Below are 57,118 nucleotides of genomic sequence, written 5' to 3' on the forward strand. Positions count from 1 at the left end.
TCTCGAACTCGGCGGCGACGCGCTCACCGTTCGCGCGCACCTCGGCGACCAGCGCCTCGTGGTCGGCGGCGAGCTTCGCCTGCAACGACGAGTGCTCGGCCTCCAGCTCGGACCTGCGGCCGGCGGTCTGCTGGTCCAGCTCGGCGTGGCGCTGCTGGTAGTTCATCTCGAGCTGCTTGCGGCGCGCCTCGGTCTCGGCGAGCAGGCGCTGGTGGGCCTCGCGCTGCTCCGCCGCCCACCTCTCGGCCTCGCCGCGCGTCGCGGCGGCCTTGTCGAGGGCGTCCTTGCGGATGTCGGCGATCTCTTCCTCGGCCAGGCTCATCATCACGCGCACACGCTCGGTGACGTTCGACGCGCTCACGGGACTGCTGGCGAGGTTCTGGAGCTGGATCTTGGTCTTGTCGAGATCGGCGCGCATCGAGTTGAGGAGCTTGGTGAGCTCCCCCACCTGCGCGGCGGCCGCGTCACGGGAGCGGTTCGAGTTCTTGAGGTCGAACTCCAAGCGGGTGACTCGTTCGTTCACCTGTCGCTGGTTGTAACCACGAAGGACAACGTCGAAATGCGGTGTGCGGGCAGTAGGCTGCCCGGCTCCATCAGCCCCGGCCATATGGCTCACCCTACCGAGATAGTCGCGAAGATCGTCACTCGATCTGGTTAAACCCACTACCGGCCGCAGTCTGACCGGGTGGTGGGTATCCACTTTGCTCTCACCAAGCGAGAATTGGTGTGAGCAAGACCGATCAGGATGACACCCATCACGTGGGACAGTCCTCCCAACAGGCAAGAGTCGCACGGTAACGTGCCACGACTGATGACTGCCGAGTAACACCGGGAGGGCACGGATGTTCCGCAAGGTTCTTGTCGCCAACCGCGGCGAGATCGCGATTCGCGCGTTCCGAGCCGCCTACGAACTGGGCGCGGGAACGGTCGCCGTCTTCCCTCATGAGGACCGGAACTCGCTCCACCGGCTGAAGGCGGACGAGTCCTACGAGATCGGCGAGCCCGGACATCCCGTCCGCGCCTACCTTTCCGTCGAGGAGATCATCAAGGCCGCCCGCAAGGCCGGTGCCGACGCGATCTACCCGGGTTACGGCTTCCTGTCGGAGAACCCGGAGCTCGCGATGGCGTGCCGTGAGGCAGGTCTCACCTTCATCGGCCCCGTGGCCGAGGTTCTGGAGCTGACTGGCAACAAGGCGCGCGCCATCGCGGCCGCCCGCGAGGCCGGGCTGCCGGTGCTGGAGTCGAGCCCGCCGTCGTCCGACATCGACGAGCTGCTCGAAGCGTCGAAGACGATGCGCTTCCCGGTCTTCGTGAAGGCCGTCGCCGGTGGTGGTGGCCGCGGCATGCGCAAGGTCGACGACCCCTCCGCGCTGCGCGAGTCCCTCGAAGCGGCGTCGCGCGAGGCGGAGTCCGCGTTCGGCGACCCGACCGTGTTCCTCGAACAGGCCGTGGTCGAACCGCGCCACATCGAGGTGCAGATCCTCGCCGACGGCCAGGGCAACGTGATCCACCTGTTCGAGCGCGACTGCTCAGTGCAGCGGCGCCACCAGAAGGTCATCGAGATCGCGCCCGCGCCGAACCTCGCGCCCGAACTGCGTGACCGCATCTGCGCCGACGCGGTGAAGTTCGCGAGGCACATCGGCTACCGCAACGCCGGCACCGTGGAGTTCCTGCTCGACCCGCAGGGCCACTACGTCTTCATCGAGATGAACCCGCGCATCCAGGTCGAGCACACGGTCACGGAAGAGGTGACCGACGTCGACCTGGTGCAGTCGCAGATGCGCATCGCGTCGGGCGAGACGCTGGACGACCTGGGCCTGTCCCAGGAGACCGTCCAGCTGCGCGGCGCGGCGCTCCAGTGCCGCATCACGACCGAGGACCCCGCCAACGGGTTCCGCCCGGACACCGGCACGATCAGCGCCTACCGCTCGCCCGGTGGTTCCGGCATCCGCCTCGACGGCGGCACGGCGGGCGCCGGCATGGCCATCAGCCCGCACTTCGACTCGATGCTCGTGAAGCTCACGTGCCGCGGCCGCACCTTCTCCCTCGCCGTCGCCCGTGCGCGCCGTGCGATCGCGGAGTTCCGCATCCGCGGTGTGTCGACGAACATCCCGTTCATCCAGGCCGTGCTGGACGACCCGGACTTCTACGAGGGCCGCGTCACCACGTCGTTCATCGAGAAGCGCCCGCACCTGCTGACCGCGCGCCACTCGGCCGACCGCGGCACGCGCCTGCTGACCTACCTCGCGGACGTCACGGTCAACCACCCGAACGGCACCCGCCCGACCGCCGTCGACCCGCGCGAGAAGCTGCCGGTCGTCGACCTGAACGCCGAGCCGGCCCCCGGCTCCAAGCAGAAGCTGGTCGAGCTCGGCCCCGAGGGCTTCGCGCGGTGGCTGCGGGAGAGCAAGGCCGTCGGCGTCACGGACACGACGTTCCGCGACGCCCACCAGTCGCTGCTCGCCACCCGAGTACGCACCAAGGACCTGCTCTCCGTCGCACCGCACGTGGCGCGCATGACGCCGGAGCTGCTGTCCCTGGAGTGCTGGGGCGGCGCGACCTACGACGTGGCGCTGCGGTTCCTCGCGGAGGACCCGTGGGAGCGCCTCGCGTCGTTGCGCGAAGCGGTGCCGAACATCAACCTGCAGATGCTGCTGCGCGGCCGCAACACGGTCGGCTACACGCCGTACCCCGAGGCGGTCACCAAGGCGTTCGTGCAGGAGGCGACGAACACCGGCATCGACATCTTCCGGATCTTCGACGCGCTGAACGACGTCGAGCAGATGCGCCCGGCGATCGAGGCCGTGCGCGAGACCGGGACGGCGGTCGCCGAGGTCGCGCTCTGCTACACGAGCGATCTGTCCAATCCGGACGAACGTCTGTACACACTGGACTACTACCTCAAGCTCGCCGAGCAGATCGTCGGCGCCGGCGCTCACGTGCTGTGCGTCAAGGACATGGCCGGCCTGCTGCGGGCACCCGCCGCGTCGCGCCTGATCACCGCGCTGCGCAAGGAGTTCGACCTCCCGGTCCACCTCCACACGCACGACACGGCGGGCGGCCAGCTCGCGACCTACCTGGCCGCGATCCAGGCGGGCGTGGACGCGATCGACGGCGCGACCGCGTCGATGGCGGGCACGACCTCGCAGCCGCCGCTGTCGTCGATCGTGGCGCTGACCGACCACACCGAGCGCTCCACCGGTCTCAACCTGCAGAACGTCTGCGACCTGGAGCCGTACTGGGAGTCCGTGCGCAAGATCTACGCGCCGTTCGAGTCCGGCATCCCCGGCCCGACCGGCCGCGTCTACCACCACGAGATCCCCGGTGGTCAGCTCTCGAACCTGCGCACGCAGGCCGTCGCTCTCGGTCTCGGCGAGAAGTTCGAGGAGATCGAGTCGATGTACGCGGCCGCCGACCGCATGCTCGGCCACCTGGTGAAGGTGACGCCGTCGTCCAAGGTCGTCGGTGACCTCGCGCTGCACCTCGTGGGCGCGGGCGTCGCACCGAAGGACTTCGAGGCGGACCCCGGCAAGTTCGACATCCCGGCGTCGGTGATCGGCTTCCTGCACGGCGAGCTGGGCGACCCGCCCGGCGGCTGGCCGGAGCCGTTCCGCAGCAAGGCCCTCGAAGGCCGCCCCGCCCCGAAGCCGGTCGAGGAGCTGTCCGCCGAGGACCAGGCGGGTCTCGCCGACGACCGGCGGGCGACGCTGAACAGGCTGCTGTTCCCGGCGCCCACCAAGGAGTTCCGCACGCACCGCGACGCCTACGGTGACACGTCGGTGTTGCGCTCCAAGGACTTCTTCTACGGCCTGCGTCCCGGCGAGGAGTACTCCGTCGACCTGGAGCCGGGCGTCCGGCTGCTGATCGGCCTGGAGGCGATCTCCGAGGCCGACGCGCGGGGCATCCGCACGGTCATGGCGACCATGAACGGCCAGCTGCGCCCGATCCAGGTCCGCGACCGTTCGGTGGCCGCCGACATCCCGGCCGCCGAGAAGGCCGACCGCACGAACCCGAACCACGTGGCGGCCCCGTTCGCCGGCGTGGTGACGGCGGCGGTGGCCGAGGGCGACCGGGTCGACGCCGGTCAGACCGTCGCGACCATCGAGGCCATGAAGATGGAGGCCGCGATCACCGCCCCGAAGGCGGGTGTCGTGCAGCGCCTGGCGTTGCGCGGTGCCCAGCAGGTCGAGGGCGGCGACCTCCTGATCGTCCTGGAGTAACTCGTCTGGTGAGGGGCCCGGTCTCGTCGAGGCCGGGCCCTTTCGCTGTGCGGGGCGCGCGGAACTCCACGACGATTCCCTGCGTTGCACCGGGCACGGGAGTCAGGGGAAGAGGGTTTCGCACATGAAGAAGGCTTTGGCAGGACTGCTCGGCCTGGCGGGCGTGGCGTGGGCGTTGAAGGACGTGCCCCGGCAGCTGGGCGGGAAGCCGGATCCGGTCCACATGTCGCGCTCGCCGCGCTACCGCGACGGGAAGTTCCACAACGACAAGGAAGTCCGCACGGTCCCGGACCGCGAGTCCTTCTCGATCCGCGACTTCGTATTCGGCGGCGAGGACCGCAAGCCGTCCGTCGAGGTGCCGCTGGTGAGACCTGCCGCGCCGGTGTCCGACGGCCTGCACATCACCTGGTACGGCCACGCGTCCGCGCTGATCGAGATCGACGGCGCCGCCGTGCTCATCGATCCTGTGTGGAGCGACCGCGTCTCGCCGTCCGCGCACGTCGGCCCCAAGCGACTGCACCCGGTTCCGCACGAGTTGTCGGATCTGCCTGACATCAGCGCCGTCGTGATCTCGCACGACCACTACGACCACCTCGACATGGAGACCGTGCAGGCGCTGACCGCGGGAACGTCCGCGGTGTTCGTGGTGCCGCTCGGGCTCGGCGCGCACCTCGCGCGGTGGGACGTGCCCGCCGACCGCGTGGTGGAGCTGGACTGGGACGAGTCGCACTCGGTGGACGGGTTCACGCTCACCTGCACCGCGGCCCAGCACTTCTCCGGACGTTCGGTGCAGCGCAACGTCACGCTGTGGGCGTCGTGGGTCATCAAGCGCGGTGAGCGTTCGGTGTTCTACAGCGGCGACACCGGCTACTTCCCCGGCTACAAGACGATCGGCGCGGCACACGGTCCGTTCGACGCAGTGCTGATGCAGGTCGGTGCGTACGGGGACGCGTGGCCGGACATCCACATGACGCCGGAGGAGGGCGTCCAGGCGTTCGACGACCTCGGCGGCGGCCTGCTGATCCCGGTGCACTGGGCGACGTTCAACCTCGCGCTGCACCCGTGGGGCGAGCCGATCGACCGCGTGTGGCGGGAGGTCAAGGCGAGCGGGCTGAAGCTCGCGGTGCCGAGGCCCGGTGAACGGGTTGACGTCGACAATCCGGCCGAGGTCGACGGCTGGTGGCAGGCGCTCGCCTAGATCGTCGAGCGCAGGCGGCGGACGGCACGCAGGACCTCGTCGCGGTGCTTCGCCGACTTCAGCCACGCGGGCAGCTTCGCGAGGATCGTCATCCGCCGTACCGACGACGGATGCGGGTCCTCTCGGAGCGTCGCGCCGACATAGGACTCCAGCAGGTCCAGGTGTGGAGCGTTCAGCGCCCACAGCATGTGTCCGGCGCACGGTGTTGTCAGCCAGAGGTCCGGCACGACGCGTGAGGTCTCCCAACACCACACACGCTTGTACGGTCGGGCGTGCGCGCACCTGGGGCACACGAGACGGTCGGACGTTACGACGGCTTGGGCCGAGCACGACGGGCACGCCACCAGGACCGGAGTGGCGGCCAACTCGCACAGGCAGGCGCCCGAGTCGCGGTGGCGGGTCATGCGGACAGGATGCACCTGGGACGATGGACCGGTGACACGAATCGTTGCCGGGACCGCGGGAGGCCGCAGGCTCAAGGTTCCGCCCAAGGGCACGCGGCCCACCTCCGAGCGGGTGCGGGAGGCGTTGTTCAGCTCGCTCGAGGCGCTGGTCGACCTCGACGGCGCGAAGGTGCTGGACCTGTACGCCGGGTCGGGAGCACTCGGGTTCGAGGCGCTGAGCCGGGGAGCGGAGCACGCGACGTTCGTGGAGTCGGACAAGCGGGCCGCTGACGTGCTCAAGGGCAACGCCAGGGAGCTCGGGTTCGCGAACACCGTCGTCGTGAATCGCACGGCCGAGGCGTACGTCACGGCCGAGGGGGAGAAGTTCGACGTCGTGTTCGCCGACCCGCCGTACGCCGTGGGCGACGACGAGCTCGCCAAAGTGCTGCGCGGGATCGTGCCCAGGCTCGCAGGGGACGCCATCTTGATCGTGGAACGTGCTTCGCGAAGCGGCGAACCAGCCTGGCCGGAAGAAGTGGAATCCTTGCGTGCCAAGCGTTACGGGGACACAGCCGTGTACTGGGCACAGGTGCGTGCTGATGGGTGACGAGAACCACGGACACGCCTGGAGGCGTCCGATCGGGTGCTAACGTCCGGCACATGACGCGCGCCGTGTACCCCGGCTCCTACGACCCGGTGACCAACGGTCACCTGGACATCATCGGGAGAGCCGCGCACCTCTTCGAAGAGGTCGTCGTCGCTGTGCTCATCAACAAGAACAAGCGCACCTTGTTCGACGTCGAGGAGCGGCAGGAGATGCTGCGCGAGGTCACGGCGCAGTGGGACAACGTGCGCGTGGACTCCTGGCACGGCCTGTTGGTCGACTACTGCCGCGAGAACAACATCAAGGCCATCGTGAAGGGCCTGCGCGCGGTCAGCGACTACGACTACGAGCTGCAGATGGCGCAGATGAACCACCAGCTCACCGGCGTCGACACGCTGTTCATGCAGGCCAGCCCGCAGTACTCCTACCTGGCGTCCTCGCTGGTCAAGGAGGTCGCGACGTACGGTGGCGACGTCTCGACGCTGCTGCCGGCGACCATCGAGCAGCGGCTGCAGCAGCGCCTCGCCGAGACTCGTTAGAGCGCGAGCTTCATCCCCACGTGCGACGCGGTGAACCCGAGCCGCTCGTAGAACCGGTGCGCGTCCACGCGTGACGCGTCCGTCGTCAACTGCACCAGGCCGCAACCGCGTGCCCGCGCCTCGTCGATCGCCCACCTCATCAGGCGCTCGCCGAGGCCGCCGCCGCGCTGGTCGGAACGCACCCGCACGGCCTCGACGGTCGCGCGGGTCATGCCCAGGCGCGACAGGCCGGACGTGAACGTCAGCTGAAGCGTGCCCACGACCTCGTCGCCGGCGACCGCCACGGCCAGGAGCTGGTGCGGGTCGGCGTCGATCACCTCGAACGCCTTCAGGTAGGCGGGATCGCCCGGCCTCTCCCGCTGCGCGCCGAGCGGGTCGTCCGCCAGCATCGCCACGATCGGGTGGACATCGGCGGCCACGGCCCGCCTGATTGTGATCTTCACGTTTCTCCCGGCTCGATGTGGGCAAATCCTGACACGCCCTGCCGATCTCCCTCTCCCGGAGAGATCGGCAGGGCACACTTGTGGGTGGGAGTCACAGGGGTTAGGGGAGTGAGACGTGTACCGGGTGTTCGAGGCACTCGACGAGCTCGTCACGATCGTCGAGGAAGCGCGCGGAGTACCGATGACCTCGGGCTGCGTGGTGCCGCGCGGCGACGTGCTCGAACTGCTCGACGACGTGCGTGACGCGATCCCCACCGAGCTCGACGACGCGCAGGACGTGCTGGACCACCGCGACGAGGTCGTCGGCAAGGCCAAGCACGAGGCGGAGTCGGGCGTGTCCAAGGCACGCGCGGACGCGGATCGCATGCTCGCCGAGGCACAGGCCGAGGCGGAGGCGATGCTGTCCGACGCGCGCGCCCGCGCCGAGCGGATGATCGCCGAGGCGGAGGATCAGGCCGAACGGACCGTGTCCGCCGGCCGCCAGGAGTACGACGACCTGGTGGGGCGTTCGCACTCCGAGGCCGAGCGCATGATCCAGGCGGGTCGCGCGAACTACGAGCGCGCCACCGAGGACGGCCGCGCCGAGCAGGCGAGGCTCGTCAACGAGCAGGAGGTCGTCCGGGCGGCGCACGCCGAGTCGGCGCGACTGCTCGACGCCGCCCAGAGCGAGTCGATCCGGCTGCGGTCGGAGTGCGACGCGTACGTCGACGGCAAGCTCGCGGACTTCGAGGACCTCCTCGCGCACACGCTCAGGTCGGTCGGCAAGGGCCGTTCGCACCTGCGCGGACCGGCCGTGGCGGGTGCCGCGGCGCCTTTCGACTACGGTTCCTGACGAACCAGCCGGCTCGGACACGCCTGAACGTGTGATTCGTGCTACGTCGGACAGGTGCGATCACCTGCCGATTTCACGCACGGGGGCGTCGTCCCGTACCCTGGACCGGCTGGACGTGGTAGGTCCCCGCCGGCAAAACCCGAAATCATGACTGAGCATCGTCACGCGTCCACGCGTCCCACAGCATCCGGTCCCTGGGTCATCGACACCAGGGACATCGGCCGTCGCGCCGGTCTGAGCCGACCCTTCGTTCGGTCAGTTCCTGGCGCAGGTGTGGGGCTGCTCGGGGTGATCGCGGTGCCCGAGGACGGGGAAGTGGAGCTCGACCTCCTGATCGAATCGGTCGTGGAGGGCCTGCTCGTGTCGGGGACAGCGTTCGCGAAGGTCGAAGGGGAGTGCTCGAGGTGTCTCGAGCCGCTCACCGACGAGGTCGAGGTCCGGATCACGGAGCTCTACGCCTGGCCGGACAGCACCACCGACGCGACCACTGATGAAGACGAGGTCAGCCGGATCGTCAACGATCTGATCGACCTCGAGCCTGTGGTGCGGGACGCCATCGTTCTCGCGCTGCCGCAGGCACCGCTCTGCGAGCCGGACTGCAAGGGGCTTTGCTCCGAGTGTGGTGGCAGGTGGGCGGAGCTCGGGCCCGACCACGGGCATGAGACGATTGACCCTCGTTGGGCCGCGTTGCAAGAGCGGTTCAGCGATGACAACTCGGAGGAGAAGTAGTCGTGGCCGTCCCGAAGCGGAAAATGTCGCGTTCGAACACCCGTGCGCGCCGTTCCCAGTGGAAGACGTCTGCCGTGCACCTGGTGGCGTGCTCCAACAAGGCTTGCCGCCAGCCGAAGCCGCAGCACGTCGCCTGCCCGGCCTGTGGTCAGTACGCTGGCCGCCAGGTCGCTCAGCCGGCCTGATCTCCTCGGCGACGTAGTGGGGGGAAAGCCGCCGCGCGCACCGCAAGCGGACCGCGCGGACCTGCTCGAAGCGCTCGGCGTCCACCTGGACGCCGAGCTGCTCGTGCTGTCGCTCACCCACAGGTCTTACGCGTACGAGAACGGCGGCTTGCCGCCGAACGAGCGTCTCGAGTTCCTGGGAGACGTGGTACTGGGGCTGGTCGTCACCGACCACCTCTACCGCACTCATCCCGACCTTCCCGAAGGTCAGCTCGCGAAGCTCCGTGCCAGCGTCGTGAACATGCACGCACTGGCCGGCGTCGCGCGTGACCTGGGTGAAGGCGGGCTCGGTGCACACCTGTTGCTCGGTCGTGGCGAAGAACTGACCGGCGGCAGGGACAAGGCGAGCATTCTCGCTGACGGTCTCGAGGCCGTCATCGGTGCGGTGTACCTGCAGTTCGGTATCGATACCGCACGAACGTTCGTTCACCGGCTGTTCGATCCGCTCTTGGCCAAAGCTCCGCTTTTGGGTGCTGGACTGGACTGGAAGACAAGCCTGCAGGAGCTCACCGCTCAAGCCAGTCTCGGCGTCCCGGAGTACCGCGTGGACGACCAGGGGCCGGACCACCGCAAGGAGTTCACCGCCACGGTGCTCGTCGGTGGCCAGCCCTACGGCAAGGGTGATGGGCGCACCAAGAAGGAAGCCGAGCAGAAAGCCGCCGAAGCGGCTTATCATGTTCTGTCGGAACGGGTCAAGGCCGAGCAGGAGTCGGCCGTGGCCAAGAACGGGCAGAATGGCGCCTCGGTGACGCCAGGGATCTCCCCAACCGAGGAAGACTGAGACCGCAAATGTATGCGACCAGGAACCGCACGAACCGCCGCACGCGCACCAATCGCGGCCCGGTGAACACCTCCCGCAGCGGAGGAATCCAGGGACTTGTGCTGGTCAGGGACACGAGCCGCGCGGGTGTGTGGGTGCTCAAGCCCACCAAGCCGCAGGCCGCCGTGATCGAGGCGCAGCCCGTCGACGAGGGCAAGTCCGAAGCCTGACGTGCCCGAACTCCCAGAGGTCGAGGTAGTACGCCTCGGCCTCGAAGCCCACGTCGCCGGCCGGGTCATCTCCTCGGTAGAGGTGTTGCACCCACGCGCCATCCGCCGGCACGACCTGGGTTCCTTGGACTTCTGCGCGCGCTTGGCCTCGCAACCGATGGTGGCAGCCAAGCGCCGCGGCAAGTACCTCTGGGTTGAACTGGCCGACAAAGCCGCCATGCTCGCGCACCTGGGCATGAGTGGCCAAATGCTCGTCCAACCCTCGTCGGCCCCCGACGAGAAGCATCTGCGCGTCCGTTTCACGTTCGACGACGGCGGACCCGAGCTCCGTTTCGTTGACCAACGCACCTTCGGCGGCCTCGCTCTGGCCGAGTTGGTCGAGGTCGACGGCACCCTGGTCCCTGACACCGTCGCGCACATCGCTCGCGACCCCATGGACCCCTTGTTCTCCCGTGATGCTGCCGTGCGCGCGTTGCGCCTGCGTCACACCGAGGTCAAGCGCGCTTTGCTGGACCAGACCCTCGTGTCCGGTATCGGCAACATCTACGCCGACGAGGCCCTGTGGCGCGCGAAGCTGCACGGCACCCGGATGACGGACAAGCTCGCGAAACCCAAGGCCGCCGAGTTGCTGGACCACGCCACCGACGTGATGCGTGAGGCGCTCGGCCAGGGCGGGACCTCGTTCGACGCGCTGTACGTCAACATCAACGGGCAGTCCGGGTACTTCGACCGCTCCCTGAACGCCTATGGGCAGGAGAACCGGCCCTGCAAGCGGTGCGGTGCGGCGATGATCCGAGAGCCGTTCATGAACCGCTCCTCGTACTCGTGCCCGCGGTGCCAGCCTCGCCCCAGGGCTTGAGGCTTTCTTTCCCCTGCTCCGCGACGTGCTGACAACCCGCGCGCGCCTGAGCGTCCTGTAGTCAAACCCTTGTCCAGCGTCTCAAATCTCGAAGCCGTAACGCGCGTTGGACAGTACTGCGCAGTGCGTAGTACCGTCCAACGCGCAACAGTGCGGACGCTCCGGAAAGACGGGGTTCGTTTGGCGGCCGGAATGGGCTTCGCCGATTTCGACCACCAAGCCGAGGGCGGAGGGGCGATGGACACCAGTCAACTGCTCAAAGGGGTGCTGGACCTGGCCGTGCTTGCGGTTCTGCGCAAGGACGACGGGTACGGGTACGACGTGGTGCGCAGACTGCGCGCCGGGGGACTGAACGAAGTGGGTGACGCGTCGGTGTACGGCACGCTGCGGCGGCTCTACAACGCGGGGATGCTGACCTCGTACGTGGTGCCGAGTGAAGAAGGCCCGCACCGCAAGTACTACAGCATCAACGAGACCGGGCGGGCGCGCCTGGCTGAGTCGAGGGAGACGTGGAGGTCGTTCGCCAGCACGCTGGACGGCCTGCTCGAGGAGGTCGCGGCATGAACACCCAAGCGCTCGGTGTCGAGTACTACCTGGCCGGGATGCGTGCGGCCCTCGACGACCTGCCGCCCAACGAGGTCGCCGAGATCATGGAGGACGTCGAGGCGCACGTCGCCGAACTGTCCACGGAGCTCGGTGACGACGAGACGCTGGAGCAGCGGCTCGGGTCGCCTGAGCTGTACGCGCAGGAACTGCGGCAGGCGGCCGGGTATCCGCCCAAGACCGAGCGGTTGCCGGTCACCACGAAGGGCGGCTGGCTGACCAGGCCCCGGGCCGCCGCGTGGGGGCTCGTGGCGGCCACCGGTGTCACGCTGCTCGCGGGGGTGGCGGCGTTGCGGGAGCCGGCGATCCTGCTGCTGCCCGCGGTGATCCTGGTGCTCAGCCTCGCGCTGGTGCACGACCGCGGGCCGCTCCAGCAGGAGATCATGAACCTGCCGGAGACTCACCGGCTGAAGAAGTGGCTGGCCGTGGAGCCGGGCACGCCGGCGGAACGGGCGTTGACCTACCTGACGTCGCTGCAGCCCGCGTGGTGGCTGATCCGGGCCGGTCTGCTCGGGCTCGGGGCGGTGCTGCTCGCCGGTCGCGACATCCTCGGGTTCCTGGCGCTCGCCGCGATCGCGGTGGTGTCGGTGTTCGCCGGGCCGCGCGCCAAGGTCGACCGGCGGTGGCTGTGGTTCAGCCTGCCCGCGTCGGCGCTGGCGGTGGGGCTGCTCTTCCAGGTGATCGACGTGACGGCGAACCAGCTGGCGTACGGCTCGTCGTCGCGCTCGTCCTACCCGCAGCCGATCGTCGAGCCGTACCAGAACATCTACGTGTACGACGAGAACGGCAAGTTGCTCACGAACGTGTTGTTGTACGACCAGGACGGCCAGCCCATCAACGCGCCGCGAGGCTACAACAGCTGCAATGACCCGGGTAACGGTCCTGAACCGGTGATTCCGGCTAACCGCTATCCGCGGCCGAAGATCGACTACGAAAACGGTGTTTGTTACACGGTGGCACCGAGCGTGTCCGCTCCGTCATCAACGGCCAGTACAGCGCCGTCGAGTTCTGGAAGCGCACCTTCGAGCTCGGTGCCACCTACTTCCGTGTCACCCAGCAAGTAAAACGCAGGAGCGGGGCCCGTCGGGGGTCCCGCTCCTACTTGTTCTGCTGTGGTTCGGCCAGGTGCCGCAAAATCGGCATCGCCGAGCGCAGGTGTTCTCTGTCTTCCGGCGAAAGTTCGGACATTCTTTCACTCAATAGTTCGGCTTCGCCGTGAGCGAGCGACAGGATCGTCTCGCGGCCGACTTCGGTGAGCACGACTATCGTTGCTCTGCCGTCGGCCGCGTCGGGCTCGCGACGGACCAGGCCGGTGGACTCCAGGCTGGTCACGACGGTTGTGGCGGTCGGCTGCGAACACAGGGCGCGCACCGCGATCTCGCCGATCCGCATCGGGCCGTGGGCGCTCAGTTCTGACAGCACCAATAACTGGGTGGGTTGCAAACGGCGGGCCGGAGCGGCCTGCCGAAGACTTCGCACCAGCCGGTGCACGGCCACCACGAGTTGAAGTGCCTCGTGGTTGGTGACGGTGGTGGGCATCGTTTCTCCGCGCGCATGTGATTGTCCGAATTCGGACACGAACCCTGGCACTTTCCCTCATTCACGCTCCGCGCGCTATCCGCCAACTGCCGATAACCCATTCGGCCGTTGTGGTGACGCGGGGTGTCACGGCGCGCGTCCGGCACACTTAAATGTGCTGGTAAACGGCGTAAAAAGCGCAGCGAAGCTCACTCGAACGGGCGCCGTGCTGAAGCATGATTCAACGAGACAGATCTCCTGTCAGAACTGTGGGAAGGCGCACGTGTTTAGCCGTGTGGCGCAGCGCGTACCACCGAACGGTCCACGTCCGGACAGGAGCAGACTGGGCCGGTGAGTCCGAAACCCCGACGTGGCGAGCTTCGCATCCATCTCGGCGCCGCTCCCGGTGTCGGCAAGACGTTCGCCATGCTCGGTGAGGCGCACCGCAGGCGGGAACGCGGCACAGATGTGGTCATCGGATTTGTGGAGACCCACGGCCGTGCGAAGACCGCCGAACTGGTCGAAGGCCTGGAAATCGTCGCGCGCAGGCACTCCGCGCACCGCGGCGTCGAACTCACCGAGATGGACGTCGACGCCGTGCTGGCACGTGCGCCGCAGCTTGCCGTCGTCGACGAACTGGCCCACACGAACGCGCCGGGATCTCGTAATGCAAAGAGGTGGCAAGACGTCGAGGAACTCCTCGAAGCCGGGATCGACGTGCTGTCGACAGTCAACATTCAGCACCTGGAATCTCTCAACGACGTCGTTCAGCGCATAACCGGCGTGCCGCAGCAGGAAACGGTGCCGGACGAGGTCGTCCGCAAAGCCGACCAGATGCAGCTCGTCGACCTCACGCCGGAAGCGCTGCGCCGCCGGCTCGCGCACGGCGACGTCTACGCGGCGAACAAGATCGACGCCGCGCTCGGCAACTACTTCCGCGTCGGCAACCTCACGGCGTTGCGCGAACTGGCGTTGCTGTGGGTCGCCGACCAGGTCGACGTCGCGTTGATGCGCTACCGGACCGAGCGGCAGATCACCGACACGTGGGAGACGCGCGAACGCGTCGTCGTCGCGATCACCGGTGGCGGGGAAAGCGAGACGCTCATCCGTCGCGCGCGTCGCATCGCCACGCGCGCGGGTGGCGACCTTCTCGTCGTGCACGTGCTTCGCGGCGACGGCCTCGCAGGCGCCGATCCGCACTCGCTGCAGAAGTACCGCAAGCTCGCCGAGGACGTCGGTGCCACGTTCCACACCGTGGTCGGCGATGACGTGCCCACGGCGCTGCTGGAGTTCTCACGGGGCGTCAACGCCACTCAGCTCGTGGTCGGCACCTCGCGCCGTTCGCGGTTCGCGCGCATGTTCTCGGCGGGTATCGGCTCCACGGTCGTGCAGGAGTCCGGCGCGATCGACGTCCACATGGTCACGCACCCGGCGACGACCAACGGCTGGAGAGCCAGGTTCGCGGGCAGTCCGTTGAAGCCGAGCCGCCTCGCGTGGGGCTGGTTCCTCGCGGTGGCCGGTCCCGCGCTGGTCACGGCGGCCGGCACATCGCTGCGCAGCGGCCTGAACTTCTCCACCAACGTCATCGGCTACCTGCTGGTCACGCTGGTCGTGGCGATCGTCGGCGGGCTCGGCCCCGCGATCGCCGCCGCGCTGACCAACGCGTTGCTGCTGAACTTCTTCTTCACCGAGCCCTTCTACACGTTCACCATCGACGCCCAGCAGAACGTGCTCACCTTCTTCGCGATGATCATCGTGGGCGTCTCCACGGCGTTGGTGGTGGACCACGCCGCTCGCCGTGCGACGCAGGCAGCGCGCGCTCGCACCGAGGCCACGCTCCTCGCGTCGTACGCGCGCACCGTGCTGACGAACCCGTATCCGCTCGCACGGCTGCTGGAGAAGGTGAAGGAGAACTTCGGACTGACGTCCGTCGCGCTGTTGGAACAAGTCGACGGCTCCTGGGACCGCGTCGCGTGCGTCGGCGTCGGTCCGTGTGACGAGCCCGACGACGCGGACGTCGACATCGCCGTGACCCCGGAAGTGCACCTGGCGCTGCGCGGCCGTTCGCTGCCGGCGTCCGACCGCCGAGTCCTCGAAGCGGCCGCGGGCCAGGCGTTGCTCGCGCTGAGGCAGCAACGCATGGCCGAGCAGACCCTCGAAGCCCAGCGCCAGGCCTCCCGCACCGAGCTGCGCACCGCGTTGCTCTCGGCCGTCGGCCACGACCTCCGCACGCCACTGACGTCGATCAAGGCCTCCGTGGGCTCGTTGCGCGACCCGGAGCTGCGGCTCTCGGACTCCGACACGGCCGAGCTGCTGGAGGCCGTCGAGGAGTCGGCGGACCGGCTCACCGGCCTCGTCGACAACCTCCTCGATTCCTCCCGTCTGGCCACGGGCGCCGTGGAACCGCAGTTCCGCGCCGTCGACTACTACGAGGCCGTCGCGCGAGCCCTGGTCGGCCAGCCCGGGGACGTCGAGGTCGACGTCCCGGAGTCGCTACCGCCCGTCCGCGCCGACGTCGGCCTGCTCGAACGAGTGATCGCGAACGTCGTGGGCAACGCCGTGCGTTACGCCGGCGCGGTGGCGTTGCGCGCGTCCGCACACGGCTCCGAGGTGGAGCTACGCGTCGTGGACCACGGCCGCGGCCTGCCCAGGGGCACAGCGGACCAGGTCTTCGCCCCTTTCCAGCGCTTGGGCGACCGCACGCCGGGTGGCGTTGGTCTCGGTCTGAGCGTGGCGAAGGGCTTCACGGAGGCGATGGGAGGCACGATCACCATGGAGGACACACCCGGTGGCGGACTCACCGTGGTGATCTCACTCCCCGCAGATGAGAGGGTCGCGTGACAAAAGTACTGGTGGTCGACGACGAGCCGCAGATCGTGCGCGCCCTGCGGATCAACCTCTCGGCCCGCGGCTACGAGGTGCTCACGGCACCCGACGGCGCCACGGCCCTCCGCCTGGCGGCGGACGGCAAACCAGACGTGGTGGTCCTCGACCTCGGCCTGCCCGACATGGACGGCACCGACGTCATCGCGGGCCTGCGCGGCTGGACCAGCCTGCCGATCATCGTGCTGTCCGCCCGCACCGACTCGACCGACAAGGTCGACGCCCTGGACGCCGGCGCCGACGACTACGTGACAAAACCATTCGGCATGGATGAACTCCTCGCTCGCCTGCGTGCCGCCGTCCGCCGCTCGGCCGCACCCGGACCCGAGGACGAGCCGATCGTGAAGACGGCCTCGTTCACCGTCGACCTGGCGGCGAAGCGCGTGCTCAAGGACGGGACCGAGGTCCACCTCACGCCCACCGAGTGGGGCCTGCTGGAGGTGCTCGCACGCAACGCGGGAAAGCTCGTCGCGCAGAAACAGCTGCTGCGGGACGTGTGGGGGCCCGCGTACGAGAAGGAGACGCACTACCTGCGGGTGTACCTGGCCCAGTTGCGGCGCAAGCTGGAGCCGGAGCCCGCGCGGCCGCGGCACCTGCTGACCGAGCCCGGCATGGGGTACCGGTTCGAGCCCTAGGGGGAGCTTTGTTCGAGCACGGACTGGTCGAGGTGCCGCCCGGACAACTCGGCAGGGTGGAAGCGGACGCGGCCGCCGCCGGGATGCACGTGATCGACCTGTCCGCGGAGATCGGCGCGCACCCGAGCTGGGAAGCGCTCGCCGATGATCTGTGGGACCAGGCGCACGCCTCCGGGACGGTCGTCGTCTGGCCGGGCTCGCGCGCGTTCCGGCTGGCCGCGCCGCAGGACTACCGGCACGCCCTCGCCGTCCTCGACGGGATTGCGGCGGCGGTGTTCATCGAGCGCAACGATCTCGAGCCGTACGAGATCGTTGCGCTCGACACCTATGCCACCGGGGTTGTGCTGACGGCCACGAGCTCCATGTGCTCGGTGGTCGTGGACGGCGTCGTGCACGACCTTCGGCGTGACCAGGTCGACCCGACCAGCGCCTCGCGGATGGCCTCCGCCTGGTTCGGTGAGGTCGTCTGCGACGTGCTGGTCTCCGCGCGCGACCGGCCGATCGATCTCTCCCACCTCGAACCGGCCGCCGCCGTCGAGGTCAGGACCTGGCTGCGGATCGCGGGGCTGGCCGACGCGCGGCCGACCCCGTTCGGCCTGGCGCTCGCCGAGTTGGTGCTGGCCACCGGCCGCGTCGCCGATCTGGCGTCCGAGCACGGCAGGTGGGAGCTCTACGAGACGTCCTTCGGCCGGCTGGACCTGCTGCGCGCGGCGGTGCGGCACGAACCGGACGGCGTGCTGGCGAAGTCGGTCGTGCTGGCGGTGCTTCCGCTGACCGACGACCACTCGGCGTGGTTCGAGGTGGCCGACGACGAGCACGTGCGAAGCAGGAGCCGTGAGATCGGAGTGCTGCGCCGGGCTGTGGACCTCACCCGCGAAGAGATCGACGTGTGGGCGTGGTCCGACTGGTTGCAGCTGCGACTCGCCGAACTGCCCGCTCCGGCGGTGCTGCGAGCGCTGGTGGACGAGGGCCGCACCAAGCGCGTCCGCCGGCTGGCGTTCGCCACGCTCAGGACCGTGCCGGACTAGGGCTTCGGGTCCGGCGGGGGCGTGCTCGACGACGAGGACGACGGCGGCGCGGTGGTCGGCGACGCCGAGGACGAGGAGGTCGACGACGGCGGCTCGGTCTGAGACGGCGGCGGCGTGCTCTGCGTCGGCTGTGTCGGCTTCGCCGGGTCGGTCGTCAGCTGCGGCTGGTCCGGCGTGCCCGGCTTCGGCTGGTCCTGCGGGCGGGCGGCCTGCTTGCGGTCCGGTGCGGACGCCGGCTTCGGGGCGCCGGAGGACACCGTGACCACGACGGTGCTGGTGCTGCCGTCCGGCGCGACGCTCGTGATGGTCTGCACGACGTCTGCCGCCGTGCGTTCCGGGGTCGCTTCACGGCCGGATGCGGCCAGCATGGAGGCCACGGTGGCGAACAGGGTCGCCACGACCACTCCGCCCGCAGCCAGCATCACTGCCGTGCCCATGCGCTTCTTGGGCTGGGCAGGCTCGGTCGGTGACTGCGGATGATCTTCCTCGAACACCACTCGCTCCTCGGGGGAAACCCGGTCGGATGGACTTGCGTTCGAGTTATCGGCGGAAACGAACCAACGCCTCAGCAGAGCCACACCTTCGTGTAGCTCTGCGTCACGTGGCGGTGACGGGCGTAACCCTAGGCCGGTGGCGTCGTTGTCGTCGTGCTCGTCGTAGTGGTGGTGGTCGACGAGGAAGTCGTGGTCGTCGTGTTGTTGTTCGTGGTCGTCGTGGACGACGAGGTGATCACCGGCGGCGGGTCGTCGGTCGTGACCGTCGTGGTGGTGCCGTCGGGGCGCGTGATGGTCGTGACGCGCGTCTGCTTCTTCGTCGTCGTGGTCGCCGAGGTGGCGGTGGTGGTCTCCGCGGCCGACGACGTCTGCGTGACGCTCGAGGTCGGTGCGGAGGTCGGCACGATGCTCAGGGCGTCGCGCACGGCCTCCTTGCGCGGCGGCTGGGTCGCCGGTGACTCGGATGCGGAGTCCGAGCCGGCGGCGAAGGAGGCGACGGCGGCGAAGACGGTCGCCAGCACGACGCCTGAGGCGGCTAGGACGACCTGCGGCGCTCCTCGGAAGAAGCGCGAGCGCGAGTCCGGTTCCGGGCTCTCGTACACGAAGTTTCCCCTGCTCGAACGGTCAGCGGCCGAAGTTCTGGGTCCAGTAGTTGCCGCGGGTGTCAAGCCCCACGCCCATCGTGGTGAAGCTGCAGTTCTCGATGTTCTCGCGGTGGCCGGTGGACTTCATCCAGCCGTCCACGACCGCCGCGGCGGTCGGGTAGCCCATCGCGATGTTCTCGCCGCCCGGCTTCGGGTAGCCGGCCTCGCGCATGCGGACGTCGAACGTCCTGCCGTCCTGCGACGTGTGCGAGAAGTACTTCTTGGTCGCCATGTCCGTGCTGTGGGCCTGCGCGGCGGTCGTGATGCGGTCGTCGATCACGAGGGCCTTGCAACCCGCTGCGGCACGGGCGTCGTTCGTGAGCGCGAGCACCGCCTGCTCCGGCGTCTGGCCGGTGGGGGGCTGCGTCTGGGCGGGCGGCTTCGGCGCCTCGGGGGGTGGCGTCGTGGTGGACGGGGACGCCGGCGTCGAAGGTGTGGAGGAAGGCGTCTCGGCCGTCGTCGAGGTGGCGGGCACCGACGAGGACGACTGGGCCGTGGGGTCGCCGGTCTCGGCGTTGCCGCCGTCGGACGGCGGTCTGTTGCCGTTGGGTGCGGCGGCGTTGCCCGTTCCGAACTGGTTCGCTGCGTCGGTGGTCTCCTGCTGTGCGGCATTGGTGAAACCGATGCCGAGAGGGGAGGTACCGGAGAGGGCGAGGCCGCCGATTCCGGTTGCACCGATCAGCAGGCCGAGTAAGAGGCTGCGGGCACTCACGAGCCGGGACCGTACCACTAATGGGTGACAACCCCAGAGTGCGTCTTCGGTCACCTGGCGTGACTACGCCACCATTCGGAGGTGGACGTGCGACTAAACGCGTGGGTACGAGGACGGGTTCAGGGTGTTGGTTTCCGCTGGTGGACGCGAGCCAGGGCGCTAGAACTCGGCCTGGTCGGGAGTGCTTCGAACAGGCCGGACGGCCGGGTCGAGGTCGTTGCCGAGGGTTCGCGGGAGAACTGTGAACAACTGCTGAATGCTCTCCGTTCGGGTGAAACCCCCGGACACGTCGAATCTGTCGGTGAGCAGTGGTCGGACGCCAGAGGTGACCTGACCGGGTTCATCGAGCGCTGAACCTTTCCGAACGAGATGGCGTAGTAGGGGATCGTGGACTCCTCAGAAGACGTCCTCATCCAGCTGTACGACCGCTGGAGAGGCCCGCTGCTGCACTACGTGCTGCGGCTGGTCGACGGCGACTATCAGCAGGCAGAGGACGTCGTGCAGGAGACCCTGCTCCGCGCGTGGCGGCACCACGAGGAGTTGAAGCCGGACGACGCGGCGCCGTGGCTCTACACGGTCGCGAAGAACCTGGTGATCTCCGGCTACCGCCGCCGCAACGCACGCGCGACCGAGGTGCCGCTCGAACCGGTGGACCTGCCACCGGTCAGCGACCAGGTCGAACACGTGCTCCAGACGTGGCAGATCGCGTCGGCGCTGCGGGCGCTCACGCCTGAGCACCGGACGGTCGTCATCGAGCTCTACTACCGCCGCCGCACCGTCGCGGAGGCCGCCAAGACGCTCGGCATCCCGCCGGGCACCGTCAAGTCGCGCTGCTTCTACGCACTGCGGGCGCTGCGCGACGCGCTGGAGGAAAGAGGGGTGACCGAGGCGTGAGCTGCCAGCACACCGTCGACGTCGGCGCCTACCTCTTCGGCTCGCTCGATCTGAAGGAACGAGCCGTGTTCGAACGTCATCTCGGCACCTGCGACTGCTGCCAGGCCGAGATGCTGCGGCTGGCCCCGTTGCCGGGCCTGCTCGGCCGCCTGACCCTGGAGGACGTCGAGAACCTCGACGAGATCCCCGCCTGCCCGCCCGGGCCGAAGCACGACCAGCGACGCGTGCTGATCGCGTGCGCGGCCGTCCTGGTGCTGCTGGCGCTGGCCGGAGGCAGTTTCTTCCTGTGGCCGACGCAGTCGCAGCCCTCGTCGGCGCCGCCCTCGTCGAGCCAGCCGCCCACGCCGACCTGGGCCGCCAAGGACGCGGCCAGCGGGGTGGACGGCGAGGTGTCGATGGTCTCGAAGACCTGGGGCACCGAGATGTGGTTCAAGCTCGGCGAGGTCAAGCCGGGTGCGCGCTGCAAGGTCATCGTGTTCGACCGGCGGGGTCAGCGGGAGGTCGGCGGCTGGTGGGGCTCCGATCACGGGGCTGACGAGCGGATTCCCGGTTCGACGTCGTTCAGGGTCGACCAGATCGAACGTTTGGAGGTGTCCGACGAAAGCGGGCTGTTGGTTACTCTCCGTCCATAGACGCGCAGGTCAAGGCCCGCGTCCCGCATCATCCGCAAGCGTTTGGGTACTCTGCCCGGCGTGCATCTCAAGAGCCTGACGCTGAAGGGCTTCAAGTCCTTCGCCTCGGCTACCACGCTGCGCTTCGAGCCCGGCATCACCTGTGTGGTCGGCCCCAACGGGTCCGGCAAGTCCAACGTGCTCGACGCGCTGCGCTGGGTGATGGGCACGCAGGGCGCCAAGGACCTGCGCGGCGGCAAGATGGAGGACGTCATCTTCGCCGGCACGTCCGGCCGCGCGCCGCTCGGTCGCGCCGAGGTGACGCTGACGATCGACAACGCCGACGGCATGCTGCCGATCGAGTACACCGAGGTGTCGATCACCCGCCGCATGTTCCGCGAGGGCGCCACCGAGTACGAGATCAACGGCAACTCGTGCCGCCTGATGGACATCCAGGAACTGCTGTCGGACTCCGGCATCGGCCGCGAGATGCACGTGATCGTCGGTCAGGGCCAGCTCGCCGCGATCCTCGAGTCCAAACCGGAGGAACGGCGCGCGTTCATCGAAGAGGCCGCCGGCGTCCTCAAGCACCGCAAGCGCAAGGAAAAGGCGCTGCGCAAGCTGGAGGCGATGCAGGCGAACCTGACGCGCCTCACCGACCTCACCGCGGAACTGCGCCGCCAGCTCAAGCCTCTCGGCAAGCAGGCCGAGATCGCCCGGCGCGCGCAGGTCGTCCAGTCCGAGCTGCGGGACAGCAAACTCCGCCTGCTCGCCGACGACCTGGTGACGCAGCGCGAGACCATCGCGCAGGAGGAGCACGACGAGGCGAAGGCCCGCGTGCGCCGCGCCGAGGTCGAGAAGTCGTTGCAGGCCGCGCAGTACCAGCAGAACGAGCTGGAGGAGCGGGTCGCCGCCGACTCGCCGAAGCTGCAGGCCGCGCAGGACACCTGGTACCGGCTGTCCGCTTTGGAGGAACGCCTCCGCGGCACCGTGCGCCTCGCCGCCGAACGAGCCCGTCACCTGTCCGACGTCGTGGACGCGCCCAGCAGGGGCCGCGATCCCGACGACCTCGACCGCGAGGCCGAGGAGACCGCCGAGATGGAGCTGGAGCTCCAGGAAGGCGTGACGGAGGCCCGCATCGCGCTGGCGGAGGCCGTGGAGACGCGCGCCGAACTGGAGCGCATGGTCTCGCAGGCGGAGAAGGCGCACATCGCCGCCGTCCGCGCGATCGCCGACCGCCGCGAGGGCCTCGCCCGCCTGTCCGGTCAGGTGGAGGCGTTGCGCAGCAAGACGAGCGCGACCGCCGAGGAGATCGAACGACTGTCCGTCACGCTGTCCGAGGCCTCCGAACGCGTCGAGTTCGCGTCGATGGAACTGGCCGAGGCACGCGAGATCACCGGCACCGAGGACGAGGACGACCACGGCCTCGACGAACGCCACCACCAGGCCGTGCAGTCCAACGACGCGGCCAGGCAGCGCGTCGAGGAACTGGTCAAGGCCGAACGCACGGCGGAACGCGACATCGCGTCGTGGCGAGCCCGCGTCGACGCACTCTCGCTGGGCCTGACGCGCAAGGACGGCGCGGGCGCGCTGCTCGCGTCGGACGTGCCGGGCCTGCTGGGTTCCGTCGCCGCGCTGCTGACCGTCGAGCCCGGTTTCGAGGTGGCGCTGGCCGCCGCGCTCGGCCCGATCGCCGACGCCGTCGCGGTGTCGTCGGGCGACGGCGCGTTGCAGGCGCTGAAGCTGTTGAAGGAGAAGGACGCCGGCCGCGCGGGCGTGCTGATCGGCTCGTACGGGTCCACTGTGGACACGTCGCAGTGGGGCTACCTGCCGCACGGCGCGAGGTGGGCGATCGACGTCGTGCACGCGCCCGAGGCGCTGCGCCCGGCGTTGGCCCGTGCGCTCGATCGCCTTGCCGTGGTGGGAGATCTGGACACCGCGGCCGGGTTCCACGGCCGAGCGGTGACCCGGGAGGGCGACCTCTTCGGCACGGACTGGGCCGTCGGCGGCTCGGGTGCCCAGGGCCAGAGCGTCATCGAGGTGCAGGCCGCCGTCGACGAGGCGCAGGAGCAGCTCGCGACCGCCGAACGGGCGCTGGAGCACGCTTCGGCCGCGCTCGAAGGTGCCCGCGCCGAACAGCAGGCCCGCCGCAAGGTGCTCGACGCGGTCAAGGAGGCCATGCAGGAGGCCAAGGTCCGCCAGGCCCGCTCCGGCGAGCGGCTGAACCGGATGGCCACGGCCGTGCGGTCGGCGGAGGCCGAGGTCAGCCGCATCTCCGAGCAGCGCGCCAAGGTCGAGCGGTCGCGCGAGGAAGCCCTGATGAAGCTGGGCGAGCTCGAAGAGCGGCTGCTGATGGCCGAGGAGGAGCAGACCCTCGACGACGAGCCGGACACCGAGCAGCGCGACGAACTGGCCGCGGAGCTCGCTCAGGCCCGCCAGGGCGAGATGGACGCACGTCTGGTGCAGCGCACCGCGGAAGAGCGCGCACGGGCGTTGCAGGGCAAAGCAGAGGGCCTGCGTCGTGCCGCGCGCGCCGAGCGTGAGGCACGCGAACGCCATGCGCGCGCGACCCAGCACCGCGCCCGTGGTGCCGTGGTGGCGAAGGCCGTCGCTCGCGGCGGTGAGCAGGCGCTGGAACGCATCGAGATCTCGCTGTCCCGTGCGGCCCGTGAGCGCGACCAGGCCCAGGAACGCCGTTCGCAGCACGAACTCCTGCTGACCCAGGTGCGCAACGTGGCACGGGAGATGTCCGGTGAGCTGGAGAAGCTCGTCGACGCCGTGCACCGCGACGAGGTCCTGCGCGCCGAGCAGCGCATGCGCATCGAACAGCTGGAAACCAAGATCGCCGAGGACTTCGGCATCGGCCTGGACGACCTGATCAACGAGTACGGCCCCGAGGTCATGGTGCCCGCGTCGGCCGCCGAGATGGCCGAGTACCAGGCCGCCAAGGAACGCGGCGAGCAGGTCTCCGAGCCGCAGCCGATGCCGTTCGACCGCGACACCCAGACCCGCCGAGCCAAGCGCGCCGAACGCGACATGTCGTTGCTGGGCAAGGTGAACCCGCTGGCGCTGGAGGAGTTCGCGGCGCTGGAGGAGCGCTACAAGTTCCTCTCCACGCAGCTGGAGGACATCAAGGACACCCGCCGCGACCTGCTCACCGTTGTGAAGGAGGTCGACGACAAGATCCTCGAGGTCTTCACGCTGGCCTACGAGGACGTGGCGCGCGAGTTCGAGATCGTCTTCAAGGTCCTGTTCCCGGGCGGCGACGGGCGGCTGGTGCTGACCGAGCCCGACGACATGCTGACCACCGGCATCGAGCTGGAGGCCCGCCCGCCCGGCAAGAAGGTCAAGCGCCTGTCGCTGCTCTCCGGTGGCGAGAAGTCGCTGGCCGCGGTCGCGATGCTGGTCGCGATCTTCCGCGCCCGCCCCTCACCGTTCTACGTGATGGACGAGGTCGAGGCCGCGCTGGACGACACGAACCTGCACCGGCTGATCGGCCTGTTCGAGCAGCTGCGGGAACGGTCGCAGCTGCTGATCATCACGCACCAGAAGCCGACCATGGAGATCGCGGACGCCCTGTACGGCGTCTCGATGCGTGGTGACGGCATCTCGCAGGTGATCTCGCAGCGGCTGCGCAACTCCAGCGACGAGCCCGCGCGTGCGGCGACGAAACCCGCTGCCGCGCCCGTGGAGACCGCTGAGACCGCTGAGACCGCGGAACCTTCGCCTGAACCGGCGGAAGCAGAGGCCTGAGGGCGGTCGGGGCTGGTGCCTGGGGGGCTTGAACCGGCCCCGACCGCGGCCTGGCACCCGAAGGGGTGAGATCCCCCAGATCGACCTCATCGCTTCAGGTGCGCACGGGCCACTCTGCCGGACGGTGCTTGTGGAAACCTTGTATCGCCAGGTCAGGCGCCGCGCGCGTCCAATGCGGCTGCCTCTTCCGGCGTGGGTGCGGTGCCGCCGAGGTGCGCCGGCGCCCACCAGGCACCCGGCTCGGTCGGGTAGGAGGCCTGCGCGGTGTCCAGCAGGTCCTGCATCCGCTTGCGCAGCACGTCGTCGCCGGAGTCACCGGGGGAGGGCTCGAACGGCTCGCCGATGAGGATGGTGACCGGCACGTGCCGCTGGGTCAGGTCCTTGGGACGGCCCTTGGTCCACAGTCGCTGGGTGCCCCACAGCGCGACGGGGACGATCGGCACGCCGGCCTCGTGGGCCAGGCGGTTCGCGCCGGACTTGATGTCCTTGACCGTGAACGAACGGCTGATCGTGGCCTCGGGGAAGATCCCGACGACCTCGCCGGTGCGGAGCGCGGACAGGGCCTGCTGGTAGGAGGCCTGGCCCGCGCTCCGGTCGACGGGGATGTGGTGCATGCCGCGCATGAGCGGGCCTGCGATCTTGTTGGCGAAGATCTCGTGCTTCGCCATGAACCGCGTGAGGCGCCCCGAGGGACGCGCCCCGTAGCCCGCGAAGATGAAGTCGAGGTAGCTGACGTGGTTCGACGCCAGCACCGCTCCACCTGTGCGGGGGACGTGGTGCGCCCCCTCCACGGTGAGCCGCACGTCGAGCACCTTGAACATGAGCTTCGCTGCGGCGATCACCGGGGGATATACGCGATCCGACATCTTCCGAACGGTAGCCGGAAAAGCTACTGGCCGGTAGCAGCCCCTTCGTGTTCTCGCATGATCTTTGGCACGCCCGCCAGATCCTCGTCGTTGCACAGCAGCTTGAGGTCGTAGTACGGGTTGCCGTGGGTGTCGTCGTAGTCGAGATGGACTGCGATCACGTCCACGGGTTCGCCCAGCCAGTCCTGGGTCTGCCGCAACCAGGCGGCAGCGCGTTCCAGAGCTGACGGAAGATCATCGTCTCGGAATTCGACCGGCCGGTAGGGAACTCCCTGGACACCGTCCCGGATGTTCGCCGGCAAGGGCAGGTCGACGGCCACCCCGGATTCGTTGAGATCGAGTTGGATCGTTTCCTCACTCACCGTAGAAGAGTCCCCCACCCTCACCTGCCCTGCAAGCCCGAATCTGGGTGTTGTGCCCGTGACGTCGGTGTTCGTGCTACGGCATACCAGCGCCGCGGAGTGCGCCGGTGTGAGTGTTGTCTCCTACGTCATGTGGAGCGCTTCAAGTACGCGATGTCGCGCTTCACCTTGGCGATCCGGTCGTGGGTGGGCATGAGCACGCGGGACAGAGCGGCCAGCAACCGCTCCAGATCCTCGACCGCGCCCTCGGCGTCACCGGCCTGGTAGCGCAGGTTCGCCAGCAGCTGTGTGGTCTCCAGGACGTCGTCGTGCTCGGGACCGAGGACGCGGGCCTGGTCGCGCAGCAGGGGCACGCAGACCTCGATGGCCTTGCCGACCTGCTTCGCCGTGCCGAGCACCCTCGCCAGGTTCAGGCGAACGCCGAGGGTCTGGGGATCGTCCGCGCCCACCGCGGCCACGTGGTCCTTCACGAGCGACCTGAACTCGGCGGCCGCTCCCCTGAAGTCGCCGGCGTGGGCTTTGGCCTGCGCCGACGCGTTCCTGGCAGCCAGCTCTTCGAGGTCTCGAACGGACGACATCCACGCCATTTTACAGAGCCGCACGATCGTGACCTGAGACCGCGGAAAACTCCCTCGCTTCGAACGGCCGTGCGAGCAACCATTCCTTCTATGTACGACATCCGTTTCGCCGAACCTGGCGACCTCGGCGCCACGATGGCGCTGCTGGTCCGGCTCCAGGCCGACAACGCGCATCACATCGGGTACCTCGGTGAGACAGTCGAAGAGCTCCGCGCGGAGCTCGGCGAGTTCGAGCCCAGCTGGGCGGACTGCACGGTGGTGGCCGTCGATGCCGACGACAACATCACGGGCATGCTCAGCGTGGAGATCGACGCCGAGCTCGGCCGTGCGTGGCTGCACGGACCGTTCGTCGACGTACCGGTCAACCACCCAGCGGGCAGCCGCATCTGGGACCAGACCGCCGACGCGATGTTCCGGCGCGCCACCGAGCTCCTCACCGGCATCTCCGATCTCGAGCTCTACGGGCACACAGCCCACAAGCGGCTGGCGGCGTTCGCCGAGAGGCACGCCTTCAGCGCGGGCAAGGCGAGTGCCATCCACATACTCGACAACGGGGACCTGCGCACGTTGCTGCTCAGGGACGCCAAATGTCCCAGCGAACGTGAGATGCGCGTCCTCCCGACCGATCGGTTCGTGCACGAGGCCGTCGCGGTCCTGCACGAGCGATGTTTCCCGCGGACCTACCTGTCCGGGAAGCAACTCGTCGAATCCGATCCGCAGAAGCGCACGATCGTCGTCGCCATGGACGGCCGGCGCGTGCTCGGGTACGCCGCGGGCAAAGCCCAGCCCGAGGAGTACTACGTCGATTTCGTGGCCGTCGAACCCGATGTTCGCGGTCAGGGCGTGGGCGCTGCGCTCGTCACCGAACTGCTGTGGAAACTCGCGGCGGACCACGGTGCCAGGCCGCAGGCCGCCGCGTCGATCCACGCGGGCAACGAGTCGTCGCAGAACATGTTCGCCCGACTAGGATTCCGCCTTCACATCGAGCTCGTCGCGTACCGCCACACCGCGTGAACGCCTCAATGACAACAACCCACCCACGAGCAAGGTGACCGCCACCCCCAGGGGCGTGTTCCACCAGCCGGTCAAGGACTTCAGGCCAGCAGTCGCCTTGCCGAAGTTGATCGTCGGCGTGCTGCCGGCGAACTTGACACCGAGAATCACGAAACCGACGACCAGCACCGTCGACACGAACGCGATGATCGCGTCCACCTGCGTGACGCGCTTGAAGATGAGGCCGAGGAGGAAGGCCCCGAGCAGCGCGCCGTAGGTGTAGCCGGCGATGCCGAGCGCCTGCACCACGATCGGATCCGCCGTGGTCTTGTTCGAGGAGGCGAACAGGCCCGCGCAGACGATCAGCAGACCCGCCCACACGAGGGTCCAGATCCGTCCGTGGCGCAGGCGCTCGTCGTCGGTCATCGGAGTCTTGCGGATGCGTTCGTAGACGTCGGTGACCGTGCTGGAGGCCAAGGCGCCCAGCGACGACGACAACGCGGCCGCGAGGATGCCGGCGATCACGAAGCCGGACAGGCCCGACGGCAGCGAGTTGACGATGAAGTAGCCGAAGAGCTCGTCCTTGTTGCCGAGCTTGAGGTCCTTCACCGGGTCCACGCCGTTGTAGAACGCCCACAGCATCACGCCGATGAACAAGAAGAACGCGAACTGGAGGAACACCACGAAACCGGAGGCGATCAACGCCTTCTGCGCGGACTTCACGTCCTTCGTGGACATGAGGCGCTGCACGATCAGCTGGTCCGCACCGTGCGAGGCCATCGACAGCAGCGCGCCGCCGAAGAACGCCGCGATGAACGGGTACGCGCCCGTGAGCGGTGACGAGGTGAAGTCGAAGATCTGGAACTTGTCGACGTCGACAGCCTTCGAGAACCAGCCGTCCGACAGCTGACCCGAGAGCCACCAGATCACCACGACGCCACCGAGCACGTACCAGAGCATCTGGATGGCATCGACCCACACGACCGCGCGCACGCCGCCGAAGAAGCTGTAGAACACCATCGCGATGCCGAGCGCCAGGATGATCGCCCAGTAGCTCGCGTCGATGCCGTACTGGGCGAGCACGAGCTTGATCGGGATCGCCGTGGCGAAGAGCCGGATGCCGTCCGCGAGCAGGCGCGTGAAGAGGAACGTCACGGACGCCGTGGCGCGCATGCCGTTGCCGTATCGCTTGCCCAGGAAGGCATACGCCGTGACGAGGTCACCGGCGATGTAGCGCGGCAGCAGCACGAAGCTGACGATGATCCGGCCGACGATGTAGCCGAGCGCGAGCGTCAGGTACGTCATGCCGCCTTGTGCGGGCGTCGCCATGTACGCGATCACCGGCACGCTCAGCACCGTGAGCGTCGAGGTTTCCGCGGACACGACCGACAGGCAGACGACCCACCACGAGATGCGCTTCTCGCTGACGAAGTAGTCGGTGGACGACTTCTGCCTGCCGCCGATCCACATGCCGAGCAACGGCATCCCGACGAGGAACAGGGCGATGATCGCGAGGTCTAGTCCGCGCACTTCGGGTCCCCCACATTCAGCTTGGTCACTGCGGTGGTGACGGGCTCTGGCATCCTGAGCGGCCCGTTGCCGGGCGTGATGCTGCCGAGCAGCCGCGGCCCGGACGCGCCGGTCGCGGACGGCGTGTTGCCCGCGATCCCGTGCCACGTCAGGAATCCGAGCAGCGCGGCGAGGTAGGCCTCCTTGCCGTCACGCGGCAGGCCCAGCGAGTCGCTGATCTTCAACGGGATGGGGTCGAGCGCCTTGGTGAGCGCCTCGACGAGCACCGGGTTGCGCATTCCGCCGCCGGACGCGACGACCACGCTCGCGTCGTGCGCGCGGCACGCGTCCGCGATGGTGCGGGCGGTGAGCTCGGCGAGCGTGCGGAGCATGTCCTCGGCCTGGACCGTGGGAAAGCCGTGGAGGTACTCGGCGTTGAAGTGCTCCTTGCCCGTCGACTTGGGCCACGGCTTCGCGTAGTACGGGTCGGCGAGGAGCTTCTTCAGGACGTCTTCGCGAACGGTGCCTCTGCCGGCGAACTCGCCGTTGGTGTCCTGGCGCCGTTCGCCGCGGGAGAGGACCTCCATGACGGCGTCCATCAGCGCGTTGCCGGGGCCCGTGTCATAGGCGATCGGCTGGCTGCCGGGTCTGACGACGGTGATGTTCGCGATGCCACCGATGTTCAGCGCGATCGCGGGCGCGTCCTGCGCCATGCCGGCGAGCCACAGCGCGTCGAGGGTGCTGGCCAGTGGCGCCCCTTGGCCTCCCGCGGCGACGTCGCGGACCCTGAGGTCGGCGATGACGGGGACGCCGGTCCGTTCGGCGATCCAGGCGGGCTGGCCGAGCTGGAGGGTGCCGAGGCAGTCGCCGTCCTGCACCTCGTGGTGCACGGTCTGCCCGAGCGAGGAGATCAGGTCCGCCGGCAGGTACCCGGCGGCGACTTCCCCGAAAGCCTGCCCGAGCGACGTGTCGAAGGCGCACACTTCAGCGAGGTCGCGCGGTTTCTCCAGCAGGTCCTTCGGGAAGGGGTGCTCGGCGCACTGCACCGGCACGAGCTCGACCACGTCACCGTTGATCGACAGGTCGGCGACGGCGACGTCGATGCCGTCCATCGACGTGCCGGAAATCAGTCCGATCACCCTCACGACGTGTGGTCTATTCCACAGCGTGGCGGGATGCAAGGGCCTTGGTGAAATCTTCGCCTAAATGAGCAATACATGGTTGACAGGTCACATGAGGGTCTGTGAAACCATGAGCTCGTGCCGACGTCCTCCCTTGTCCTGATCCTCGTCGTCGTGGCGGTCGTGCTGATCGCCGCGCTGGTGACCGGTGTGGTGCTGACGCGTCGCCGTCGCATCAGCCTGACCCAGAAGGAGGAGGCGCCGAGGCCTGGCGGATACCAGGCGTCGTCCGGGATCTCGCTGACCCCGGCCGCCCCTGACGCCACTGAGGCCGAGGCGGTCGCCGTCGCCGAGGTTGTCCCCGTAGAGCACCCGGTGGCCGACCGCACCGAGGTCGACGGCCAGCCGGGCGTCGGCGACGACGCCTCCGTGCCGCGCGACTCGGTGAAGCGCGGCTTCGTCGAGGTCGACCTGCCCGTCGAGGCGTCCGAGGTTGAGGAGATCGAGCCCACCTCCGGCCGCCTGGAGCGGCTGCGCGGCAAGCTCTCGAAGTCGCGCAACGCGTTCGGCACCTCGCTGCTCGGGCTTCTGGGTGCCGGAGACCTGGACGAGGACTCGTGGCAGGACGTCGAGGACACGCTGCTGATCGCGGACCTGGGCGCGGCCACGACCACCGAGATCGTCGACACTCTCCGCTCGAAGCTCGCCGGGTCCGGGGTTCGGACCGAGGCTGAGGCACAGACTTTGCTGCGTGGGGTCCTGATCGACGCTCTCGGGCCGAAGATGGACCGCTCCCTGAAGGCGTTGCCGCACGCCGGCAAGCCCGCTGTGCTGCTTGTCGTCGGGGTCAACGGCGTCGGCAAGACGACCACGACCGGCAAGCTGGCGCGGGTTCTGGTCGCTGACGGGCGGACCGTTTTGCTGGGGGCCGCTGACACGTTCCGTGCTGCTGCGGCCGATCAGTTGGAGACCTGGGGCAAGCGGGTTGGCGCGGAGACCGTGCGCGGGCCTGAGGGTGGGGACCCTGCTTCTGTGGCCTTCGAGTCGGTCAAGCGCGGCGTTGATGCCGGGGTCGACACGGTGCTGATCGACACCGCTGGGCGGTTGCACACCAAGGTCGGGCTGATGGACGAGCTTGGCAAGGTCAAGCGCGTTGTCGAGAAGCAGGCTGTGGTGGATGAGGTTCTGCTGGTTCTGGATGCGACTACCGGGCAGAACGGGTTGACGCAGGCTCGGGTTTTCGCGGAGCAGGTCGACATCACCGGGATCGTGCTTACCAAGCTGGATGGCACGGCCAAGGGTGGGATTGTTTTTCAGGTGCAGCGGGAGCTTGGGGTTCCGGTGAAGTTGGTTGGGCTTGGGGAAGGGGCCGATCATCTGGCGCCGTTTGAGCCTGGGGCGTTTGTGGATGCTTTGTTGGGCTGATTTTGTTGGCGGCTACCTTGTGGGTAGTCGCCTTGCGGGCGGCCGGGTTGCGGTTGCGTGCTTCCCTCTGGGGGCTCTGCCCCCAGACCCCCGGCAATCTGATCGGGGGTCCGCGCCACGGGCGGGTTGATGGCACGCCTGTTGCTGTGGGCGGCCGCCGGTTGCTTAGAGGGGTGCGTTGGCGGTGGGGTCCCGTCACGAGCCGCACCAAGAGCGGGCCACATGCAAGAAGGGTTGTCAAACGGACGAAAAGCGCGTCCGTTTGACAACCCTTCTTGCATGCAGCAAGAGCTATGGCGCGACTCGTGACGGGACCCCACCGCCCTGACCGCTTGGTAAGGACGGCTCGCCTTCGGCTTCGCGGGTGAGTGGGCGTTGCGTTATGCGGTTGCGGCCTGGTCTGCCAGTCGCTTCGCGACTGCCAGCACCTCCGGCAGGATCCGGGCGACGGCTTCCTTCGTGAGTCGTCCCTCTGGGCCTGACACCGACACGGCGGCCAGCGTTGGGCCGCCGATCACCGGCACCGCGATGCAGCGCACCCCTAGTTCCTGTTCGGACTCGTCCAGAGCGAACCCGCGCGCCGCGATCTCGTCCAGCGAGTCGAGTAGTTCAGTGGCGTCTGTGATCGTGTTCGACGTGTACGCGGGCAGGCCTGTGCGTTCCAGCAGTGCGCGCACGTCGGAGCGTGGGAGTTGCGAGAGCATCGCCTTGCCTACGCCGGTGCCGTGTGGCAGCAGGCGGCGGCCCACCTCTGTGAACATGCGCATCGAGTGCTTCGACGGCACCTGCGCCACGTAGACGACCTCGTCGCCGTCCAGGACGGCCAGGTTTGCCGTTTCCTCCACCGAGTCGACCAGTTGGGACAGCAGCGGGCGCGCCCAGGTGCCGTACTGGCGTGAGGCGGTCTCGCCTAGGCGGATCAGGCGGGAGCCGAGTGTGTAGCGCCGGTTGCTGTTCTGGCGCACATAGCCCAGCGTGACAAGGGTGCGGATCAGGCGGTGGATCGTGGGCAGCGGCAGGCCGGACGATGCCGCGAGCTCGGAAAGTGAGGCTTCACCGCCTGCGTCTGCCAGGCGTTCCAGCAGGTCGAAGGCTCTTTGCAAGGACTGCACGCCACCAGTGGACACGTGCGGCTCCTCTCATTGCAGTTCCGCAATGCAAAAACTATAGTCCACACAGCAAAACCGAGAGAGGTGGATCCAGGTGCAGGTCCTGACCGAAGAGGCTCTTGAGTTCGTCGCGAAGCTGCATGAGGCGCACGCCGCCCGCAGGGACGAGTTGCTCGCCCTTCGCAAGGAGCGCCGGCCCCTCGGCTTTTTGCCCGAGACGCAGCACGTGCGTGACGGTGAGTGGCAGGTGGCCGAGGCGCCGGAGGCACTCCGCGATCGGCGCGTCGAGATCACCGGGCCCACCGAGCGCAAGATGACGATCAACGCGCTGAACTCCGGTGCGAAGGTGTGGCTCGCGGACCTCGAGGACGCGAACACGCCGCACTGGGACAACGTCGTGCAGGGGCAGGTGAACCTGTACGAGGCGGCGCGCGAGACGATCGAGTTCACCTCGCCCGAGGGCAAGGAGTACCGGCTCAAGGGTGGGCCGTACCCGGCGATCGTCGTGCGGCCGCGCGGGTGGCACCTCGACGAGCGCAACCTCCAGTTCGGCGGCAAGAACGCCGTTGGCGCGTTGGTCGACTTCGGACTGCACTTCTTCCACAACGCCGAACTCGGCAAGCCGTACTACTACCTGCCGAAGATGGAGTCGCACCTCGAAGCGCGGCTGTGGAACGACGTCTTCACGACGGCGCAGCAGTTGCTCAACGTTCCGCACGGCACGATTCGCGCCACGGTGCTCATCGAGACGATTCCGGCCGCGTTCCAGATGGACGAGATCCTCTACGAACTGCGCGACCACGCGTCGGGGCTCAACGCCGGTCGGTGGGACTACCTCTTCAGTGTCATCAAGTACTTCCGTGACGCGGGTGCGGACTACGTGCTGCCGGACCGCAACAGCGTGACGATGACGGCGCCGTTCATGCGCGCGTACACCGAGCTTCTGGTGAAGACGTGCCACAAGCGCGGGGCGTTCGCCATGGGTGGCATGGCCGCGTTCATCCCGAACCGGCGTGATCCTGAGGTCACCGAGAACGCGTTGCGCAAGGTCCGCGAGGACAAGACGCGCGAGGCGAACGATGGTTTCGACGGGTCGTGGGTTGCGCATCCTGATCTCGTGCCGATTTGCCGGGAGATCTTCGACGGAGTGCTGGGTGACCGGCCGAACCAGATCGACAAGCAGCGTCCGGAGGTCAGCGTCACGGCCGAGCAGCTGCTCGACTTCAAGTCGGCGGGTGGCGCGGCGACGCGGGCCGGGCTGGAGGCCGCTGTCGACGTCGGCGTGCGCTACATCGCGTCCTGGCTCGGTGGCAACGGCGCGGCGGCGATCCACAACCTGATGGAGGACGCGGCCACCGCGGAGATCAGCAGGTCCCAGATCTGGCAGTGGATCAACAACAAGGTCGTGCTCGACGACGGCACGCAGGTCACCGCCGACGCCGTGCGGGAAGTGCTGGCACGAGTCGGGAACGAGCTGGAGGGACCGCACGTCGCGGCGGCCGTCGAGCTGTTCGAGCAGGTCGCGTTGTCCGAGGACTTCGTGGACTTCCTGACGCTGCCGGCGTACGAGCGCATCTGATGTACGAGACATCGCTGTCCCCGGAGGACGTCGCGCGGGTGACCGCGCGGCTGTCCACTGTGGAACGCGACTGGCCGACGGGCCGTCAGCCCGTGCACACGTGCTACGTGCCCGCCGGTCGCATCATCGGGTCCACGATCGCCGACTGGGGCCGCGAGGCGCTGGAGTCGATCGAACCGGAGCTTCTCCCGGAACTGCCCGAGGGCGTGCTGAAGCGCGTCGAGGACAAGCTCCGCAGAGAGCCGATCGAGGACCTGCGGATCGACTTCGAGGACGGCTACGGCGCTCCCGAGGACGACGTCGAGGACATGGACGCCGAGAGCACGGCGAACCTCGTGTCGCGCTGGCTCGCCGAGGGCACCGCGCCGCCGTCGTTCGGGCTGCGGATCAAGTCGTTCGACACGGCCGAGTTGCGCGAGCGCGGACTGCGCACGCTGGACATCTTCCTGACAGCACTGGGGGAGATTCCGCCAGGTTTCGTCATCACTTTTCCCAAGGTGACATCAGTCGACCAGGTCGAGGTGTTCGGGGAGGTGCTCGACCTCTTCGGCAAGGACCTGAGGTTCGAGATCCAGGTCGAGACCACGCAGTCCATTGTGGACAGCACCGGCCGGCTCGCCATCCCGCGGTTCATCGAGGCCGGCCGCGGCCGGGTGACAGGTCTGCACTTCGGCACCTACGACTACACGGCGGGCTGCGGACTGTCCGCGGCGCAGCAGCACCTGGCCCACGGCGCGTGCGACTTCGCCCGGCACGTGATGCAGGTTTCCGCTGCTGGCACGGGTGTCCGGCTGTCTGACGGCTCCACCAACGTGCTCCCCGTCGGCGACCAGAAGAAGCACGGCTGGGACACCCACTACCGGCTGACGCGACGTTCGCTGGAGCACGGTTTCTACCAGGGTTGGGACCTGCACCCGGCACAACTGGTGACACGATATGCGGCTGTTTACGGCTTCTACCGCGAAGGTCTGGAGGCGGACGCGGCACGCCTGAAGGCGTACGTGCAGAACGTCTCAGGCGGCGTTCTGGACGAGCCCGCCACCGCCCAGGCGTTGTCATCGTTCTTCCTCCGAGCGGTGGACTGTGGTGCGCTCGATCCGGTGGAAGTGCAGGTCGCGACGGGTCTCGACGAGTCAGCACTGCGGGGGCTCGCCACCCGTTCGAGCTGATCGGGTCATCACCCGTTCGTGTGGTTCTGTCAATGGGTGTCGAATAGTGCGGGCAATGGGTGCAGGGTGGCTCGCATGAGCATGCGAGCGGGCCTGTGGACCGGGCTACCCGACCTCGACGCTGCCGAGCACAAGTACCAGGTCGTCGCGTGCGAGGCGGATGTGGACACGTTGATCAGGCTGCTGGGGCGGCCCGAGTGCAACGACGGATCGCTCGACCACTTCGGCCGCAACCTCACCGCCGAGGGCGACCCGGACCACAACGTCGTGCTCGCCGTGCGCGGAGCGTGGGGCTACATGTACTACGTGGACAACAGCTTCATGGGCTGGCCGAAGGGGTCGGAGGAAGCGCCGTACGTCAACGAGAAGTACACGGACTTCCCACCCGGCGTCGGCGTTCCGCTCGGCCTGTTCCGGCAGTTGCTGATCGAGTTCATGATCTCCGGCGAACGGCCGACCGGCGTCGGCTGGTACTCCGAGGCGGACCTGTTCCACTCGTGGCGAGACCAGCAGATGTCCTTGCGCACGACCGAGAACCGCTGACTCTCAGCTGATCGCTGGTTGAATGGCCGCATGAAGGCCGTGGTGATGGGTGGGGGAATCGCCGGGTTGCTGGCGGCTCGCGTGCTGAGCGAGTCCCACGATGTCGTTGTCCTGGAACGCGACAAGCTGACGGACGAGCCGGAGCACCGCGCGGGCGTGCCGCAGGGCAGGCACACGCACGGACTGCTGGTGCGCGGCGGCGAACTCCTGGAAGAGCTGTTTCCCGGGCTGCGCGACGAGCTCGTGGCGGAGGGGGCGGTGCTCGCCGACGCCGGGGACATGCAGATTCTCAACCGTCTCGGCTGGCTCGCCACGACGCACATGGGCATGCCGCTGCTGTCGTTGAGCCGTCCGCTGCTGGAGACCTGCATCAGGCGGCGCGTTACCGCCGAGATCGTGGACGGCGTGCACGTCACCGGGCTGTCGTTGCGCGGCGGTGCCGTCGACGGCGTGCTCACCCGTGACGGCAGGGTCGACGCGGACCTGGTCGTGGATGCGTCCGGCAGATCGTCGAAGCTGGCGGCCTGGCTCGCCGAAGCCGGGATCACCACGCCGGCGCCCGAGGTGGTCGACTCCGGCACCGGGTACGCGACCCGGATCTACACCGCGCCGAAGGACTTTCCCGTGGTGTACGCGGAAAGTCTGTCCGCGCCGGACCTTCCGCGCGGTGTCGCGGCGATGCGCGTCGAGGGCGACCGGATCATGGTCACCGCACAGGGCGCCGTCGGTGATCACCCGCCGCGCGATCTGGACGGCTACCAGGAGTTCCTGGACTCGTTGCGGGTACCGATTTCCGAGATGCTCGCCGGCGCCGAACCGCTCACGCCCGTCTACCTGTTCGCGCGCACGGCCAGTCGCCGCAACGCTTTCGAGGATGTGGCTAACTGGCCTGGCGGGCTGGTGGCGGTGGGAGACGCGGTGTGCGCGTTCAACCCCGTGTACGGGCAAGGGATCACCGTGGCGGCGATGGAGGCGCTGTTGTTCCGGCGGCACAAGGACTTCAGCGCCCGGGGCTGCCGGGCGTTCCAGCGGAAGATCGCAAAAGCCTCGAAGGGGCCGTGGGCGATGTCCAGCAACGCCGACCGCAGCTGGGTGGAGACCCGGCGCGGCGGACTGCTCGGCTGGTACCTGAAGAAGTGGCAGGCCGGGATCGTGCACGACCCCGACCTGTTCCGCCGCTTCGTCCGGGTCGTGCACATGGTCGCAACGCCTGCGACCCTGCTCAACCCGGTGGTGTTCAGAAGGCTGGCAAAGTACTCCAGGCCTGGCCCGCGTCCGGAGCGTCGTCCCGCAGGATCGAACCCTCGATGAGCCCGTACGGGCGGTCCGCGGCGTAGAAGACCTCGTTGTCGTTCTCCAGGCCGAACGCGCTCAGGTCCACCAGGAAGTGGTGCTTGTTCGGCATGGAGAGCCGCACCTCGGCGACCTCCGGACGTGCGTTCAAGACGGCCTCGCCCATCGCGTACAGCGTCTGCTGCAACGACAGGGAGTGCTTGTCCGCGAACGTCTTCAGCATCACGGACCGGATCTCCGCGTACGACTTCGCCCAGTCGACGTCCGTGCCGGCGTAACGCCAGCGGGCCGTCACGGACGTCGCGAGGATGCGGTCGTTCGTCTCCTTCAGCGTCGTGTACGGGTCCTTCGGGTAGCCGTGGAACTCCGAACCCGTCGACTTCAGCACCACGAGGTCGCGTACGCCCGACACGACCCAGGCGGAAGAGCCCTCGATCGTCACGGCGGTCGTGCGCTTCTCGTTCGACCCCTGCGAGAACGCGTGGTCGTGGCCGTCGATGCGCTCCCACGCGTGCTCGTCGATCAGGATCCGCGCGCCGGAGATGGCCTCCTGCGTGCCCACGAAGTGGCGGCCCAGGCGCAGTGCGAAGTCCTCGATCTCACCGACAGGGGCCTCCTTCGCGAAGGCGTAGACGGTGTTCTTCTGCGTGTCGGTCGCGAGCACCTTCGCGTTGTCGCCGGTCAGGTGCGTGTCGGAGAGGTCTCCGCGCAGCGAGGTGCTGACGGTCAGGTCTTTGATGGTGTGCACGGAACCGTTGCGCGACACCGTGACGAGGCGGTTCTCCGCCTTTCCGTACTGGTTGGGGCCCAGGACGATGGCCATGTTCAGCTCCCGATCAGCTTCTGCAGCCGCAAGGCGGCGATCTTCGCGAGTTCGTCGTTGACGACGCGGAGCTCGACGTCCGGCGGGTTGTCCATCCTGCTGGACAGGTTGCCGAGCATCTCCGCACCGCTCAGGCCGGTCGCGCACACCAGGTAGATGTGCCCGAACCGATCCTCGTACGCGGCGTTGGCGGCCGCCAGGCGATCAGCCTGGGAGGCGTCCACACCGGACTGTTCGGACCGCGACCACTTCGCCGACACCCCACCTGTCTTCTGTCGTTCGCCGATGCGCGGGTGCCCGGCGATGGCGCCGAGCACCTCCTCGTCGGAAAGTCCTTGTGCGGCAACCGAAGAAGCCGCGAGGAGTGCATCCATCGACGCGTAGGGCCTGCCCGCCACCATCGCGTCGATCCAGCGGGGTACCGCGAGGCACTCGGTGAGCAGAGGTCGCAGTTCGGCCTCCGGGGCGCTGTTGAAGCTGTCCACGGCTCTCCAAGTTTCTGTATCGCGGAATTGAACTTCCACATTCTTGACCTGGGTCGAGCGAGATGTCTAGTGTCTCCGTAGAGCGAAATCCAACTTCCGCAATGTGGAAGGAGCGAGCCAAAGATGTTCGACGCAAACCTGTCCATGCTCTTCATAGAGCTGCCCCTGCTGGAGCGTCCGGCAGCGGCGCGGGCCGCCGGGTTCGACGCGGTCGAGATCTGGTGGCCGTTCGCGGACGCCGTACCCGAGACACGGGAGATCGAGGCGTTCGAGAACGCCATCGTCGACGCGCAGGTGCGCCTCGTCGGCCTCAACTTCTTCGCGGGCGACATGCCCGCCGGAGACCGCGGGCTCGCGAGCTGGCCCGGCCGCGAGACGGAGTTCCGCACGAACGTCGAGATCACCGCGGCCATCGCGGCCCGCCTCGGCTGCCGCACGCTCAACGCGCTGCACGGCAACTTCGAGACGACCGCGCAGACCGTCTCCAACTACCGCTTCGCCGCCGACGTCGCGGCGGAGATCGGCGCCCAGCTCGTGATCGAACCGCTCAGCGGCGCGCCGAAGTACCCGATCAAGACCGCCCACCAGGCGTTCGAGCTGATCGACGAGATCGACCGCGGCAACGTGAAGCTGCTCGCGGACCTCTACCACCTCGCCACGAACGGCGACGACCTCGACCTCCTCGCCGACCACGTCGACCGCATCGGTCACGTGCAGATCGCCGACGCTCCCGGACGCGGTGAGCCCGGCACCGGCGAGCTCGACCTCTTCGGGCACCTGAAGAAGCTCCGCGCCAACGGCTACACGGGCTTCGTGGGCGCCGAGTACAAGCCCGTCACCCACTCCTTCGCTTGGAGGGATCAAGCATGACCAGGATCGGTTTCATCGGCCTCGGAATCATGGGCTCGCCGATGGCGGCCCACCTCGTAGCCGCCGGGCACGACGTGACGGGCTTCGACCTCAGCTCCGCCTCGCTGGAAAAGCTCGTCGCGGACGGCGGCAAGGCTGCTTCGAGTGCGCAGGAGGCCGTGAGCGGCGCCGAGGTCGTCATCACGATGCTGCCGAACCACCCGCAGGTCGAGGCGGTGATCGACGAGGTCACGTTCGACGACGGCACGTTGCTGATCGACATGAGCACGATCCGCCCGTCCACGTCGATCGAGATCGCCCGCACACTCTCGAACGTCCGCGTGCTCGACGCGCCGGTCAGCGGCGGCCAGACCGGTGCGGTGCAGGCGTCGCTCAGCATCATGGTCGGCGGCAACGAAGCCGACTTCGCCGCCGCCAGGCCGTTCCTGGAGGTCGTCGGCAAGACGATCGTCCACGTCGGACCGCACGGCGCCGGCCAGGTCGTGAAGGCCGCGAACCAGCTGATGGTCGGCGGCATCTACGCCCTCGTGGCCGAGTCGATCGTGCTGCTGGAGGCGTCCGGCGTCGACCCGAAGGCGGGCCTCGACGTGCTCGCGGGCGGTCTCGCGGCGAACCGGATCCTGGACCTCAAGCGCGAGTCGATGATCGCGCGCGAGTTCCAGCCCGGCTTCCGGATCGACCTGCACCACAAGGACATGGGCATCGCACTGGACGCGGCACGCGCCGCCGACGTCGCGCTGCCGGTCACCAACCAGATCGCCGCGCTGGTCGCGGCGGCACGCGCGCAGGGTTACGGGTCGCTCGACCACTCCGCGCTGCTCAAGGTCATCGAGAACTTCGCGGGAAGGTCGTAGACAATGCCGAAGATCCCAGTCATGCAAGCGGTCGTCGAGGTCCTGAAGTCCGAGGGCATCGACACCGTGTTCGGCTGCCCCGGCGCCGCGATCCTGCCGCTGTACAAGGCGATGGAACAGGACGGCTCGATCGAGCACCTGATCGTGCGGCACGAGGAAGGCGCCACGCACATGGCGGACGGCTGGTCGCGCACGACCGGCAACGTCGGCGTCGCGATCGGCACGTCGGGTCCGGCCGGCACGAACATGATCACCGGGCTCTACACCGCGCAGGCCGACTCCGTGCCGATCCTCTGCATCACCGGCCAGGCCGCGGTGTCGAAGCTGCACCAGGAGGCGTTCCAGGCCGTCGACATCGTCTCGATCGCCGCGCCGGTCACGAAGTGGGCGGTGCAGGTCAAGGAAGCCGCGCAGATGCCGTGGATCTTCCGCGAGGCGTTCCGGATCGCGCGCTCCGGCCGGCCGGGCCCGGTCCTGATCGACCTGCCGATCGACGTGCAGAAGCAGGAGATCGAGTGGGACTCCACGATCGACGAACCGTTGCCGGTGCCGAAAAGCGTTCCGTCCGACGCACGGGTCGAGCGCGCGCTGGAGATGCTGCTGGCTGCGGAACGCCCACTGCTGCTCGCCGGTGGCGGTGTCATCCTCGGCGAGGCGTCCGCCGAGCTGCTGGACCTGGCTGAGTTCCTGCAGATCCCGATCCAGGCCACGTTGATGGGCAAGGGCGCCATCGACGAGGACCACCCGCTCTACGCGGGCATGACCGGCATCCAGACCTCGCAGCGCTACGGCAACGCGTCGTTCCTGGAGTCCGACCTGGTGCTGGCGCTGGGCGCGCGCTTCGGCGACCGGCACACCGGTGACCTCGCGACCTACCGCGGCGACCGCAAGTTCATCCACGTCGACGTCGAGCCGACGCAGATCGGCAAGGTGTTCGGGCCCGACCTCGGGATCGTCGCCGACACCAAGCTGTTCCTGCAGGCGTTGCTGGAGAAGGCTCGTGAACGTGGTCCGCGTGCGGCCGGCGAGTGGGTCGAGCGTTGCCAGGAGCTCAAGCGGACGCTGCTGCGGCGCGAGGACTTCGAGACCGTGCCGGTCAAGGCGCCGCGGGTCTTCAAGGAGATCAACGAGTTCTACGGCCCGGACACCTACTTCGTCACGGCCATCGGGCTCTACCAGATCTGGTCCGGCCAGCACCAGAAGGCGCACAAGCCGCGGCACTACCAGGTCTGCGGCCAGGCGGGCCCGCTCGGCTGGGAGATCCCGGCGGCGATCGGCGTGAAGAAGGCCAGGCCGGACGCGGAGGTCGTCGGCATCGTCGGCGACTACTCGTTCCAGTTCCTGGTCGAGGAACTTGCGGTCGGCGCCCAGTACGACGTGCCGTTCGTGCTGATCATGCTGAACAACGAGTACCTCGGCCTGATCCGGATGGCCGAGGACCACGGTGGCTACGACATGAAGTACGAGGTCGACATCCACTACGACACCAGCGGCTCGGACAACGTGAAGATCATGGAGGCCTACGGCTGCTCCGGCGTCCGGGTCGCCGATCCGAGCGAGATCCGCGGTTCGCTGGAGTGGGCGCGCAAGGAGGCCGACCGCACGTCCCGGCCGGTGCTCGTGGAGATCATGATCGAACGCGAGGGCAACACCGCGAACGGCACGTCGATCGCCGCGATGAAGGAATTCGAGCCGCTCCCGTGAGTGCCGTGGTCATTGCGCCGGACAAGTTCAAGGGATCGCTCACCGCCCCGCAGGTCGCCGCCGCCGTCGCGCGCGGCCTGCGGGAGGCGGTCCCGGACGTGGACGTGCGCCTCCTCCCGGTGGCCGACGGCGGCGACGGAACTGTCGACGCCGCCGTCGCCGCCGGGTTCGTGAAGGTGGGTCGCTGGGTCACCGGGCCGGTCGGCAAGCCGGTGCCCGCGTCCTTCGCGGTCAAGGGCACGACCGCCGTGGTCGAGGTGGCCTCGGCGGCAGGCCTGACGTTGCTGGAACGGCCCGCGCCCCTCGACGCGACCAGCTACGGCGTCGGTGAGCTGCTGAAAGCCGCGCTGGACGTCGGCTGCACGACGATCGTGCTCGGGCTGGGCGGCAGCGCGTGCACGGACGGCGGCGCCGGGATGCTGGAGGCGCTGGGCAAAGCGTCGTTCGACGGTGTGGACCTGGTGCTGGCCTCGGACGTGGACAACCCGTTGCTCGGTCCTTCCGGTGCCGCGGCGGTCTACGGGCCACAGAAGGGGGCTTCACCCGAGCAGGTGAAGATCCTCGAAGCGCGGCTCGAGGCGTTCGCCCAACGGATCGGACCGGAGTACGCCGCGAGGCCGGGAGCGGGTGCGGCCGGCGGGATCGGGTTCGCGGCGCTCGCGGTGCTGGGCGCGCGGTTCCGGCCCGGCATCGAGGTGGTGCTGGAACTGGCCGGGTTCGCGCAGGCCGTGGCGGACGCGTCGCTGGTGATCACGGGCGAGGGATCGCTGGACGCGCAGACCCGGCACGGCAAGGCGCCATACGGGGTGGTCAGGGCCTCCGGTGACGTGCCGGTGGTCGCGGTGGCGGGGCAGTGCTCGGTCGAACCCGGTGACCTGGGGCTGAAGGCCGCCTACGCGTTGCTGGACGTCGAACCGGACGTGACGAGGTGCATGGCCCGGGCGGAGACGCTGCTGGTTGATCTCGGCGGTCGCATCGCTCGCGACTGGGTGTCAGAGTGAGTGCCATGGACCTGGTCTTCCGCGCCCGCAGGGTCGTGACCCCGCAGGGTGAGATCGCGTGCGACGTCGGTGTCGTCGACGGCAGGATCGTTGCTGTCGAGCCCCGCATCGACTCGCCGAACGTCGTGCACCTCAACGACGACGAGGTGTTGCTGCCAGGCCTGGTCGACACGCACGTGCACGTCAACGACCCGGGCCGCAGCGAGTGGGAGGGCTTCGAGACGGCGACCAGGGCGGCCGCGGCCGGTGGCGTCACGACGATCATCGACATGCCGCTCAACAGCATCCCGCCGACGGTCGAGGTGGCGGCGCTGGAGATCAAGCGCAAGGCCGCCGCGACCGTGTCCGTGGACGTCGGGTTCTGGGGCGGCATCGTCCCCGGCAACCTCGCCGACCTGAAGCCGCTGCACGAGGCCGGCGTATTCGGCTTCAAGTGCTTCCTGCTGCACTCGGGCGTGGACGAGTTCCCGGCCGTCACGACCGCCGAACTGGAAACGGCGCTGCGGCAGCTGGCCACGCTCGACGCGTTGACGATCGTGCACGCCGAGGACGCGCACACGGTCCGTGACTCGGAGCCGGACTACGCGGGCTTCCTGGCCTCACGGCCGCGCGAGGCCGAGAACAAGGCGATCAGCGACGTCGTGGAGCTGACCCGCAGGACCGGCGCCCGCACGCACATCCTGCACCTCTCGTCGTCGGACGCGCTCTCGATCCTGGAGGCCGCCAAACGCGAGAGCCTGCGGATCACCGCCGAGACCTGCCCGCACTACCTCACGTTCACCGCCGAGGAGATCCACGACGGGCAGACGGAGTTCAAGTGCTGCCCGCCGATCCGTGAGGCGGAGAACCGCGAGGCGTTGTGGCAGGGCCTGCGCGACGGCGTGATCGACCTGGTCGTCAGTGATCACTCGCCGAGCACGGTGGAGCTGAAGGAAGGCGACTTCGCGACGGCGTGGGGTGGCATCGCGTCGTTGCAGCTCGGCCTGCCGGCGGTGTGGACGGGCGCACAGGAGCGTGGTTTCCAGCTCACCGACGTCGTCCGCTGGATGGCGACGCATCCGGCGCGTCAGGTCGGATTGGCGACCAAGGGCGCCATCGAGGTCGGCAAGGACGCCGACTTCGTGGTGTTCGCACCGGACGAGACCTTCGTGGTGGACAAGAACAAGCTCCACCACCGCAACCCGGTCACGCCGTACCACGGCCGCACGCTGAACGGCGTGGTCAGGCAGACGTGGTTGCGGGGCAAGGAAATCAGTCAGACCAGGGCAAGTTCGCCCAAAGGAAAGCTGCTCAGAAGAGGAGAAGCATGACCGAGTGGACCCGGCTGCCGGATCTCGCCTCGCGCGCGGCCGGAGGTGGCGTGGTGTGGGCGAACGACGAGCTGTTCGCCGAGCGGGAGAACCTGATCAAGCCCGCAGAGCCGGTCTACCAGACCTACACCTTCGGTCACAAAGGCCAGGTCTACGACGGCTGGGAGACCCGCCGCCGTCGTGAGTCGGGCGTGGATCAGGCGGTGGTCAGGCTCGGCATGCCCGGTGTCGTGCGCGGGATCGTCGTCGACACGGCGTTCTTCAAGGGCAACTACCCGCCGTTCTGCTGGGTCGAGGGCGCCCAGGTCGACGGCTATCCGGGCGCCGACGAGATCACCGAGTGGTTCCCGCTGGTCGAACGGACCGCGCTGAAGGGAGACGAGAAGCACTACTTCGACGTCACCGAGGGACGCCGCGTCACGCACGTACGGCTGACCATCGATCCCGACGGCGGTGTGGCTCGGTTGCGCGTGCACGGCGAACCGCTCGCGGACCCGCGTCTGCTCGTGGGTGGCATCGACCTCGCCGCACTGGAGAACGGCGCTGTCGTCACCGGGTGCAGCAACATGTTCTACAGCTCTCCCAACAACCTCATCGCCCCTGGTCAGGCCACGGTCATGGGGGAGGGCTGGGAGACCGCGCGCCGCCGTGACGACGGCAACGACTGGGTGTCGCTCCGGCTCGCCGCACCCGGCGTCGTGCAGCTGGTCGAGCTCGACACCAGCCATTTCAAGGGCAACGCGCCGGGCTGGGCGTCGGTGCGCGGCTGCGACGAGCGCACCGACCCGGACACGTGGTTCGACCTGCTCCCGCGCACCCGGTTGCAGCCCGACACGCGGCACCGGTTCGTCGTGGACGCGACCGAGGCGACGGCCGTCCGGCTCGACATCTATCCGGACGGCGGAATGGCACGCCTCCGGATCCTCGGCACCCCTACGAGTGACGGCCTAGCGCACCTGCGGGAGATGTGGGCCAAAACGACTAACTGACGGTGGTTGTCCGACCACGGTCTGATTCGGATCCCTACCTAGGTTGGTTGTCTGCGTCACACGATCGGTGGAAGCGTTCCTCCCGCAAGTTCGGGGATCCAGGGAGGAATTCCATGCAACCGATGGTGCGCGCCTTTGGCGCCGCGATCGCCAGTTCTGCATTGGTTCTAGGCGCGAGTCAGGTCGCGATCGCGGCTCCGGAAGGGCAGCCGGAGTACCAGGTCGGCGCGATCGACTGGAAGCCGTGCGAGGAGAAGCCGACGGTCGACTGCGGCTTCCTCGAGTTGCCGATCGACTACTCCAAGCCGAACGGTGAGAAGTTCAAGCTGGCCGTCTCGCGTCTCAAGGCGGCCGACCCGTCCAAGCGCATCGGCGCGATGGTGATCAACCCCGGCGGACCGGGCGGTTCGGGCGTCGACTTCTCGATGTTCGCCGACGGGTACTTCAGCAAGGAGATCATCGACAAGTTCGACGTCATCGGGTTCGACCCGCGTGGTGTCGCGCGCAGTGCGCCGATCAAGTGCTCGGCGGAGCTGCTCCAGAAGACGCCGTCGAGCTACCCGAAGACCAAGGCCGAGTTCGACGCGCTGGTCACGTTCAACAAGACGCTGCGCGAGGACTGCCGCAAGCAGTCCGGCGCGATCTTCGACAACGCCTCGACCGCGGAGGTGGCGCAGGACATCGACGCCATCCGCCGCGCGCTGGGCGAGCGGAAGATCAACTACTACGGCATCTCGTACGGCACGATCATGGGCCAGCACTACGCGGAGAAGTTCGGCAAGAACATCCGCGCCATGATCATCGACTCCAACATGGACCACAGCCTGGGCACGAAGCAGTTCCTCGACTCCGAGGCGCGCACCGCCGAGGACTCGTTCAACGAGTGGATCAAGTGGAACGACCGGGCGGCGACCTCGCCGTTCCACGGTCAGGACCTCCGCAAGATCTGGAAGGACCTGCTGGCCAAGGCGGAGCGCGGTGAGGTGCCCGCTCCGTGGGACCCGACCGTCAAGATGACGCCGGAGGACCTCGGCGGCGGTGTGGTCAGCATGGCCTACGGGCCGAGCTGGCAGCGGTTCGCCGAGCAGATCAAGCAGATCATCGACGGCACGCAGGCTCCGAAGTCGGCCTTCTCGGCGTTCGCCGCCGAGGAGACGTTCGACAACCCGTTCCCCGGCATCTTCTGCAACGACTACAACCTCCGCGTGAGCTCGTGGGGCGAGTACCAGTCGCTGGTGAAGTCGGAGTACCGGATCGCGCCGAACACGCGTGGCTCCTCGCTCGGCCACGGCGCCATGATGGGCTGCGTCGGGTTCCCGAAGGCCACGAACCCGCAGCGCACGCTGAAGATCAAGAACTCGCCGAAGATCCTGCTCACCAACGCCAAGCACGACCCGGCGACGGCGTACGAGTGGGCTGTCAACGCGCACCGTCAGACCCGTGACACCACCGTCTTCGTGACCTACGAAGGCTGGGGCCACGGCGTCTACGACCGCAGCGAGTGCACGCTGAAGATCAACAACGAGTACCTGGTCTCGCTGAAGCTGCCGCGCAACGGCACCTCGTGTGCCGCGGTCGAGCCGCCGGCGCAGGCGTCGGTCATGTCCGCGAAGCCGCGGATCCCGGCGGGCCCGTTCTCGGTTCGCTAACGCAGGTCAGTAGCTATACCCCCGGTGTATACGCCGGGGGTATAGTCCTGCGTCATGGCTGGCCTGTGGTGGCCTCGCGGTAAGGGTGCGTGGGCGCGTTTCGCGTTCACGGCTGCCGGCGTGGCCGTTGGTGTCACGGTGTTGATGCTCTGTCTCGCGGCCCAGGGCGCGTTGCAGGGCCGTTCCGACCGTTCGGCGTGGCAGTACACGCGCGCCGACACGCCCGGTTCCGGTTCTGTGCAGTGGCTGGCCGTCACCGACTACTTCCGCGGCGAGGAGATGCTGCGGATCCACGTCGCCGACGTCGGTCCCTCCTCGCCCTCGCCCGGCTTCCCGTTGCCCCGTCCCGGTGAAGTCGTTGCCTCACCGGCGATGCAGCGGTTGTTCGAGTCCACTCCGGACGATCAACTCGATGACCGCTATCCGGGCGTGGTCGTCGGCATGATCCCCGTGGACCTGCTGTCCCATCCGGCGCAGCTCGTCGCCGTGGTCGGCGGGCAGGTGCCCGGGATGTTCACCGCGTCCGGCATCGCTGTCGAGCCTGACCACGCGTTCTTCGCGTTCACCAGGATCGTTCTCGGGATCGCGGCGCTGCTGCTGCTCGTGCCCGTCGTGGTGTTCGTGGCGATGGCGACCAGGATCGCCGCGGCCCAACGCGAACGCCGCCTGGCCGCGTTGAGGCTGGTCGGAGCCACCCGGTCGCAGACGGCTCTGATCGCGGCCGCCGAGACGGGGATCGCGGCCTTGGCGGGAACGCTCGCCGGCTGGCTCGCCTATGAAGGCCTGCGCCGTGTGTTCGCTTCTTCGGTGACGTACGAAGGTTTCCCGTTCCACGCCGACGACGTGCGCGCGCCGTTGGCCGTGCTGGCTTTGGTGCCGTTGCTCGCCGTCCTCGTCTCCGTGGTGTCGTTGCGCCGCGTCGACATCGGCCCGCTCGGGATCGTCCGGCGCGCCGCCTCGAAGCCGCCGACCGCGGTGCGCGTGCTGCCGCTGGCGATCGGTCTCGGTGGGTTGTTCCTGGTCACGTACACCTCGTCCGCCGGCTTCGACGAGCTGGCGCCGTTGTTCGGGATCGCGACCGTTGTCGGCGTGGCGATCGTGGGTCCGTGGGTGTGCCTGCAGATCGGACGGCTGCTCGCGCGCGCTTCCAACGCCACGACGGTGCTGGCCGCACGCCGGATCGAGCAGGACCCGAAAGCGTCGTTCCGGGCCGCGAGCGCACTGGTGTTCGCGGCCTTCGCGGCGACGTACCTGAGCGGCCTGGTCAGCGCGTACGGCGACCTGCCCGGCACCGCCACCCCGCGCGGTGTGGTGACCGTGTTCGACGGCCGCGACCGCGAGATCGTCAGCGACGGCACGGTGGCCGACGAGGAACGCATCCGCACCCGTGAGGCCGTCGCCGCGCCGCGCGCCATCATCAACACCCGCCGCGAGTTCGTGCTGCGCGAGCAACGGCTCTGGGACGACGTCGAGTCCGCCGTCCACTTCGCTCTGGTCGTCGTCGTGGTGGTCGCGGGATGCGGTCTGGCGGCCGGCGCGGTGGGAGGAGTGCTCGAACGGCGGCGTTCTTTCGCACTGCTGCGCGCGTCCGGCACGACGCTCGGCCAGCTGCGCAGGGTCGTGTTGCTGGAGACGGGTGTGCCGCTGGTGGCGATGACCGGGCTCGGCGTGGCGCTCGGGGTGCTCACGCTGGTCGCGACGAAGGGACCGTTGCCGACGGTCGGGTTCGCGGTGGTGGTCGCGTGCGGTCTCGCGGCGGCGTTGCTGATCGCCGCGACGCCTTTGATGGTCCTCAACCGCGCGTCGGCGTACAGCGAGGTTCGCCGCTAGCAGCGTTCGCCGGGACGCCACCGCTGGTCGCACCACACCACGTGCCCTGCGGCGTCGGGCAGCGGCTCGGTGCGCAGCGGCTGGGACGCGGACGCGACCTGGGTCCGGGTGACACCGCCGAGCGTGTAGTCGACCTCGACGTCCCAGTCGGCCGCGTCCTCGCCGTGCACATCGACCTCGACGTCCTGCCGATAGCCGTCCGCCGGCACCCGCAGCGGGAACGCGCCTTCGACCGGGTAGGCGGCCGACGTGCTGGTGTCCACCCGCACCCTGGTCGCGGGAGGGGCGGCGGGCCCGGCGCAGTGGTACAGGTACTTCGCCGTGCGGTACAGGGGCGAGACGGTCCTCACCTGAATCCTGATCGCGGTGATGACGAGTTCCTGCTGCGGCTCGGGCCGAACCTCCAAGGTCACCCTGGTGTGGCCGGAGTGCGGGAGCGACACCTTCAGCGCGGTGAAGGGGTCCGCGCAGGTTCCCGTCTCGTTCCGCACTTCGCCCACGACCTGCTCGCCGTTGGAGATGACGTCCCATCCGTGTGTGCTCGCGACGGTGACGTTCAGGCTCCTGGGCTGGGGACCCGGCGGAGGAGGCATGACCGGCTCTCCCTGCGAATCCTGGGAGAGCCGGAAGTTCGACATGACCCACACGAACGCGCCGAAGGCGGAAAGAGCGACGACTACCAGCACGATCGCGAAAACGCGCATCTGCCGACGGTATCCAGCAACCGCTTCCGGCATGGCGCAATGCCCCGGAAGAGGAGACCCTCGACTACTGCTCGTTATCGGCCCGACGCCGTGAGGTTGCCGAATCGAGTCCGTGAACGGCGCGAAACGCGGACGTAACACGTCCAGGTCGACAGTTCACCTCCGCGAAACGTTGGGCGTGGGTGGGTGAAACAGGACATCTCGATGCTCCCTGCAACCGACGTGCAGTGGAGGTCGAAGTGGATACAGGGGACACCGCCTGGGTGCTCACCAGCGCCGCATTGGTGCTGCTGATGACGCCGGGCCTTGCCTTCTTCTACGGAGGCATGGTCCGTTCGAAGAGCGTGCTCAACATGATGATGATGAGCCTGGGCGCGATGGCCGTGGTCGGTGTCCTCTGGGTGCTGTTCGGGTACTCGGCGGCATTCGGCGCGGACGTCGGCGGAGGCCTGCTGGGCAAGCCGTTCGAGTTCTTCGGCCTTGACGGGCTGCTGGGCGCCGACTCGCTGGCGGGCAAGATCCCGAGCACCGTGTTCGTGGCGTTCCAGGCGATGTTCGCGATCATCACGGTCGCGCTGATCTCCGGTGCGATCGCCGACCGCGCCCGCTTCGGCCCGTGGCTGCTGTTCGCCGGCCTGTGGGCCACGATCGTGTACTTCCCGGTCGCGCACTGGGTGTTCGACTTCGACGGCAAGGACGAGGCCGGCAACGTCATCGACCCCGGTGGCTGGATCGCCAACAAGCTCCTCGCGATCGACTTCGCCGGTGGTACGGCGGTGCACATCAACGCCGGTGCCGCTGGTCTCGCGCTCGCGATCGTGCTCGGCAAGCGCGTCGGCTGGCCCAAGGAGCCGATGAAGCCGCACAGCCTGCCGCTGGTCGTGCTCGGTGCCGGTCTGCTGTGGTTCGGCTGGTTCGGGTTCAACGCCGGTTCCGCTCTCGGCGCCAACGGCCTCGCCGGTGTCACGTTCATCAACACGCTCGTCGCCACCTGCGCGGCGATGCTCGGCTGGCTGATCACGGAGCGCATCCGTGACGGCAAGGCCACCACGCTCGGTGCGGCGTCCGGTGTCATCGCCGGTCTGGTCGCGATCACGCCCGCCTGTTCGTCGGTCACCCCGATCGGTGCCATCGCGATCGGTGCGATCACCGGTGTCCTCTGCGCCCTGGCCGTGTCGCTCAAGTACCGCTTCGGCTACGACGACTCGCTCGACGTCGTCGGCGTGCACCTCGTCGGTGGTCTGTCCGGCACGATCCTGATCGGCCTGTTCGCCAGCGAGTCGGCCCCGGCCAAGATCAACGGTCTGTTCTACGGCGGCGGCGTCGACCAGCTCTGGCGCCAGGCAGTCGGTGCGTTCGCGGTGCTCGGCTACTCCTTCGTCCTGAGCCTCGCGCTCGGCTACCTGGTGAAGTTCACCGTCGGCTTCCGCGCGTCGGAAGAGGCCGAGGTCGCGAGCATCGACGAGTCCGAGCACGCTGAGCGGGCTTACGAGTACGGCAGCCTCACCAGCGCGCGTGGTACCGGCAAGCCGAGCGTGGCCGCGGGCGCGACCGCGGTTCTCGAGGGGAGCAACAAGAAATGAAGCTGGTCACCGCGATCATCAAGCCGTTCACCCTGGACGACGTGAAGGGCGCCCTCGAACAGCTCGGGGTGCTGGGCATGACGGTCAGTGAAGTGCAGGGCTACGGGCGCCAGAAGGGCCACACCGAGGTCTACCGCGGTGCGGAGTACTCCGTGGACTTCGTGCCCAAGATCAAGATCGAGGTCGTCATCGACGACACGGCCGTCGAGAAGGTGCTGGAAGCGGTGGTCGAGGCCGCCCGCACCGGCAAGATCGGTGACGGCAAGGTCTGGGTCACTCCGGTCGAAACCGTTGTCCGTGTACGCACGGGCGAACGTGGATCGGACGCGCTTTAACAACTAGGAGACGGCCCGTGGAGAACAACCAAACGGCCGTCGTCACGGCTGACGACCTGGTGCGAGCACGCGAAAGGCTGCTCGTGCCAGGTCGTCGTCGCTTGGCCGCCGAACCTTTGCGCGAAGCACTCGTGGACCTGCACGAGTTCTGGTTGACCAAACATGCGGGGGGAGCGGGGATATCCGGATCGGGTATCGCGCTCGTGGCGGTCGGCGGGCTGGGGCGGCGCGAGCTCGTGCCCTATTCCGACCTGGATCTGGTCCTGGTGCACAACGGCGTCAAGAACGTCGATGAGATAGCCGAGAAGCTTTGGTATCCACTATGGAACTCCGGCATCGGGCTCGACCACTCGGTCCGCACGGTCGGGGAGGCCCTGAGGGTCGCGGCCGGTGATCTGCGGACCGCGCTGGGGCTGCTGGACATCCGCCACATCGCGGGCGACCACGAGGTCACCCAGAAGCTCGCCGAAGGCGCGAAGCAGGCGTGGCGCGGGAACGTGCGCAACCGGCTGGACGAGATCGCCGAGTCGTCGCAGAAGCGCTGGGCCCGCAGCGGCGAGATCGCGCACCGCGTCGAACCCGACCTCAAGCACGGCCGCGGCGGGTTGCGGGACGTCACGATCCTGGACGCGCTGTCGGTCGCGCAGGTGGTGGACAGACCGTCCGCCGACGTCGACGAGGCCCGCAAGCTGCTGCTGGACGTGCGCACCGAACTTCGCCGTGCCGCACGGAAACCGCGTGACGTGCTGCGGGCGCAGGACGGCGACGAGGTGGCCTCCGCGCTCGGTCTGACCGACCGTTTCGCTTTGGCACGTTCGCTTTCCTCCGCCGCACGCACTGTCGTCTACGCGTTCGACGTGGCGATGCGGACCGCCCGTGCGGCCGCCCCGAAACGGGGCCTCGGTGCGTTCCTGAGAGGACAGCCGCCGCGCAGGCCGTTGGACGAAGGCGTGGTGCTGCACGGGTCTGAGGTCTCGCTCGCCCGTGACGCGATTCCCAGCCGTGATCCGGCGTTGTTGCTCCGTGTCGCGACGGCGGCGGCACGCAGCAAGCATCCGATCGCGACGGGCACGTTGTCCCGGCTCGCGGACTCGGCGCCGGAGCTGCGCCAGCCGTGGCCCCGCGAGGCCCGCGAGGAGCTGCTGGCGTTGCTGGGCAGCGGCAGTGGACTCGTGGACGTCGTGGAAGCGTTGGACCGCACGGATCTGTGGGGCCGGCTGTTCCCCGAGTGGGGTGCGGTGCGGGACCTGCCGCCGCGCGACGCCGCGCACATGTGGACGGTCGACCGGCACCTGGTGCAGACCGTCGCTCACGCGGCCCGGCTCGTGACGACGGTGTCGCGGCCTGACCTGTTGCTGCTGGGCGCGTTGATCCACGACATCGGCAAGGGCCGCCAGCAGGACCACTCCGAGGTCGGGGCCGCGCTGGCGACCCAGATCGGGGAGCGGATCGGGCTGTGGCCGCAGGACGTCGAGACGTTGTCGATGATGGTGCGCCACCACCTCCTGTTGCCGCACACCGCGACCCGGCGCGACGTCGAGGACGAGGCGACCGTGCACCGGGTGGTGGAGACGCTCGGCGGCGACGCGGTTCTGCTGGAACTGCTGTACGCGCTGGCGGAGTCGGACTCCATCGCGACCGGGCCGGGCGTGTGGACGGACTGGAAGGCCGCGCTGATGGCCGACCTGGTCTCGCGCTGCCGCAAGGCGATGGCGGGCGAGCCGTTGCCCAAACCGGAACCGCTCGACCCCGTGCACGTGGCGATGGCGGAACGCGTTGCGGCGTCGGGAAAGCCGGACGTGCTGCTGGAGAAGCAGGACCACGCGGCGGTCGTGACGGTGATCGCGCCGGACCGTCCGGGACTGCTGTCCAAGGCCGCCGGTGTGCTCGCGCTGAACTCGCTGGAGGTCCACGCGGCGACGTTGCACTCGCACGGTGGCGCGACGGTGGACGCGTTCACGGTGTCGCCGCGGTTCGGCTCGCTGCCGGACGCGGCGCTGCTGCGCGAACAGCTGTCCAGGGCGATCGACGGCTCGTTGCCGCTGGCCGACAAGCTCGCCGCGAAGGAACGCGACTACGGCGGCCCGCCGCTCGACCCGCCGCCGTCGAAGGTGCTGTGGTTCGACGACGAGGCGACCGGCGCGGTGGTGCTGGAACTGCGGGCCGCCGACCGGATCGGGCTGCTGCACCGCGTGGCCGGTGCGCTCGAGCAGTGCGGCGCCGACGTGCAGTGGGCGCGCGTGTCCACGTTGGGCGCGACGGTCGTCGACTCGTTCAGCATCGCGGGCACCGACCTCGACCGGCGCCGGATCGAACGGGCGGTGCTCGACGCGGCCAGGTAGAGGTTGAGTAGCTCTACGCACAACCTCTCCGGGTGCTCACGCTCCTGCGCGGTTCCGAAACACGGCAGTGTTCGTGGTGTCCGGAAAGCGTCCTCGAGGGGTGGATCGCTTCCCGGACAGGCAGAGGGTGGTGGTGACGAGTGACGGCGCCGGGGGAGGTACCGCGCACTCGCACCACCGCCGCTGTTTCCCGGTTCTGACAACGAGACAGCTTCCTGGACAACCTTCGCGCCGTCCGGGCAGTGTCGGGGTTCTCGTTGTTCTGACTGGGGAGGAAGAACGTTGAGAACCGCAATGGTGGCCGCCGTCGTCGCGGCCCTGATCATTCCCGCCACCGCTCAGGCGGCTCCACTGGCCGTGGAGGACCTCGGCACGTTGCCGGGTGATCTCCGGAGCACCGCGATCGACATCAACGACGCCGGTTCGATCGCGGGCGTCTCCTACGGCACGGGAACCTCGCAGCACGCCGTGCGCTGGGACCGGTTCGACGGCATCAGGAAGCTCGCGGACCTCGGGTTCGACTCGCAGGCGAACGCGATCAACCGGGACAGCGTGGTCGCGGGCTACGCCGTGAACTCCTCCGGCCAGGCGCAGGCGGTGAAGTGGAACCCTTCCGGCGCGCTGGTGCAGCTGGCGGTGGCGGGCGCGACGAGCTCCGTCGCGTACGACGTCAACGACACCGGCACCGTCGCGGGGGCCGCCACGATCAACGGTGTGAGCCAGGCGGTCCTCTGGGACTCGATCGGTGACGCCACGATCCTGGGCGCGGGCAGCGCGCGGCACGTGACCGGCGCGGGCTGGGCCGTCGGGTACACCGGCAGCGACGTGGTCCGGTGGAACGCTTCCGGCGTGCGGACCGTGCTCGACACCGGCACGTTGCTCGCGGTCAACCAGCTCGCCGACGCGGGCGGCACCGTGGGCACCAACGGCGTGCTCTGGTTGCGCGACAACACTCGCACCCAGCTGGGTGCCGGCGCACGGCCGTTCGACATCAACGACAACGGGTTCGCGGTCGGCGAGCTCTCGTCGCAGGCGATCCGGTGGGACCTCTTCGGTGGCGGCAGTGCCGTGCTGGCGCCCGCACCTTCCAGTGCCGGCGAGGTGAACAACTCGGGTGTCGTCGCGGGCACCGTCGGCACCACGGCCGCGACCTGGACCATGGCGGGCACGCAGACCTTGCTGCCGACGCTGCCGGGTGCCGCACGTCACTCCGTGAGCGGGCTGAGCGAGGTCGGGCAGGTCATCGGCGTCGCGAACTTCGCCAACGGCACCTACCGCGCCGTCGTCTGGCGCTGAATCCCCGTGCATTTCGGCGGAAATCGGACCAAACTGAACGAGAAGGATGGTCAAGACGTCTTCTAGGACATGACCGCCGTGTTGAACACGCAAGCCGCAGTCGTCCGAGTGCGCCCGCGCTCGCTCGTAGTCCTCGCCGGGATCCCCGGCGCGGGCAAGACGACGCTGCTCACCCGCCTCGACGCGGACGAGCCGGTCACCGTGCTCGACTCCGACCAGGTGCGCAGCTGGCTGGAACCGCGCGTACCTCTGCCGTACAAGTACTGGCGCGTCTTCGTGCACCTCACGCACCGTTTGCGCGTCTTCTGGTCAGCGATGTTCTGCGCGGGCCTGCTGGTGGTGCACGAGCCGTCCACGCGGCCCGGCACGCGTTTCATGCTGGTGCTCGCCGGTCTGCTGTCGGGGCGTTCCCGTCACTTCCTGTGGCTGGACGCCTCGGCGGCCCAGGCCCTGGACGGCCAGATCGCCCGAAAGCGCGTCGTCCGCACTCACGCTTTCGAGCGACACGTCCGCCGCGGCTCGTCGATGCGCGCGCAGTTCGAGGCCGGTTGGGTGCCGTTCGGATTCAGCGGCGTGACGCTCCTCACCCGTGCGGGGACCTCGGGTGGTCTGCGCATCATGGTGTCGTGATCAAGGCTGTCCTCTTCGACTTCGCAGGCACCCTCTTCGGGCGCCCGACCTACCAATGGCTCTCGCCGCGGCACCTCACGGTGCTGCGCGCCCCGGCGCCGTTCGTGGCGCGAATGAACGCCGCCGAGCGCGCGGTGTGGGACGCCCGCGACCTCACCGCGCTGGCCAACCGCTCCGCCTACTGGACCCTGTTCCGGCTCGCGGGGCTCACGATGACCGACGAGTTGTTCCAGCGCCTGCACAACCCGGCGTTCTGGCTGCCCTACACCGACACGGCTGCGGCCCTGAACGCGGTGAAGCCGCTGAAGGTCGGGGTGCTGAGCAACATCTCGTGGGACATCCGCCGGGTGTTCGCGCGCGAGTCGCTGGCCGTGGACGCCTTCGCGTTGTCCTACGAGATCGGTGTCTCGAAGCCGTCCGCACGGGCCTTCGACGCCGCCTGCGTCCGGCTCGACGTCGAGCCGTCGGAGTGCCTGTACGTCGGCGACGATCCGGTGGCGGATGGAGCAGCGGTGTCGGCGGGGCTGCGGTTCGCGCAGATCTCCACTGCTCCCGTCGGACGTCGTGAGCCGGTGCTCCTGGATGCCCTGGCGAGCCACGGGATCGGGTGAACACGAGGTTAGCTAGTCTGGGAGGCGTGTTCTCCACGCTTTCCGACCGGCTGACCACGGTTCTCCAGGGCCTTCGCGGCAAGGGCCGGCTCAGCGACGCCGACATCGACGCGACCGCCCGCGAGATCAGGGTCGCCCTGCTCGAGGCCGACGTCGCGCTGCCCGTTGTGCGCAACTTCATCGCGAAGGTGAAGGAACGTGCCAAGGGCGCCGAGGTCCACCAGGCGCTGAACCCGGCGCAGCAGGTCGTGAAGATCGTCAACGAGGAGCTCGTCAACGTCCTCGGTGGCGAGACCCGCAGGCTGAACCTCGCGAAGAACCCGCCTTCGGTGATCATGCTGGCGGGTCTGCAGGGTGCCGGTAAGACGACGCTCGCGGGCAAGCTGGCGAAGTGGCTGAAGGGCCAGGGCCACACGCCGCTGCTCGTCGCCGCCGACCTCCAGCGCCCGAACGCGGTGACGCAGCTCCAGGTCGTCGGTGAGCGCGCGGGCGTGCCCGTCTTCGCTCCCGAGCCCGGCAACGGCGTGGGCAACCCCGTCGAGGTCTCGCGTCTCGGCATCGCGGAGGCCAAGGCCAAGCAGCACGACATCGTTCTCGTAGACACGGCCGGCCGGCTGGGCGTCGACGAGGAGATGATGCAGCAGGCCATCGACATCCGGGCCGCGGTCAACCCGGACGAGATCCTGTTCGTGGTCGACGCGATGGTCGGTCAGGACGCGATCAACACCGCCACGGCGTTCCGCGACGGCGTCGGCTTCA

Annotated in this window: 56 protein-coding genes (2 of these 56 running past the window's edge); 40 read left to right on the forward strand and 16 right to left on the reverse strand. The window is 68.6% G+C overall.

Features of this window, described 5'->3' with window-relative positions; all coding sequences use genetic code 11:
• On the reverse strand, window positions 1-523 hold the start of the coding sequence (locus BM417_RS15040; protein WP_093593225.1) for a coiled-coil domain-containing protein. 746 nt of this gene lie to the left of the window's left edge; the window shows 523 of its 1,269 coding nt (coding positions 1-523); it begins with the start codon at window positions 521-523; its stop codon lies beyond the left edge, outside the window.
• 319 nt (window positions 524-842) lie between these two features.
• On the opposite strand from BM417_RS15040, the gene BM417_RS15045 reads away from it, so the two are divergent.
• Both BM417_RS15045 and BM417_RS15050 read left to right on the forward strand, forming a co-directional pair.
• Window positions 843-4,220: a pyruvate carboxylase gene (locus BM417_RS15045; RefSeq protein ID WP_093593228.1), complete on the forward strand. Its 3,378-nt coding sequence runs from the start codon at window positions 843-845 to the stop codon at window positions 4,218-4,220.
• 124 nt (window positions 4,221-4,344) lie between these two features.
• On the forward strand, window positions 4,345-5,418 hold the full coding sequence (locus BM417_RS15050) for an MBL fold metallo-hydrolase (RefSeq protein ID WP_093593231.1): 1,074 nt from the start codon (window positions 4,345-4,347) through the stop codon (window positions 5,416-5,418).
• Here BM417_RS15050 and BM417_RS49195 read toward each other — a convergent pair.
• Window positions 5,415-5,606, reverse strand: a complete 192-nt coding sequence (locus BM417_RS49195) for a hypothetical protein (RefSeq protein ID WP_245821925.1) — start codon at window positions 5,604-5,606, stop codon at window positions 5,415-5,417. The two genes, BM417_RS15050 and BM417_RS49195, sit on opposite strands and share 4 nt — an antisense overlap.
• A 247-nt stretch (window positions 5,607-5,853) precedes the next feature.
• Here BM417_RS49195 and rsmD point away from each other — a divergent pair, with 247 nt between their 5' ends.
• Together rsmD and coaD are read left to right on the forward strand one after the other, a co-directional pair.
• On the forward strand, window positions 5,854-6,408 hold the full coding sequence (gene rsmD / locus BM417_RS15060; RefSeq protein ID WP_177320441.1) for a 16S rRNA (guanine(966)-N(2))-methyltransferase RsmD: 555 nt from the start codon (window positions 5,854-5,856) through the stop codon (window positions 6,406-6,408).
• Between the two features lie 53 nt (window positions 6,409-6,461).
• Window positions 6,462-6,944, forward strand: coding sequence for a pantetheine-phosphate adenylyltransferase (gene coaD / locus BM417_RS15065; protein ID WP_086660746.1), 483 nt, complete (start codon window positions 6,462-6,464; stop codon window positions 6,942-6,944).
• Here coaD and BM417_RS15070 read toward each other — a convergent pair.
• Complete coding sequence (locus tag BM417_RS15070; RefSeq protein ID WP_093593800.1) at window positions 6,941-7,333, reverse strand: GNAT family N-acetyltransferase; 393 nt, start codon at window positions 7,331-7,333, stop codon at window positions 6,941-6,943. The two genes, coaD and BM417_RS15070, sit on opposite strands and share 4 nt — an antisense overlap.
• A 169-nt stretch (window positions 7,334-7,502) precedes the next feature.
• On the opposite strand from BM417_RS15070, the gene BM417_RS15075 reads away from it, so the two are divergent.
• The 8 genes from BM417_RS15075 to BM417_RS15110 all read left to right on the forward strand — a co-directional run bounded on the left by BM417_RS15075 (window position 7,503) and on the right by BM417_RS15110 (window position 12,688).
• Window positions 7,503-8,219: a DivIVA domain-containing protein gene (locus BM417_RS15075; protein ID WP_093593240.1), complete on the forward strand. Its 717-nt coding sequence runs from the start codon at window positions 7,503-7,505 to the stop codon at window positions 8,217-8,219.
• A gap of 147 nt (window positions 8,220-8,366) precedes the next feature.
• Window positions 8,367-8,948, forward strand: coding sequence for a YceD family protein (locus BM417_RS15080; RefSeq protein ID WP_093593243.1), 582 nt, complete (start codon window positions 8,367-8,369; stop codon window positions 8,946-8,948).
• Between the two features lie 2 nt (window positions 8,949-8,950).
• Window positions 8,951-9,133 carry a 50S ribosomal protein L32 gene (gene rpmF, locus BM417_RS15085; protein ID WP_030467958.1) on the forward strand — a complete coding sequence of 61 codons (183 nt, stop codon included), beginning with the start codon at window positions 8,951-8,953 and terminating at the stop codon, window positions 9,131-9,133.
• Window positions 9,134-9,149: 16 nt separating this feature from the next.
• Window positions 9,150-9,953, forward strand: a complete 804-nt coding sequence (gene rnc, locus BM417_RS15090) for a ribonuclease III (protein ID WP_093593246.1) — start codon at window positions 9,150-9,152, stop codon at window positions 9,951-9,953.
• 8 nt (window positions 9,954-9,961) lie between these two features.
• Window positions 9,962-10,162, forward strand: coding sequence for a hypothetical protein (locus tag BM417_RS15095; RefSeq protein ID WP_093593249.1), 201 nt, complete (start codon window positions 9,962-9,964; stop codon window positions 10,160-10,162).
• A 1-nt stretch (window position 10,163) separates the two neighbouring features.
• Window positions 10,164-11,021, forward strand: coding sequence for a bifunctional DNA-formamidopyrimidine glycosylase/DNA-(apurinic or apyrimidinic site) lyase (gene mutM / locus BM417_RS15100; protein WP_093593251.1), 858 nt, complete (start codon window positions 10,164-10,166; stop codon window positions 11,019-11,021).
• A 237-nt stretch (window positions 11,022-11,258) separates the two neighbouring features.
• A complete protein-coding gene (locus BM417_RS15105; RefSeq protein WP_089917641.1) occupies window positions 11,259-11,585 on the forward strand; it encodes a PadR family transcriptional regulator in 327 nt (108 codons plus the stop codon).
• The gene (locus BM417_RS15110; protein ID WP_093593254.1) at window positions 11,582-12,688 is read left to right on the forward strand and encodes a DUF1700 domain-containing protein; all 1,107 of its coding nucleotides are present in this window, start codon (window positions 11,582-11,584) and stop codon (window positions 12,686-12,688) included. Before BM417_RS15105 ends, BM417_RS15110 begins: the two co-directional genes overlap by 4 nt.
• 34 nt (window positions 12,689-12,722) lie before the next feature.
• Here BM417_RS15110 and BM417_RS15115 read toward each other — a convergent pair whose 3' ends face one another.
• Window positions 12,723-13,163: a MarR family winged helix-turn-helix transcriptional regulator gene (locus BM417_RS15115; protein ID WP_093593257.1), complete on the reverse strand. Its 441-nt coding sequence runs from the start codon at window positions 13,161-13,163 to the stop codon at window positions 12,723-12,725.
• 330 nt (window positions 13,164-13,493) lie between these two features.
• Here BM417_RS15115 and BM417_RS15120 point away from each other — a divergent pair, with 330 nt between their 5' ends.
• Genes BM417_RS15120 through BM417_RS15130 form a run of 3 tightly spaced genes read left to right on the forward strand, consistent with a single transcriptional unit; the run spans window position 13,494 to window position 17,688 of the window.
• Entirely contained in the window at window positions 13,494-15,983 is a 2,490-nt protein-coding gene (locus tag BM417_RS15120) for a sensor histidine kinase (RefSeq protein WP_093593260.1), read from the forward strand.
• Window positions 15,980-16,660, forward strand: a complete 681-nt coding sequence (locus BM417_RS15125) for a response regulator (RefSeq protein WP_093593263.1) — start codon at window positions 15,980-15,982, stop codon at window positions 16,658-16,660. The genes BM417_RS15120 and BM417_RS15125 overlap by 4 nt, the downstream gene beginning before the upstream one ends.
• 8 nt (window positions 16,661-16,668) lie before the next feature.
• Window positions 16,669-17,688 carry a barstar family protein gene (locus tag BM417_RS15130; protein ID WP_093593266.1) on the forward strand — a complete coding sequence of 340 codons (1,020 nt, stop codon included), beginning with the start codon at window positions 16,669-16,671 and terminating at the stop codon, window positions 17,686-17,688.
• Here the strand turns inward: BM417_RS15130 and BM417_RS15135 are convergent.
• From BM417_RS15135 to BM417_RS47780, 3 genes are all read right to left on the reverse strand, one after another.
• On the reverse strand, window positions 17,685-18,182 hold the full coding sequence (locus tag BM417_RS15135) for a hypothetical protein (RefSeq protein ID WP_143138654.1): 498 nt from the start codon (window positions 18,180-18,182) through the stop codon (window positions 17,685-17,687). The two genes, BM417_RS15130 and BM417_RS15135, sit on opposite strands and share 4 nt — an antisense overlap.
• Before the next feature lie 128 nt (window positions 18,183-18,310).
• Complete coding sequence (locus BM417_RS47775) at window positions 18,311-18,784, reverse strand: hypothetical protein (RefSeq protein ID WP_177320442.1); 474 nt, start codon at window positions 18,782-18,784, stop codon at window positions 18,311-18,313.
• Window positions 18,785-18,806: 22 nt separating this feature from the next.
• Window positions 18,807-19,538, reverse strand: a complete 732-nt coding sequence (locus BM417_RS47780; protein WP_245821926.1) for a CAP domain-containing protein — start codon at window positions 19,536-19,538, stop codon at window positions 18,807-18,809.
• Between the two features lie 81 nt (window positions 19,539-19,619).
• On the opposite strand from BM417_RS47780, the gene BM417_RS15150 reads away from it, so the two are divergent.
• From BM417_RS15150 to smc, 4 genes are read left to right on the forward strand one after another with little or no spacing between them, the layout of a single operon-like run.
• Complete coding sequence (locus BM417_RS15150) at window positions 19,620-19,892, forward strand: acylphosphatase (RefSeq protein ID WP_093593272.1); 273 nt, start codon at window positions 19,620-19,622, stop codon at window positions 19,890-19,892.
• A 33-nt stretch (window positions 19,893-19,925) separates the two neighbouring features.
• Window positions 19,926-20,432 (forward strand): sigma-70 family RNA polymerase sigma factor, encoded by a 507-nt coding sequence (locus BM417_RS15155; protein ID WP_093593275.1) that lies wholly within the window; start codon window positions 19,926-19,928, stop codon window positions 20,430-20,432.
• Complete coding sequence (locus BM417_RS15160) at window positions 20,429-21,064, forward strand: anti-sigma factor family protein (RefSeq protein WP_093593278.1); 636 nt, start codon at window positions 20,429-20,431, stop codon at window positions 21,062-21,064. Before BM417_RS15155 ends, BM417_RS15160 begins: the two co-directional genes overlap by 4 nt.
• Window positions 21,065-21,124: 60 nt before the next feature.
• Window positions 21,125-24,796, forward strand: coding sequence for a chromosome segregation protein SMC (smc, locus tag BM417_RS15165; RefSeq protein WP_093593281.1), 3,672 nt, complete (start codon window positions 21,125-21,127; stop codon window positions 24,794-24,796).
• A gap of 152 nt (window positions 24,797-24,948) precedes the next feature.
• Here smc and BM417_RS15170 read toward each other — a convergent pair whose 3' ends face one another.
• From BM417_RS15170 to BM417_RS15180, 3 genes are all read right to left on the reverse strand, one after another.
• Window positions 24,949-25,662 carry a lysophospholipid acyltransferase family protein gene (locus BM417_RS15170; protein ID WP_093593283.1) on the reverse strand — a complete coding sequence of 238 codons (714 nt, stop codon included), beginning with the start codon at window positions 25,660-25,662 and terminating at the stop codon, window positions 24,949-24,951.
• Window positions 25,663-25,685: 23 nt separating this feature from the next.
• Window positions 25,686-26,024: a hypothetical protein gene (locus BM417_RS15175; protein WP_093593286.1), complete on the reverse strand. Its 339-nt coding sequence runs from the start codon at window positions 26,022-26,024 to the stop codon at window positions 25,686-25,688.
• Between the two features lie 128 nt (window positions 26,025-26,152).
• Complete coding sequence (locus tag BM417_RS15180) at window positions 26,153-26,602, reverse strand: tetratricopeptide repeat protein (RefSeq protein WP_143138657.1); 450 nt, start codon at window positions 26,600-26,602, stop codon at window positions 26,153-26,155.
• 90 nt (window positions 26,603-26,692) lie between these two features.
• Here BM417_RS15180 and BM417_RS15185 point away from each other — a divergent pair, with 90 nt between their 5' ends.
• Complete coding sequence (locus tag BM417_RS15185; RefSeq protein ID WP_093593291.1) at window positions 26,693-27,616, forward strand: GNAT family N-acetyltransferase; 924 nt, start codon at window positions 26,693-26,695, stop codon at window positions 27,614-27,616.
• Here BM417_RS15185 and BM417_RS15190 read toward each other — a convergent pair.
• Window positions 27,566-29,125 carry a sodium:solute symporter gene (locus BM417_RS15190; RefSeq protein ID WP_093593293.1) on the reverse strand — a complete coding sequence of 520 codons (1,560 nt, stop codon included), beginning with the start codon at window positions 29,123-29,125 and terminating at the stop codon, window positions 27,566-27,568. The two genes, BM417_RS15185 and BM417_RS15190, sit on opposite strands and share 51 nt — an antisense overlap.
• Complete coding sequence (locus BM417_RS15195) at window positions 29,113-30,243, reverse strand: anhydro-N-acetylmuramic acid kinase (protein ID WP_093593296.1); 1,131 nt, start codon at window positions 30,241-30,243, stop codon at window positions 29,113-29,115. Before BM417_RS15195 ends, BM417_RS15190 begins: the two co-directional genes overlap by 13 nt.
• Before the next feature lie 120 nt (window positions 30,244-30,363).
• Between BM417_RS15195 and ftsY the strand changes: the two genes are divergently transcribed.
• Window positions 30,364-31,650 (forward strand): signal recognition particle-docking protein FtsY, encoded by a 1,287-nt coding sequence (gene ftsY, locus BM417_RS15200; protein WP_093593299.1) that lies wholly within the window; start codon window positions 30,364-30,366, stop codon window positions 31,648-31,650.
• Window positions 31,651-32,030: 380 nt separating this feature from the next.
• On the opposite strand, the gene BM417_RS15205 is transcribed toward ftsY, so the two are convergent.
• The gene (locus BM417_RS15205) at window positions 32,031-32,777 is read right to left on the reverse strand and encodes an IclR family transcriptional regulator (protein WP_093593302.1); all 747 of its coding nucleotides are present in this window, start codon (window positions 32,775-32,777) and stop codon (window positions 32,031-32,033) included.
• Window positions 32,778-32,853: 76 nt separating this feature from the next.
• Here BM417_RS15205 and aceB point away from each other — a divergent pair, with 76 nt between their 5' ends.
• The 4 genes from aceB (at window position 32,854) to BM417_RS15225 (ending at window position 37,361) form a co-directional block, all read left to right on the forward strand.
• Entirely contained in the window at window positions 32,854-34,338 is a 1,485-nt protein-coding gene (gene aceB, locus BM417_RS15210) for a malate synthase A (protein WP_245821927.1), read from the forward strand.
• Window positions 34,338-35,507, forward strand: coding sequence for a DUF6986 family protein (locus BM417_RS15215; protein WP_093593308.1), 1,170 nt, complete (start codon window positions 34,338-34,340; stop codon window positions 35,505-35,507). Before aceB ends, BM417_RS15215 begins: the two co-directional genes overlap by 1 nt.
• Window positions 35,508-35,582: 75 nt before the next feature.
• Window positions 35,583-36,050 (forward strand): Imm1 family immunity protein, encoded by a 468-nt coding sequence (locus tag BM417_RS15220; protein WP_093593311.1) that lies wholly within the window; start codon window positions 35,583-35,585, stop codon window positions 36,048-36,050.
• A gap of 30 nt (window positions 36,051-36,080) precedes the next feature.
• Window positions 36,081-37,361 (forward strand): FAD-dependent oxidoreductase, encoded by a 1,281-nt coding sequence (locus tag BM417_RS15225; protein WP_093593314.1) that lies wholly within the window; start codon window positions 36,081-36,083, stop codon window positions 37,359-37,361.
• Here the strand turns inward: BM417_RS15225 and pucL are convergent.
• Together pucL and uraD are read right to left on the reverse strand one after the other, a co-directional pair.
• Window positions 37,288-38,166, reverse strand: a complete 879-nt coding sequence (pucL, locus tag BM417_RS15230) for a factor-independent urate hydroxylase (protein WP_093593317.1) — start codon at window positions 38,164-38,166, stop codon at window positions 37,288-37,290. The genes BM417_RS15225 and pucL overlap by 74 nt on opposite strands.
• 2 nt (window positions 38,167-38,168) lie before the next feature.
• Window positions 38,169-38,690 carry a 2-oxo-4-hydroxy-4-carboxy-5-ureidoimidazoline decarboxylase gene (gene uraD / locus BM417_RS15235; protein WP_281251316.1) on the reverse strand — a complete coding sequence of 174 codons (522 nt, stop codon included), beginning with the start codon at window positions 38,688-38,690 and terminating at the stop codon, window positions 38,169-38,171.
• An 84-nt stretch (window positions 38,691-38,774) separates the two neighbouring features.
• Here uraD and BM417_RS15240 point away from each other — a divergent pair, with 84 nt between their 5' ends.
• From BM417_RS15240 to BM417_RS15275, 8 genes are all read left to right on the forward strand, one after another.
• A complete protein-coding gene (locus tag BM417_RS15240) occupies window positions 38,775-39,521 on the forward strand; it encodes a hydroxypyruvate isomerase family protein (RefSeq protein ID WP_093593322.1) in 747 nt (248 codons plus the stop codon).
• The gene (locus tag BM417_RS15245; protein WP_093593324.1) at window positions 39,518-40,375 is read left to right on the forward strand and encodes an NAD(P)-dependent oxidoreductase; all 858 of its coding nucleotides are present in this window, start codon (window positions 39,518-39,520) and stop codon (window positions 40,373-40,375) included. The genes BM417_RS15240 and BM417_RS15245 overlap by 4 nt, the downstream gene beginning before the upstream one ends.
• Before the next feature lie 3 nt (window positions 40,376-40,378).
• Window positions 40,379-42,079, forward strand: a complete 1,701-nt coding sequence (gene gcl, locus BM417_RS15250) for a glyoxylate carboligase (protein WP_093593326.1) — start codon at window positions 40,379-40,381, stop codon at window positions 42,077-42,079.
• Window positions 42,076-43,080, forward strand: a complete 1,005-nt coding sequence (locus tag BM417_RS15255; protein WP_218164470.1) for a glycerate kinase family protein — start codon at window positions 42,076-42,078, stop codon at window positions 43,078-43,080. The genes gcl and BM417_RS15255 overlap by 4 nt, the downstream gene beginning before the upstream one ends.
• Before the next feature lie 5 nt (window positions 43,081-43,085).
• Window positions 43,086-44,390, forward strand: a complete 1,305-nt coding sequence (allB, locus tag BM417_RS15260) for an allantoinase AllB (RefSeq protein WP_093593809.1) — start codon at window positions 43,086-43,088, stop codon at window positions 44,388-44,390.
• Window positions 44,387-45,379, forward strand: a complete 993-nt coding sequence (gene alc, locus BM417_RS15265) for an allantoicase (protein WP_093593329.1) — start codon at window positions 44,387-44,389, stop codon at window positions 45,377-45,379. Before allB ends, alc begins: the two co-directional genes overlap by 4 nt.
• 113 nt (window positions 45,380-45,492) lie before the next feature.
• Entirely contained in the window at window positions 45,493-47,028 is a 1,536-nt protein-coding gene (locus BM417_RS15270) for an alpha/beta hydrolase (protein ID WP_093593332.1), read from the forward strand.
• Between the two features lie 54 nt (window positions 47,029-47,082).
• Window positions 47,083-48,858 carry an FtsX-like permease family protein gene (locus BM417_RS15275; RefSeq protein ID WP_093593334.1) on the forward strand — a complete coding sequence of 592 codons (1,776 nt, stop codon included), beginning with the start codon at window positions 47,083-47,085 and terminating at the stop codon, window positions 48,856-48,858.
• On the opposite strand, the gene BM417_RS15280 is transcribed toward BM417_RS15275, so the two are convergent.
• Window positions 48,855-49,562, reverse strand: a complete 708-nt coding sequence (locus tag BM417_RS15280; RefSeq protein WP_093593337.1) for a hypothetical protein — start codon at window positions 49,560-49,562, stop codon at window positions 48,855-48,857. The genes BM417_RS15275 and BM417_RS15280 overlap by 4 nt on opposite strands.
• Window positions 49,563-49,801: 239 nt before the next feature.
• On the opposite strand from BM417_RS15280, the gene BM417_RS15285 reads away from it, so the two are divergent.
• From BM417_RS15285 to ffh, 7 genes are all read left to right on the forward strand, one after another.
• Window positions 49,802-51,145, forward strand: coding sequence for an ammonium transporter (locus tag BM417_RS15285; protein WP_093593812.1), 1,344 nt, complete (start codon window positions 49,802-49,804; stop codon window positions 51,143-51,145).
• The gene (locus tag BM417_RS15290) at window positions 51,142-51,480 is read left to right on the forward strand and encodes a P-II family nitrogen regulator (RefSeq protein ID WP_030479675.1); all 339 of its coding nucleotides are present in this window, start codon (window positions 51,142-51,144) and stop codon (window positions 51,478-51,480) included. Before BM417_RS15285 ends, BM417_RS15290 begins: the two co-directional genes overlap by 4 nt.
• Window positions 51,481-51,497: 17 nt before the next feature.
• Window positions 51,498-53,822 (forward strand): [protein-PII] uridylyltransferase, encoded by a 2,325-nt coding sequence (locus tag BM417_RS15295; protein WP_093593340.1) that lies wholly within the window; start codon window positions 51,498-51,500, stop codon window positions 53,820-53,822.
• Between the two features lie 282 nt (window positions 53,823-54,104).
• Entirely contained in the window at window positions 54,105-55,118 is a 1,014-nt protein-coding gene (locus BM417_RS15300; RefSeq protein WP_143138658.1) for a hypothetical protein, read from the forward strand.
• A 69-nt stretch (window positions 55,119-55,187) separates the two neighbouring features.
• On the forward strand, window positions 55,188-55,748 hold the full coding sequence (locus BM417_RS15305) for an AAA family ATPase (RefSeq protein ID WP_093593346.1): 561 nt from the start codon (window positions 55,188-55,190) through the stop codon (window positions 55,746-55,748).
• Window positions 55,745-56,359: an HAD family hydrolase gene (locus BM417_RS15310; protein WP_093593349.1), complete on the forward strand. Its 615-nt coding sequence runs from the start codon at window positions 55,745-55,747 to the stop codon at window positions 56,357-56,359. Before BM417_RS15305 ends, BM417_RS15310 begins: the two co-directional genes overlap by 4 nt.
• A gap of 26 nt (window positions 56,360-56,385) precedes the next feature.
• Window positions 56,386-57,118, forward strand: partial view of a signal recognition particle protein gene (gene ffh / locus BM417_RS15315; RefSeq protein ID WP_093593352.1) — the start only. 833 nt of this gene lie beyond the right edge of the window; 733 of the gene's 1,566 nt are visible here — the first part of the coding sequence; the start codon lies at window positions 56,386-56,388; its stop codon lies off the right edge, out of view.

The organism is Lentzea waywayandensis, from assembly GCF_900115955.1.
GTDB lineage: Bacteria > Actinomycetota > Actinomycetes > Mycobacteriales > Pseudonocardiaceae > Lentzea > Lentzea waywayandensis.

Excerpts from the sequence above, each read along its gene's own strand:
- BM417_RS15245 (WP_093593324.1), top strand. The coding sequence starts at position 39,518 with ATGACCAGGATCGGTTTCATCGGCCTCGGAATCATGGGCTCGCCGATG.
- BM417_RS15070 (WP_093593800.1), bottom strand. The coding sequence starts at position 7,333 with ATGCTGGCGGACGACCCGCTCGGCGCGCAGCGGGAGAGGCCGGGCGAT.
- BM417_RS15275 (WP_093593334.1), top strand. The coding sequence starts at position 47,083 with ATGGCTGGCCTGTGGTGGCCTCGCGGTAAGGGTGCGTGGGCGCGTTTC.
- BM417_RS15080 (WP_093593243.1), top strand. The coding sequence starts at position 8,367 with ATGACTGAGCATCGTCACGCGTCCACGCGTCCCACAGCATCCGGTCCC.
- BM417_RS15305 (WP_093593346.1), top strand. The coding sequence starts at position 55,188 with ATGACCGCCGTGTTGAACACGCAAGCCGCAGTCGTCCGAGTGCGCCCG.
- BM417_RS15270 (WP_093593332.1), top strand. The coding sequence starts at position 45,493 with ATGCAACCGATGGTGCGCGCCTTTGGCGCCGCGATCGCCAGTTCTGCA.
- BM417_RS15280 (WP_093593337.1), bottom strand. The coding sequence starts at position 49,562 with ATGCGCGTTTTCGCGATCGTGCTGGTAGTCGTCGCTCTTTCCGCCTTC.
- BM417_RS15215 (WP_093593308.1), top strand. The coding sequence starts at position 34,338 with ATGTACGAGACATCGCTGTCCCCGGAGGACGTCGCGCGGGTGACCGCG.
- BM417_RS15050 (WP_093593231.1), top strand. The coding sequence starts at position 4,345 with ATGAAGAAGGCTTTGGCAGGACTGCTCGGCCTGGCGGGCGTGGCGTGG.
- BM417_RS15115 (WP_093593257.1), bottom strand. The coding sequence starts at position 13,163 with ATGCCCACCACCGTCACCAACCACGAGGCACTTCAACTCGTGGTGGCC.
- BM417_RS15095 (WP_093593249.1), top strand. The coding sequence starts at position 9,962 with ATGTATGCGACCAGGAACCGCACGAACCGCCGCACGCGCACCAATCGC.
- allB (WP_093593809.1), top strand. The coding sequence starts at position 43,086 with ATGGACCTGGTCTTCCGCGCCCGCAGGGTCGTGACCCCGCAGGGTGAG.
- BM417_RS49195 (WP_245821925.1), bottom strand. The coding sequence starts at position 5,606 with ATGCTGTGGGCGCTGAACGCTCCACACCTGGACCTGCTGGAGTCCTAT.
- coaD (WP_086660746.1), top strand. The coding sequence starts at position 6,462 with ATGACGCGCGCCGTGTACCCCGGCTCCTACGACCCGGTGACCAACGGT.
- BM417_RS15105 (WP_089917641.1), top strand. The coding sequence starts at position 11,259 with ATGGACACCAGTCAACTGCTCAAAGGGGTGCTGGACCTGGCCGTGCTT.
- BM417_RS15240 (WP_093593322.1), top strand. The coding sequence starts at position 38,775 with ATGTTCGACGCAAACCTGTCCATGCTCTTCATAGAGCTGCCCCTGCTG.
- BM417_RS15045 (WP_093593228.1), top strand. The coding sequence starts at position 843 with ATGTTCCGCAAGGTTCTTGTCGCCAACCGCGGCGAGATCGCGATTCGC.
- BM417_RS15180 (WP_143138657.1), bottom strand. The coding sequence starts at position 26,602 with ATGTCGTCCGTTCGAGACCTCGAAGAGCTGGCTGCCAGGAACGCGTCG.
- BM417_RS15110 (WP_093593254.1), top strand. The coding sequence starts at position 11,582 with ATGAACACCCAAGCGCTCGGTGTCGAGTACTACCTGGCCGGGATGCGT.
- BM417_RS15220 (WP_093593311.1), top strand. The coding sequence starts at position 35,583 with ATGAGCATGCGAGCGGGCCTGTGGACCGGGCTACCCGACCTCGACGCT.
- BM417_RS15225 (WP_093593314.1), top strand. The coding sequence starts at position 36,081 with ATGAAGGCCGTGGTGATGGGTGGGGGAATCGCCGGGTTGCTGGCGGCT.
- gcl (WP_093593326.1), top strand. The coding sequence starts at position 40,379 with ATGCCGAAGATCCCAGTCATGCAAGCGGTCGTCGAGGTCCTGAAGTCC.
- BM417_RS15170 (WP_093593283.1), bottom strand. The coding sequence starts at position 25,662 with ATGTCGGATCGCGTATATCCCCCGGTGATCGCCGCAGCGAAGCTCATG.
- BM417_RS15185 (WP_093593291.1), top strand. The coding sequence starts at position 26,693 with ATGTACGACATCCGTTTCGCCGAACCTGGCGACCTCGGCGCCACGATG.
- pucL (WP_093593317.1), bottom strand. The coding sequence starts at position 38,166 with ATGGCCATCGTCCTGGGCCCCAACCAGTACGGAAAGGCGGAGAACCGC.
- alc (WP_093593329.1), top strand. The coding sequence starts at position 44,387 with ATGACCGAGTGGACCCGGCTGCCGGATCTCGCCTCGCGCGCGGCCGGA.
- BM417_RS15290 (WP_030479675.1), top strand. The coding sequence starts at position 51,142 with ATGAAGCTGGTCACCGCGATCATCAAGCCGTTCACCCTGGACGACGTG.